Raw genomic sequence first — 56,914 nt, forward strand, 5'->3', positions numbered from 1 at the left:
CGTCGCTTCCGGGCAGACCTTTATCTGCACACCCACACATGTCTGGGATGGTGACGGTCCGGTCTGGTGTGCGGAAGGCCCTCACCTGCGGATCGCGGGCATCGCGGCCCGGGAAATGGACGGCACGTGCCGCACCAATCAACCCTGCCCCGATGCCACGGCGATTGAAGCGCGTGATGCGCTCGTACAGCTGATGGGCGGTGCCAAGGGAACAATCTCGACCGGTCACGTGGTGGTCAGAGGTCCGCGGCTGACATGCCGTTCCGAGGGGGCCGCTGGCGGCAACAGGACCGCTGCCTGGTGCCGTCTGCCGTCAGGTGCCGATCTGTCATGCGCCATGATCAAGACCGGCACTGTCCTGCGCTGGGATCGCTATTGGAAAGGCCCGGCTTGCCGGTGAGCAGCACCACGCATCTGACCGGCATCGTCGAGCGGGCAGCAAACGGTCCGGTGCTGCGCACCGATGGTGGCGGGACCTGGGATCTCGACGACACCCGCCGGGTACGCAAATTCATCGGTGCCCGCGTCGAAGTGGTCGGGGAGCGTTCGGGGTTCAACGGATTTGCTTGCGACCAGATATGGCCTGTCGGACAGCCTCGACCGACTGCCTTCAAACTACGCCTCGAATTCCTCCTTGCCGCAGCCTTCGTCGCCTACGGTCTCTACGCGGCGGTTGGCGGTGTCGTCAGCCTGCTGGGCTGATGCTGAGCGACTGGGAGCTTTGGGCCTGCGCCAACCATGTCCTGCAAACTCATGGGGACAAGGCTCCCTTGCACGTCGCCGAGCAGATTGGGGCGCTCGCACTTGCTGGCGACGAGGCGGGCATTCGGACATGGCAGGCTATCGCCAAGCGAATTGTTCAGCTGAGCTCCAACGCCCCGGACCGGCCACTACAGTAACCCTCCTCGGGAAGACTACCAGTTCATCCGATCGGCGACAGATCGCCCAGAAACAGGCACGGCTGCGCGCCTGGACCGCCATGGCTGTCGCCTTCGATGGTGAAACCGCGCATGCGCTCGACAAGATGACGAGCCAGATCGACCCTGGCGCTGCGCTGGGCGCGTGGATCATCGGCATTGAGACGAACGAGCGTGTGCTCCGGCGCAACGGCCAGCGCGACTTCGAGATGGGTGAGGAGGATATCATCGGAGATTCGGGGCATGGGCCAATGAGAACAAATAAAGAACTACGCGTCAACCGGCCATGTGCGGACGCTTGGGGACAGCGGGACGCTAGATGCCGATCTCGAAAGGCTTGGTGATCGACCGGTCAAGCTCTGGCGGCGTGCGTTCCGGTGCTGGAGCCACACGATCTTTGGCCTGCCCTTTGGCTGCCGCATCGCGGAGGAGATCGACCGTTTCCAGCGCCGAGCGCTTCATGCCGGGGTTGCGTTCGACCGCAGTTTCAAGCTTGCCAGCATTGTCGACATATAAGGTTAGGCCATCACGCAGCCGCGTGACTGTCACCAGGAACGTCTGCTGATTGGCCAGATTGCGCTCGCGGCTGTCCATGACAGCAATGCCGCGATCGGAGGTCAACCCCTGCGCCATATGGGCATTGAGCGCATAGGCAAGATCGAGACGTCGCAGCATCGGGTCGCCCTGCTCGAGCCTGTGCTCTGCGCCCAAGGATGTCTTCACCACGACAGCCCCTTTGTCGACTGCGACAATCCGGGCCTGGTCGGCATTGAGGAGGCCCCGCTGGTGATCGGTCTCGGTCCACCGGACCTTGTCTCCGGTGTAAATGTCGAGGGCGCGAACTTCGAACAGGCACAGCGGATTCTGCTCACCTTGCGGCCTGATCTGACCGGGACGAAACTCGAACTGGCGGCCACGCGCGTTCTCCAGCGTGACCCGCTCGCGTGCCACATCGGTTCCGAACACACGGTATTCGCCTGCTGCAAGGCCTTGGCTGCGCTGACGCCGCGCGACATCGACCACCATGCCGGGCGCATAGGTGCTCGCATAGCGCAGCTCCTCGCGGGTCACATTGACGCGGGACAGGGTCTGAAGCCGCATGGTTTCAGGACCAAGCTCGCCGCTCGCTTTAAGGCCGGTCTGCACAGCATCGTTCACGGCGCTGCGCAGGTTTCGGCCTGAGGCATAGATAGCGGTTGCCTCGCGCTCGGCTGTCGACAGGGACAGCCAGGCTGCGGCAGCTTTGACAGCAGCATCATTCCCCGCCTCGATCACCTGGGGTGCCAAATGGCGCATGGCGTCTTCGATGCGCCCTTCTTGCGCTGCCAGTTGGGCTTCACGCAGTCCTTCGCTGCGTGCGCGAAGATTGGTGCCCATCACCGCAGTCTCAATGCCGGCCTGCTGCATCACATCGAACGGCTTTCCAGCATCGACTGCACCGAGCTGCTTGCGGTCCCCGATGCTCGCAAAGCGGCCGAGTTCGAGCAGGTTGGCGAGGCGCACCAGCTTTTCCTTGTCGGCATTGCCAACCATCGATGCCTCGTCGAGCAGCACGACGGTGCCGCGCATGTCGGCCCGCGCCTCGGCGAGACGGTCCGAGTCGGCCCCTTCAAGGAGATCGCGGTGCCGGGCGAGGAACCGCGACACTGTCATCGAGGCAATACCCGTGTCGCGCTCGAGCATCTGGACCAGCGTGTTCTGCACCGCGAGCCCGAGCACGCCCCTACCCTTCTCGCGCAGGATATCGGCGACAGGTTTGAGGACCGTGCTCTTGCCTGCGCCCGCGACGCCCTGGATCGCGACGATCCGGTTGTTCGAGCCAAGCAGCAAACGCCCTGCCCCTTCCTGTCCAGCGTTCAAGGTCAGCCCGTATTTGATCTGGGACAGGGCCTGCAGCCGGGACCCGGCAATGTCGGGAGAAACAATCGCCGGTGCAGCGCCGCGCCCGTCTTCAACCCCGGCGATGATGCGTTGTTCGAGACTGATGGCATCGCGTGTCGTCAGCAGTTCCCGGTCGGCGCCCCTGCCCTTCTCCAGATACCCTTGGCGGAGAAGCTGGTCGACGCGGTGCTCGATGTCAGCGAGCGAGGTCGGGAGCGAAAAGCCAAGCGCCGCACGGTAGATCTCGGGCCGGGTGAACGCCGCCTCCCGCTCGCCCAGATGCCGCACAGCCGAGGCGACTGCATGAATTGCGGCGACCTGCTCGACACTGCGATTGCTCAGTCGGGCAGGTATCAGTGGGTCACCTTCGCGCAGGCCGAGCCGTTCGGCAAAGGAGGTTGCAAGGTCCTGAACATTGCGGACAAGCGCGCGCATCGTTGGCCTCAAGCCGGTCACATTGCCAAGATCCTGCGCACTGCGAGCATTGGCTCTGGCAATCACCGTGGCGGGATCAAAGCCCAGCCTCGCGGACGCTTCCTGCCACTGCTGCGTCAGCGCATCGCGATCTTCGATCCGCCCCTTGTCGGCCCGGGTCATCAAGGTTGCAGCATCGAGCACGCCTGGCCCTGAAAAGTTCATCTGGGCGGCCGCATCCAGGATTTCCGCTCGCCGGGAACTGAAGGCATCACGAACCGCCTTGGGCACCCCGACGGCCTCGAAATTGCCGTGCTTGCCGAACTCACCGACCTCGTATCCGAGCTTTTCGACGCTCAGACGAAATCGCGCCATCGTCATGGCATTGAGCAAAGTATTGTGCTGCCAGAGCGTGTCATTGCGCAGCGCCCGCCATTTGCCGTCGGCCCCTCTCGTCACATTGGCAATGACGGCATGGAAGTGGGCGTTGGGCTCCTGGTTGCGGTTGGTGTCGTGCTGGAAGAGCGCGATCGCAAGGTTGCCGGTCTGGACGGCACGCTCCTTTCCGCGAACCTCCATCCGGGTCTCGGCAAGGTTCTTCTCGGCCCACCGCAGGGTTTCCCGGACAGCCGCAGCGTAGGCATCGAGGATGCGCTTATCGTCGCCCACCAGAGCGAGGACCGACCAGCTCTTCGGCATCGAAAAGGTGAGATCGGTCCCCGCCCGGTGCGCCCGGTTGTCACTGCCCACGCGGCTACCATCGGGCAGCAGTCCCTTAAGGACCGCCTCGAATTGCCGTGCGACGACGGTACCAGTAAGCCCGAGCGCGGCAGCGCCCTTCCCCATCCATTCACCTGAGCGATCGGCATCAGCCCGCGTGTAGTAATTGTCGGCAGCGAAGTAGTTGGCCGCGCCGCCGGCGGTGCGGACATTGGCTACCGATAGCATCGATCGGTCCGCCATCCCGAGGCAGTCAGCGACATGCTCACATCTCCATATCGCCAAGATCGGGACCAGTGATCGGCGGGGGCTCGTGCTCCCGCAGACCATCCTCGATCATCAGCTTGCGCGCGGCGGCATCGCTGGAGCTTTGGCTCTTCGGGTTATCCGGCTTGCCCTGTTGCAGCCCTTCGGTTCCGGGCGTGCTGGCCTGGGGCGTGCCCTTGGGAGAAGCCGACTGATCCGGGACTGCAGCGGCTTCGCCTGTCGGGAGAAGTGGGCGGGCGGAAGGTCCAGCTTTTCGCGCACGCGCATCGGTTCTGGTATTCGACTGCTCCTTCCTGGCCTTGCCCGCCTTGTCTTGCCCTGAGCGAGCTGCCGGTTCCCGCTCCTTCGACGTCTTGCCAGGTGGGTGTTCCACTGCTCGTCCAAGATCCTTGGCTGGCGCGTCTGGCTCCTGTTTCGGCGCGGCTCGCGCACCCTGATCCAGGGCCAGCTCTCCCTGCTTTGGGACGACCGGTTTGCCGGCGCCGTCGTCGTTCGACGAGGGACGCTCGCCGCCTATCGGCGCTGCCTTCTGCTCGGCCTGCTCCGCCGCCGGATGGATCTCCGTGACCCTTGCCTTCGGGCTGTCCTTGACCCTGGCGATGAAGGTTTCCGCCCGCTTGGGTCGGTCGACGGGCTTCAGCTTGACCGGTGCGGCGGGAAAGCCATCAGGGAACTTGATGTACCCCGACAGGCGCGGCAGGTTCATCAGCTGGTCGGGCAGCAAGAGCGGCTCGATGTGCTTGCGCGGGGTGAGGCTGACCGCATCGCGGGCATTGTTGTAGCCATAGGTGTAGCCCTCTTCCATGTCCCTGACCTGGAGATGGCCGATGAAGTCGGAGCACCAGGTGGCGGTCTCGCGGTCGGCGGTTCCAAGGATCAGTTTCGTTCGGGCGAGCGATGCCAGCGTCATCGCCATGTTCTCGCCGTAGACCTCCTTGAGCTTGGCATAGGCGTGCAGGCCAAGAACAATCGCGCCGCCGAAATTGCGCGCCGTCTGCAAGCCTTTCTCGAGGGCTGGCAGGCGGTGCAATGCGCCGAGCTCATCGACGAAGAACCAGCACTTGAGATCGCGGGTACGGGGCATCGTCATCAGCGTGTTCATGGCCGTGTCGAGCCAGAGCGTGAGCAACTGCGCGCAGACGCTCATGTCGACATAGCGGGCCGAAATGAACAGGATCGAGCCTTCGCTTCTCGCGCTGTCGGCCCCGTCCTCGATCCACTGGCGTACCGAGAAACGAGGACCGGCAGCCGGGAGCAGCTTGAGCGCCTTGGCGTTAACGTTGAAAACGGCCCGGATCGATTCCGCCATGCGGGCAGCTTCGGGCGCAGTCAGCGGATCGGCGATCGTACCGCGCATCATGGCATGAACGCGCGACAGGTCTGCGGTCATCAACTCACGGGCCAGGGCGTCGTTGGTTGCCCTGCCCTCGGCAACGAGTTTGAGGCAGAATTCGACGAACAGGGCCCGGGCAGCGATCACCCAGAACTGGGCTTCACCGCCCCCGTCGTAAGGTACGAGGGCGTCCGCAGCGGCCCAGAACTCACCTTCGGAACGGCATTCATCGAAGAGGCTCCACTGGGGGCAGCGCGCATCGAGCGGGTTCAGAATGATGTCGCAATGGGCAGCATGGAAGTGCTCGATAAAGGTCCCGGTCAGATCGAAGACCACGCAGCGCTGGCCCTTGGCTCTGGCTTCCGCAATCATGTCGGAGATCGCCACGGTCTTGCCCATACCGGTGGTGCCAATGAGCATTGCGTGGCTTTGTTCGAGCCGCCAGGGATAGGTGACCGTGGCGATATGCGATGGCCGATAGGGAAAGACCCGGGCGATCTCTCGCGGCAGACTGAGGCGCCATTTCCAGCCCAGTGCAGTATCGAGCTCACGGGTGCGCTCTCGCCGGTTGTGCGCGGTCAATTCATCGACGAGTTCAGGGAGCGTAACCAGCATCGCGCCGCGCTCGTGTTTGCGTTCTTTGGAGCGGCCACCGAACCGCTCGGCGAACCAGTAGAAGACGGCAAATGCGGGGACCAGCAGGAATCCGGACCGCCACAAGGCACCGGTCAGAAGCGCCATGAGCTTCTCCCACGCATGGACCACCGGGGGGTAGTGGCCGAGCTGGGCAATCGGAAACTGGATGGTCGCGCCAAAGGCGGTTTCCAGGGTGACCTGTTTGGCGGGATCGAACTCCATGAAGCCGTAGATGGCAGCGTAGATCCGCATCCAGACGAGATAGACTTCGTGATCGGTGAGGCCTGCCGAAATGGTCCACCATGAGGTCCATGAGATCACGAGCGCGGCGACAATCAATGGGCCCTTAAGACCCGCCGCGAACATGAAGCTGAAGTGTCCGAGCAGCTGACTGCCACGCGTGAAGTTGACGAGATTACGCTTCATCGGAGCCTCCCTCGCCAGCGGCTGTGGAAAGACCGAGTTCCTTGCATTTGCGCACGTAAGCCTGGTGCGCCCGACCGCGCAGCGCGTGGTCGGGGTGCCCTGCCAACAGCGCATCAACCCCGACCATAAGGAACACCGAGCGGCGGGAAATGCGCTCAATGGAAGCGTCGAGCCGCGAGGCAAGCTCGTCCTCGGTGCAGGCATTGGCGAGCAAGGCGCGAACCCACTCGCTCATGCTGATCCCCTTGGCCTTGGCAGCCTTGCGGATAGCCAAGCTAAGCTCGCTGGAGATGTAAACCTGGAGACAGATTGGCCGTGTCATGCACGGACTCCTTGTGGTCAGGAGCCCGATTCACACTGCGAAAGGCAGGATCGAAGCTAAGTCAGATTCAAGAACATGTCAAGAACATATGGACCTGTGGAATTCCGCCATTCTCGGCCTCGCCTTGGTCAAATCCACGTAACTCCGCTGGCCCCCGTCACTTTTGACGGAGAAGCTGCCATTTCACAAAATTCGCTCTATTCCTTTGTGATTGCATATTTTTTCTGCCCACCTTTCCTGCGACCCGTCGCGTAGGGTGTGCTCCTAAGTCCCCTGCTGCGAGGACAGGAACCAGCTATTGAGCCTGTAACGGATGATGCGGTTTGTGACCCCGAGAAGCGGCGGCGCTTAACAGGCTGCCGTCGCCAGGATCCTGATAGGCATCGGCAGGATCGGCGCCTATGATGCCGGTATAAATGAGGGCGGAAAGGAAGCGCCGCATGGGCCAGGTTACATTGAGCGCGACACCGAAGGGCAACGGCTTCCAAGCGACAGTCACTTACCCGAACGGGGTGTCGATCAGTTCTTCCGAGGCTTTCCCGACGCAGGCAGAGGCAATCGAGGCCGCGGCATTGAAGGTCCTGGATATGCCGGAGCGGCTTACCGATCTCGACCGTCCCGATATCGCCGAGTGACGCTGGCGCCGCGCCTTCCCGGACCGGCTGGGATCTGCCGCAACGGTCTGCGAGCAAAAAGAAAGGAGGAAGCCCTGATGGACTTCCTCCCAAACCGGCGGGTCAGAATTCCTCGCTGAGACGGCCCGGCACGGTGTCAATAACCCGGTCCAGCATGGCCTTGGGCAAGGCACCGTAGTCGCCTTCATCGACCGCGATATAGCCTGCCTCGTCATCGGTCAGGACGTACTGCGTGTAGTAGCTGTGAAAGGACCGGGCATGGGCCTGATCCAGCGCAGCAACGAAGGCTGCCTGATCGGCGGCGGGACCAGCAGCGGCAATGTTCAGTGAAGCGTACATGATCTTTCCTCCTGATGTTCGATGCGTCGCATCAGGAGCTGCGAAGGATGTGGGTGACGGGCTGGGTCAGGGACCGCAATAGCGGCCGCGAAGCGGCGATGGGGGCAACGATTTTTGCCGGGCTTGCCCGGTAAAAATGGTGGGGCCCCGTCGTCCTTGACGCAGCCCCAAAACCCGCATCACACTTGGTCTTTCTGCGAGAGAGACCTCTCCCACGCCTGCGCAGAAGCGCGACGCCTGCCCCACAAACCATTTTCCTACATGACCCCGTAGTGCCAAGATCGTCAGCGGAGGGGACCAACGGCCAGCGAGAAGGAAGCACTATGGCCAGGTCCAAACCCACTGCACGAGATGCCTTGAAGAAGCTGCGTGAACAGCGTGCCCAACTTGAGAACGAGGAGGCACGTCTCCGCGAAGAAGCAGCGACCGAACTCGGCAGGCTGCTGATCGAGTGCGGCGCGGAGATGATCGAACCGGCACAGTTACGCCAGATCGTTCGCGCATCGATGGCGCTCGGGATCGAGGAAACGCTGAAGCGAATTGCTCCCGCGTAAGCCCAACCCGGCGGCGGCAAGGGGTTCGATGCCCCGCGCCGCCGCATCGCAGGCGTACAAAAGAAAAGGCCCCGATGGCGACTGCCACCGGGGCCTTGTCGTGAGGTGAGGACATTCAGTCCTCGTCGATGTCGGGAGCGCCCTCGTTGCTACCCGAACGGCCCTTGGTCAGGAAGTCGACCTTGTCAGCGATGATCTCGCAGCCGTAGCGCTTGGCGCCGCTCTGATCTTCCCACTGGGTGTAGTGGATGCGCCCTTCGACCGTCACGAGCTGGCCCTTGGTGCAGTACTTGGCGACATTCTGGCCCAGGCCGTTGAAGCAGGTGATCCGGTGGAATTCGCTGTCCTTGGCGGTGTAGCCGTTTTCGTCCTTGTAGGTCTTGCCATCCTTGCGGGCGGGACGGTCGGTGACGACCGAGATCGAGGTGATGCTGGTTCCACCCTGGGTGGTGCGGGTTTCGGGGTCGCGAGCGATGCGGCCAACGAGGATAACGAGATTGGTCATGGGCTTTCTCCTGATCGAGCATTCCGGGTCCATCCCGGCTGCAAACCCGAGCAGAAGCGCCCCGCGGCGAAGCGCACCGAAGGGGAACCCGGAACTGGTTCGGGTGGTGCGGGCAGCCGGGCACGCAGCATTGCGCCGAAAAGTGGGAACCGGTTTTCGGCACCAGCGATGCGCAAAATCGTGCCCGGCAACTCGGCCGGACCTGATCCGGGTTGCGCGTCTCGACGGGGGGTGTTTCAGGGACAGGTTTGCATCGAAGCCGGGTGGAGCTGGATGCCTTGAACAGGTCTGCCCTGTCTCGTTTCCCTCCGGTCTTGGCAGGATCATCCACCCCGCCCCTCCACCGGAGAACCCCCTCTTAGATCACGGTACCGACCGCTTGAGCAGGTGGCACGCTCCTGGGCGCAACTGCTTCACCGCGGCCAGGCATATCGATCGTCACCCCTTCAGCGCCGTCCAGAGGGTTGCCGCGAAGCATCCAGGCCTGCGGCGTGATCAAGCGCGCCCAATCGGCAAATGAGGGGATCGAGCCCAAGTCTTCGCGCACGTGCTGTTCGCCGACCAGACGCACCGGAACGACCCGGCCATCGGCATTGATGAGGGTCTCGCCGAAGATCGCCTCCAGCATGAATATCCCCTCGGCATGGTGCCGCAGCGCGCGGTGCCGTGGGTCTGCCAGGATTGCCTTGGACTGGTCGAACCACTGGTGTAACGGGAGATAGTCCTCGACCGCGCCGCCCCATTTCCGGACCGACGAGAGGGCGTGGTAGTAGCAGTGGGCCATGCCTGGTCTCCTAGAGCTCGGTCGAGTGATCATCGGTCGCGGTGAAGCGCAGACTGCAAGCCAGCACGAACGTCGCCTCAGCCACATCAATCACCAGTTCGCCGCAGGCACCGTCGTTGATCTCCCAGCCAGGATGGTGACGTTCGAGCGCCAGGTAGGTCAGCTGTTCGAGTGCCTGCCCGAGTGATTGCGGCTCTGCGGAACCAGTACGATCAACGCTGTCTGCTTCGCCTTCCATGAGGGAGACTTCCGGGCACGGGATCCCCGCGCCGGCTGTATCGAGGCATACACATTCTTCAACGACACCGCTGTCGCCGCAGCCGTCAAAGCGGATCTCGACACGGGCGATGCCGGCTTCCTGCAAGCGCGGAAGAATGGCGACCTTGAGCTGCTGAATCTCTTCGACCACCTGGGTCTGCCGCTCGGCCTGGCGAACGGCAAAATCGGCCATCACAGCCTCGATATCGATCATGAACTGCCTCCTGTAGAAAGGAGCCAACGACCTCCGCTGGCTCAAACTGACAGGCGCGCGCCTTTCCTCTGAAGGACGACGCCAGCGCCGATCCGGCGCTGGCGCGAAGACCGACAGGGCCTTAGTCGGTCCTGACCGAAGAGTTCTTCGGATTGGTACCGAGGGGCCCGCGCCGATCGACCACGGTGATCCGCCGGGCCTTGGCTTCGATGACCAGACGTTCGAGCACGCCATTGCCTGGAAAGGCGATGACGTAACGCGGCTCAAGCGAGAGCATCCGCTCGTTGCGCTTGAAGCCAGCCCGGGCGCCCAGCCGCATGTCGAGCGAGAACGTGACCTGAGGGATGCCTCGACGTTCAGCCCAGCTCGATGCCAGGCGGTCGACGCCCTTGGTGTCGCCGCCATGGATGAGCACCATGTCGGGCACGCGGTCGCGGACCTTGTCGAGGGTGGCCCAGACGTTGTTGCCGAAGGTCAGTGCATCGTCTTCGGTCGCATGACGGGTGCGCCCGCCAGCGAAGACGACCGGGGTTCCTTCGGGCACGGCTGCACGGCGTTTGGCCTCGGCACGGGCGCGCAGGAAATCGCGACCTTCGACGAGCGCAGAAGTCATCATGGCGCTGTGATTGAAGCGCGAACTGGAGACCGGCTTCCACGATGACCCGAACTCGTTGAGGTACAGGGCTGCTGCGACCTCGCGCATCTCTTCAAGCGCCAGCATCGCACTTTCGGCGCACTGCGCCCGCTCGACCTGGGTCTCAAGGTCATGGGTGTGAACCTCGGATCCATCGGCCGTAGCAATCAGCGCGCGGACCTCGTCGGTCGCCCGGTCAAGGGCCGTCGATTTGCGTTCCGCCGAGCGGTGAAAGATGTTGACGAAGGCCCAGCCAAGATCCTCGGCGTCGGCTTCAAGAGCGGTCCCGGACACCATGGCGAAAAGATCGGACCAGACTGCTTCGAGGGTTTGGACAACAGCCTCCCGGACCGGGAAATCGCTGGTCGATACGGGAGCGGGTCCAATCGAGAAGCCGGCGAGATCGAGCCCGGCGAGTTGATCGGCGAATGACGTGTGCATGGGGTGTCCTCCTGACTGGCGTGAGGCCGACGCACCCGTTCATGGCTGCGCCAGCGAGAGCCCGTCAGGGCCAGCATTCAGGCAGGGTTGCGCACCCGTGAGGGGAAACCCGGCTTGGCGGGCTGGCGCGGGCAGGCCTTGAGCCCTAAGGGCCAAGGCCCACACGGGCCCGACCAAGCCGGGTTGCGCAAGACTGGCGGCTGGCCCAGGGCCTCTCTCGCATGGCACCAGGCCATGGGCGGTCGGAACAGATCCATTGGCAGGGGTGCGCCCTATGCCTCATCCATGCACCGCCCCGGCTCGGCTCAAGCCGCTCGCTTGGCGTAGACACCCTCTCCGTTCGACATATGCCCGAGACAGTCATATTCGCCGAACATGGCATCGAAACGGGATGCGATCTGCGACAGCCAGCGCTGTGCCCGCGGTGAGCGGGCCGTGCGCCAATCGGCGTCCCAATAGGCGCCGTCATCGCGTTCGACGATCCAGACGGCCACCAGCCCGCCGTAGACCGATACGCCAAAATCCGCATAGGCATTGCGCATGAGGATCCGGTCCTCCCGGCCGCGCCAGCCGTCATGCGGGATCAGCGACGGGAAGGCTCGGCCGGCCCGCTCGCACAGATCGTCACGCAGCCATTCATACTCGAATTCCCAGTCGTCCTCGGCTTCGACGTCGAGCACGGTGAAGGCGATAATTGCTCTGCTGGGATAGCTGACCGACCGGCCCATAGCAGCCTCCCTCAGGCTGCAAGCGCGTCGACGGACGCGTCGTCAAACTGTTCAGGCATGGCCCTCCCGCCGAGCTTCAGCAGCAGGCTCGCGGCTTCTTCGGCCTTGGCTGCAGCAGTCAGGATGGCGCGGTCATCGTCTTTCAGAAGCTTGAGCCAATGCTCGATATAGCTTGCGTGGCTGTCGAGGTGCGTGACAGGCAGCCCCAGCTCGGCGCCGAGCATGGCGCTCGAAAGTTCGGCGACAAGTTCCTCGGCGGCATAAGCTGCCGTTCCGAAACGGTTCTTGAGATCCCGTCCCAAGCGGCTGGTATGGCCGGTCCAGTGCGACAGTTCGTGGGCGAGCGTGGCGTAGTAGTGATCGAAACCGTTGAACAGGCTGGCCGGCGGCATCGTGACGCGATCCGCAGTCGGTTCATAATAAGCTTCGCAGCCTTGGTGGCGCAGGTTGACGGGGATGGCGGCGAAGAAGGCGTCGAGTTCGGCCTCGCGCCCTTCAGGCTCGACCAATTCCAGTGTAACCGCCGGATGGAAGCGCTCGGGCAGACCTTCCACCTGATCGGCGTTGAACACCGGATAGGCTTTCAGCACCCGGCGGGCCTCATCAGTCCTTTCGCCGGTATCGGGCGCTTCCACCTCTTTGGTGTAGCTCTTGTAGAAGATCGCGATGGTCGACTTCTCGCCCTTGCGAACCTGGGCTCCGAGCGATTTTGCCTGGTTGTAGGTCATCCAGAATGGCGAGGCGTAGCCGCACATGTCGGCGACCATCCAGAGCCAGAACACGTTCATGCCGCGGTACGGGATCCCGCAGGCCCGCAAGGGCCGGGAGACCGGGACACCGCGCCACGGCTTGATCCACGGCTTTGTGCCAGCTTCCAGACGGGCGATGATCTCCTGGGTGATACGGGCGGCGGGCGACAAGCCGCCGCCCTGCTCCTTGCGATAGGCCATCATGGTTCTCCTGATTGAGGCATCTGGACAATCGGCGACGGGTTCGCCGGTCAGTGCCACAGGGTCCCGAGCCCCCTCTGCTCTGCTCCCAAAAAGGAAGCGGCCCTCCGGCGTGAGCCGAAGGACCGCTTCTCTAGGTGCGAGTGGCCTTGCCTGTCAGGAGGAGGTCAGGCGGCCAGCTCGCGGGGGGTATGAATTTCGCCTTCGACACCAGGCGCAGCGTCGCTTGCGTCGATCTCGGCTTCGTCAGCCTCCGGGGCAGCGGAGGCAAACCGCATGACCTCGGGGACCCAGGCCAAGGCCTTTTCGCGGACCTCGACCTCGGTGATGTAGGTGCCGGCGAAGACGCGCTCGGCGCTCATCGCGAGGTCACCCTTCTTGACCGAGGCAAAGCGCGAAGAGAGTTCGAGACCGCCGACATCGGTCAGCGCATCGAGGATCACCTGCTTCGACACCCGGTCAAAGTAGTTGGCGGCTGTCGGGCGCCACCACTGCGCCATGTCGATGCCGATCAGGCTACCAAGGTGATCCTGGAACGGCAGTTGGCGCTCACCCGTCATGTTTAGGCTTGCCTCGAGCGACCGGGCAACGACAAAGCCAAGCCATGCGGCTCGGCTTTCATCGGGCAGCGCCCGAAACAGATCGAAGCGGGACGTTGCATCAGGCCCGGCGCGCCAGCTTTCGTCGAGACCAGACCTGAGCTCAGCAAGCGCGCTGCTCGCCGGCGCATCCTTGGCTTCGAAGCCGATGATCGGGCCTGCTGGAACAGGCGCGCGCAGCGTGGTCGAAGGGCGCGAGCGCCAGTCGTGGGTATCGGCATCGGCGAGGGTGAAGACCATGATGTCAAGCGCCAGCCCGGGATCGGATGCAACGTGAAGTGCCAGAACATCGCGGCGCTGCATCGCGAGTTCGTCGACCAGACGTTTCGACAAGGTGGTCCGGCGCCTGTCCGAACCTTCTTCGCCTGCAACGACTTCGATCCCGTCGTCGGCTTCGACGGGTTCAGCCTGACGCTCGCCGTAGAACACCGGCTGGAGAACCGGCGTGCCATCGCGGGAGAGCACCAGCACCATTCCTGCCTCGGCCTTGAGCTCGGGCGCGATAACCGGCGGTCGGGCACGGATTTCCTGACACTCACGTTCTATCCCCTGGATCGCCGCTTCGGCGGCTGCCACAGCCTCCTCGGCACTGTCCTCATCCTCGAGGATCGCCGCATGCTCGTCATAGGAGGCATCGAGTTCGTCGAGCCTCGCCAATTCTGCGTCGGTCAATGGCGCCGGTTCGGCAGGAAGCCGGACCAGCCCTTCGACCAGATCGTGGCTGGCATAGGGATCGAGCGTCGGCTTGACCCAGGCAAGACCCTGCTCGGCGGCGAGAGCTTTGGCCTGCTCTTCCATCTTCGCGGCGGCAAGGCTTTCGAGCAGCGCAACATCGACCCAGGATTCGCTGTCGTCGTCATCGAACAGTTCGCGCTCGATCCGGCCGCCGGCAGCGACGTAGGCATCGCGGCCGATAAGCCGTGCTCGCGGATCGCTGCCTCGGACAGTCCCGGAGAGGACCATGCGCCGGATGCTGTCGGGATTGGGGGCATAGTAGGCCGAGGACGCCTGCTCGAAGACGCGGGTCTGGATGTCCTGGTCCGAAGTTGCACCGAACGCTTTGGCAATGTCGAGGGTGATCTCGCCGGACGCGAGCGCCTCAAACACGACGGGCGCAAGCGTCGCAAGACGCAGCCGGCCATCGACGAAGCGGACGGTCAGGCCGAAGCGGCGTGCAACATCTTCGACAGTCGCACCGCCTGCCACGAGCGCCGCAAAAGCCTGGGCTTCATCGGCGGGGTTCATGGCGAGGCGATGGAAGTTCTCCGCGAGACTTGTCTCGACGGCCGCTTCAGCGCTGTCCTCGAGCACGAGGCACGTGACTTCGTGATCACGCGCGAGGATCTTGTCGTCCGCGAGCGCAAGCATCGCGCGGCGGCGGCGCTCGCCGGCTTCGACCTCGAATTTGCCCTTGGCGGCAGACCGGACGATGAGGTTTTGCAGCAGACCATGCGCAGCAATGCTGGCCTTAAGCTCGGCATCTGCTGCCGGATCACCGTGACGTCGAACATTACGGGGCGACTGAACGAGCTTGTTCAGTGGAATAGATTTGATCATGGGACACGCTCCTGATGTGAGCCCGGCACATCGACTATCGACGCCCAGTTGGCTCAATCACGGCAAAGCCCACTCCCCTCTAATGCGTTCTCATAGGATCTCTCGGTAGGCACGGACAATGACGAGTGGCGATGGTTGGGACTCCGATCATTCCATAGAGTGCCTGCAAACAGCTGTTTTTGTCAGAACCGGACGTTCCAGACCTGACCACACCGATAACCGGATATGAGCAACGCCAGCCAGAAGTGGTACGGGAGGCTTTGGGCAGCGATACCGGGCACTCACCACCACTTACAAAGGTCGCGATCGGATCGAGCGCGATTGGGCGACCGGTGGCCGAATGAAATCCCTCAGGCCGCGCTCGGGTCTGCCGGCAAGGCAGTCACGTTCTCCTCACCAAAAAGTTCACTCACCTTCGCGAGGGCTACCTCGCTCAACACCTGCGTGAAAAGGAGAGCCAACCTCCTCTTCGGACGCGAACATGCCACGTAAAACAGATTGCGGTTGCTCTCAAAGAAGGCGGCCTTGCCATCGGGAGGCCCAGGATCCATCCATTCCAGCATCTGGGCGAAGTTATACTTATTCCAGCCGCGGCCGACGATGACGAGGACGTTCTCGAACTCGGCACCCTTGACGCCATGCTTCGTCGCAAACGGTGTGTGGCCGTCGATGAAGGCGTCCACTGCGATGAGCTCCGCATAGGGCACATCGCGGAGCTTCCGCAACTGGGCCACTCGGCGCGGCTCGCCTTCAACCGGATTTGCCCCCACGGCGGCAAGCCGACCCTCGCGATCGAGGACAGCCTCGGGAACGCGCAAGGGCGTCTGCGCCCTCAGGAAATCAATTACCTGCCCAATCGTCCCCGTCTGCCTGAGCTCGATGAGCTTCTCGAAGGACTGCGACCAAGCCACCTTGTCCTGATGACGGCGGATGTTGGGTCGACCGGTGTCGAGACATCTAAACATCTCGCCGTAGTGCTGCACTTGGAATGCCGCGCACGCGGGTTCGACATGATCCGCGAGGAACTTGATGTGCGGATCCTCCTTCTTCAGCCACGCGTCGTTAAACTGGCCGTAGATTTGCTGGATCGTCGGATAGCCTTGCTCCCGTGCGAGGACGCTGTGGCTGAGCATCAGGATCTTCGTCCGCTCGACTGAGAAATCCCAGCCCTCACCGATGAGTCTGGCCTTAAGATGGTCGAAGTAGGCGCGGGCGGCCTCGGCGCTCGTATCGCCGGTCCAGTGCCCTCCCCCTTGGCCTGTGCGGCGTTGCCCCGGCCAAGCATTGGTATGGAAGACCCGCGCCTCGCCGGGCACGTCGGCGTCGCAGGGTATCTGCGGAAGCGCAGGCCTCATGCGGTTGAGCATCGAGACGATAGGCGCCGCCGACCGGAAATTGGCATTCTTGTCTATGACCTCAAGCGCAACGTGGTCAACCGCCCCGCATCCCTCGCCGTAGATCTTCTGCCAGTGATCGCCAAAGAGGCCCACGACGGGGCCGGTGCCTGTGTCGAGGAAGTACTGCTTTAAGGCGTCTACGAATCCGGCATCGGTGTCCTGATACTCATCGATCAGCAGAATCGGATAGCGCGCGGTCATCACTGCACGGAACTTGGGCCGTGCGAGAAGCGTGGTCATAAGCGTGAGCACGTCCTCGTGCCGCAGCGACACTTCCGTTTCGGTCACTCGAGGATAGCCGAGTTCATATTGTATGGTACGGACACCGATATCGGCGACATCCGCCTCGGCGAGCCTATCGGCCCATCCCCCGAGCGTCGGCACCAGTGCACGGATCTCTGGCTGGAAGTCCTGCAGCAGGGACCAGCAGAAGCCGTGGATCGTTTCTGGCCGGACCGCCGGATGCGCTTGGACGCGGGATGCGATCTCGTCCTTCGCGACGTTTGTGAAAGTGATGCAACCGATCTGCTGCCGATTGCGCAGGAGTTCGGTCCCGCGCAGGGCCAGAAGCCTACGGAGTGCCTTCTCCAGCGAGTAGGTCTTGCCCGCACCGGCGCCGGCCTCGAGACGGAAGCTGCGACCATCGTCGAAGCAAGTGAAGACGCGCTCCAACGCAGCGCGGCCAGCGGCGTCGGCTGGGCTCTCTCCATCAGCCATGGGCGGTCTTTCCTCCGTCGGCCACTTCTACCCCGATCACATCAGCGACCAACTCCTCCGCCACGGCTTCGGGCGGTAGAACCGGAGCGGGATTTCCTTCAGCGAGCCACCGTAGACCTTCGGCGATGTATCTGGGCGTCCTCCAATCCGTGGTCTCGATCGCGTGCTCCAAGGCGAAGCTAGACTTCTTCTGTTCGGCCGCATGCTCATAAGCGAGATTGGCCCGATCCCCCTCGCCAAGTTCGAACAGCTCCGGGTTGGCGAGGATGAACGCGTCCTCAAAACTGCGGGCGGAGGGTCCGTCATCGTCCTCAGGGATTTGATAGGCAAGACGCCTGCCGGCGCTGATCTTCTCGTCCGCCGTTTTCACCAAAAGCTGCGCTGGGGACACTTCAGGCGAAAACCACTCCCTTATGCACGCGTTGCTTGTGAATGTTCCTTGCGCCACGGGGACCGCCACACGCTTGTTACTGTCATTGGGAGCCACGGAGTCGATGTCGGTAATTATTAGTGTGCGCAACTCAAGGAAGTTGAGAAGGTCGTAGAACCGATGCGCATATGCACCACCTACCTCCATCACGGTCAGATATTGGCTGCTGAGCTGAGGCTGCCCGGCCGCCGCCTCATCAGTCTTGCGGATCATGGAAGGAAGCAAGATCCGCTCCGACGTGCCCTCAATCAGGATCGCCTTGTCGGCGAAGAATAGGTCACAGCGTGAGAGCGTGAGATACTGGTGAAGGAATTCGCGCACCGCGGGCTCGGCGCCCGCCATGCCCTGACGCAAGTCCTTCACGACCGAACGGCGCATTCCCTCGCCGTCCGGAATGGAGAGGAAGTAGCGCAGGCTCTCGAACCGCGCCTCGTTCGCCATGTGTGGGGAATGTGTTGTCACCACGAACTGGACTGGCCATGGCCGATCGGCGTTCAGCTGCGCGACGAACGCGGCCGCGACACGCTCGAGCTGTCGAATGAAGACCTCCTGCATCTGCGGATGGAGGTGCGCCTCAGGCTCCTCTATGAAGATGAGGTGGACGCCCGCTGATGTCGGACTTGCTTGATACTCCCGGAAGAAGCGCAGCAGCTGAAGGAGCATATAGACGAGATTCCTCGTCCCCAGTCCGTTGTAGGTCTCAGGCAACGTCATGCCGTTGACGCCCCGATACCTAACCCTTGTGTGGTCTTTGAGGAGCTTGTTCACGTCGAAGTTCGTCTCGGTCACGAGCCCAGGATCTGAAAGACCAGGGTATCCAAACAAATCGAACGTGGGCAGCAGCGAGGTCAGCCCAGAATTGAAGCGGTTGTGGACGTCGCCCTGAATGCCCTCCACCACGCCCTTAAGTTGCTCTGCGGTCGACCTCCTCTCGTGGTTGGTATCGTCCGTTAAAGCCGACTGAAACAGCACTTCTACAACTTTTCCGAGGACATCGCGTTCGCGGATGGTGTCGTCGTCGAGACCACGCTGCGCGTTGATGAAGCCACCTCCGATCAGCGTCGTGAGCAACTTGGTCTCGAGCAACTTGCGGTTGGTGGCGTCGTTAGGATCGACGGCCTCGAGCCTCGCCGTATATGCGGACGGGAGTCGTTGGCTTAGGTTCCGAAAGAAGCGGGAGCGATCGTCTACGGCGTCGTCAAGCGGCACTAGATGGTCGGCGAAGAATGCCTCGGCCGCCGTCGCTTTTGGGCCGAAACAAAACTCCAGGCGAGCCTCATGACAGTCATCGTTTAGGTCGATGATGCAGTTGCCGAGCGGTCCGAGATCCGGCGCATCAGTGTCGTATCCGATGTCGAGAACTACCCGGATCGACGGCAGTTGCTGTAGGATATGTGCGCCTTGGGGGTCGGCGCGGTAGGCTTGCAACGCCTGCCAAAAGCTTTCGTGACACCCCAGCGAGAAGTCCTCGAGCCGGAAAGCCATACTATCGCCAGAAAGAAGCCGTCGAAATAGCTCCGCAATCGACGTCTTACCGCTGTTGTTCCGCCCGACGATGAGCGTTGTACGTTGCTCAAACCCAACTTCTACATCTCGAAGAAGACGAAAGTTATCAATCTTGGTGCGCACTATATGCATTCTCATCCCCCTGCGCAGAGCTTTATCCGATAAATGGCCGCATATCGCCGGACAGTTGCCACCCATTTAATCAGTTCATTCTGCCTCTTGTTCATTTCCCGCATTGTTGCTCCCCAACTGACGGAAGCTTGGCCCTCACACGGCCTTTCTAGATTGAAGCGCTGATGGCAGATTCTTTAGATTATCTCTGATGCGCCGGGCGAGCACCCGAGAGTCTATGCCGGTCAATGTGCCCAGCTCCGTGAGACAGTCGTAGGCCTGCCATGGCATCAAAGGCAGGTCCCCGTCCCGCGCGAACGGCGCATCGGTCTCAGTGAGCAGGCGATCCAATGGCATCAAGGACGCAAGCTCGCGCCCCTTGCGGGACCTCAGCATCGCAGGTCCGATGGAGAACCAGCACCCCATGTCAATCGCACGGTCAAGTTCGCGAGCGGTGCCGCTAAACCAATGCAGTATCGGCACCCCGGCCCGCGGACGGCGTTCCAGGGCGTCGAGTACAAGGGTAGCGGCGCTCCGCGAATGGATCGTCATGATTCGTCCGCCTTGGTCTGAGCAGGCGTCGAGGATCCGGTCGAAGACCTCGCGCTGGATCCCCATCGCATCCCGGTGCGCGGGGCTGCCGTCTAGGCCTATCTCACCGACGTATCGCGCCTCGGGCAGAAGCCCACAAAGAAGCGCGACCTCAGCATGGCGCTGCGCTACCACCTCGGGATGCAGGCCGAGCGCCACCCGTACCCGCCTTCGGTCTCCGACCAGCTTCCTCGTTCCGCGCCACGCCTTAGGCGTCGTCGTGACGGCCAGCACATAGGTCCTGCGCGAATCGACCTCTTCTAGAATTTTGGCTGGGTCGGGATACAGGTCGATATGGCAATGGAAGTCGATCAAGGAATTCTCAGATTCGCGTGTAGGGCGGCGAGTTCCGCAATGCCATTCTGCACGACCTGCCGATAGGGGGCGGGATTGCCAAGCAACTGCCGATTCATCGAGCCACCGATGAGCGCGTCCAATCCCTGCAGGCGGACGGTCTCAATTGCGATCGCCACGGATCGCACATCGTCGAAGCGTGCGTGGCGCACATCATTTTGACCCAGCGGTCCGTATTTGTATCCCCCGTGTGTGGTGTCCGGACGTCCCCAGGCGAGATATGCTCCGCGCCGGACCTGGCATGGTACGCAGCGCCCGCAGTGCTGAAAGCCAGTGCGCGAATATCGTCCGCAACTCGTCGAATGGTCGACCAGTTGCGCAAGCAAGGCCTGGTCGGTGCACCCCCGCAGCATCTCGCCTTTGGTTTGATGTTCGTAGGGGTTGTTGATCCGTATGCGCAGCCCGGCATCCTCGAGCGTCTCCTGAATGAGGCGCAGAAAGAATGGATGCGTTGTGCGGGTGCTAAGGGATCCGGTGCGCAACGGGGTCAGCGGAACATTCTGGCTGATGAAGCCGTTCTCCGGAACGCGCAGTTCGACGCCGCTGCCGTCCGCGTGTCGTTGAAGACAGCTGGCAGCAAGGACGCCGAAGCCGAGGAAGGCGATCGATCTGGCCCGCTGCGACCGTTCGGACGCATAAGGTGGCCGGGCATGATGGTTAAGCTGCAGGTGGCGGCTACCGGGCGCAATGTTAAGAGCGAACAGTTTCTGGTCCTTGGTGTCGCCCTTCGCCATCTGACTGACCAGCAGCGGGTTTAGGCCCGCGCCGACCACATCAATCGCACCAATGAGGCTGTCCATGCCGCCGGAGAGCAGGCAGACCATATCCTCGGGACGCGGACGGGCTCCGGTCCGCGGGGTGGGTGCGCCACCGCCACCGATGAACAGGATCTCCCAGATGTCTCCGGACAGGAAGCGCAGGGCCTGCGTGAGGCGGGTAGCCTGTGTGTTCCAAAAGTCGGGCGCCGCGACGGCTACAGTCAGCTCGATCTGACGCGTCCATCCGTCGGGGCTTCGCGCGCGAGAGACTGCCTCGTCAGCCGCAACGACGGCCATCGCGAACGAGGCGAAGTCCCATGCCTGCCCGGACGGGGCGAGGCCGAGCTTTCTTAGGCGACGTGGGACGAGATCGCCGACGCGGCCGCGACCGCTGATCCGAGAGTTGGCGTAGATGTCGAACCGCGTGTCCGTGCCCGGAATGTCGGGCAGGTCCTGGGGAAGACAGGCGATCCTCGTCACAGTCCACCCTCCTCCTCAAAGACTTCGAACGCCTGCTGAATGGCGTCGCGGGATATTCGGTCGATCACCGCACGACCGATGGCACCGTTGGCCGCGCGCTCCGCCGCATACTGGGCAGCCACGACCTCACGAACATAGTCCTTCATCTCCTGCAGGCGTTCTAGGCCCTCGCCCTTGGTCGGGGCCTTGTCGATGATGGACCTGCCGACATCGAGCTCGATTCGATGAGCAACGTCGTAGCCGAGCGTGGCTGCTGTCACCTGGTCCACTTGGGCAGGTGACAGGTTAGTGAGATCGTTATTCTGGGTGAGGATGTCAGAAAGCGCGCGGGCGGCCGAATCGCGTGTGGCCTCGGCGTCCTGGGTCCCATCGATCGGCTTTATCGCGTCGACCAGGACGTCTGCGATGTCAGCCGGCGTTAGCCCCGCCAGAGCCAGCGGGTCAATTCCGAGTTCCGGTGGAAGCGGCTGGCCGCTCGCCAGCGAAGTCAGCGCGTCGTGGAGGGAGCTGGCGGCGCTGGCCGATCCGCCCATCCTGCGGGCGGCGTTGCGACTACCCCCCATTCCACTACGCGAATAGTGGCTGAGACCGCGACGCAGGTGCCGCGCGCGGTCGGCACCGCCGCCGGCGAATTTGCCAAGGGAGGTCCGGACGCCCCGCCATCGGCCGGGCGTGGAAGGGATGGCAGGCAGCTGAAGGGGGACCTGTAGCGGCTGATGTTGAGATGGCTGAGGTTGCGGCTGCCCCGGAGACGTCGGCTGCGAACCCGGCGAAGGGGCTGGCCCCGGAGAAACCTGAGGAGGTTGCTGCGGACGGGGCGTCGCCGGCGGATTGTCGACCCAAGGGGGGACGATAGGAACGTCCGGTCCCGATCCTGGGCCGCGACTCGATGCTGAGGTTCCCATCAGTTCGTCTTTCCGGCGGCTGCGATTGCTTTGCGCGTTTGAGTGGTGAGGTCTCCGCGGGCGAGGAAGCTTGTCAGCACACGCCGGCCCCAATCCGTCTGACTCAGGCGCGGGACGATGCCCGCCTTGATCTGGTTTGATGGCACCTCACTGAGAAAGGCGACCACCGAAGCCTCCGCGACAGGTGACGCGCCGGCCAGCGACTGCATGGCATTCAGGATCGTCGGCGTTCCCCAGGCTGTCTCCTGTTTCGCCTTGGACAGTATCTTATCTGTGATGCGGCCGATCTCTGGATTGGTGAGGCGAGCGACCTCGGCGTCGACGGTCGAGCTGGACGAGTTCATGCGCAACAGCATGTCGAGCACCTCGATCGCGTCAGACGACAGCTCGTCCGCGCGCGAGATGATGGGATGGCTCTCGCGTCCCACATAAAGGGCGCCACGCAGGTCACGACCCGCAAGGGCGGGATCGAGCGAGAGCCAGTTGGCATGGAAGGCGTCGTTCCACGGCTTCTCAAGAGGCGGCTTCGTCTCGTCGCCGCGGCTCCGCGCCTCCATGTCTGCGAGGAACTCCGCGTACCCGTCCTCGGATTCGTTCACCGCGCGCAGCATCTCGGCATAGGCGTCCTTATCGCCACAGCGTTCGAAGAGCAGCAGCTTGACGAGCACCTCTTCGTCCACAGTGACCTTCTGAATGCGCGCCATGGATGTTCGCATGGAAAGCGTGTTTAGGAAGCGCTTGATCAGACGGGGGTTGCCCCGAACGTTCGGCGAAGTGGTGAGGATCGGCGCGATGCGCTCGGCGAGCGCCAGCCTGTTGAGAAGGCCCGAAGGACAGTTAGGGACAAGCCCGGACACGAAGGCCTTATCGACGCGCCCGCCCTTCCACGTCTCGCCGAGGCGTAGGCAGACCGCGAGGCGGATAGCCTCCTTCTGTCCGGCGTCGAGCGAGGCCTCGTTGTCGATGAATAGCATCATGAGATAAGCGCGGACCTCATGCGTTCCAAGCGGAGGTACGCGGATGGGCAACTGGATTAGTTTGTCGAAATAGTTGGTCACCAGATCGTCGTTGAGCGCCACGTCGTCGAAGTGTGTCCGCACGGCCTGACGGATCATGCCCTCGTCCGCAGCGATGACGAAGGCGGTGTGCTTGAGGAAGAGGAAGAGTCGCATCGCCTCAAGCGTCGCGATCGCCGTCTTGGGAAGGCAGCGGTCCAGATCGTCGATCAGGACCACAAGCGTGATGTTGAGTTCGGCGAGCGTAGCCTCGAGATCGTCCCGGAAGGCCTGAATCGCCTTGCGGGGAGTTTCCGTCTCAGCCGTCCCCGCCTCAGCCTTCTCCTCCGGCTTCTCCTCGTCGAGGAACTCCTCGCCCTTCTTCATGCCATCGACGGCCAGCTCCTTCACCTTCTTGAGGTCGTCGCCGGTCACGTCGCCGTCGAACAGGCCACCCATGGTGGCCATTCCACCTGCCACCCACGGCATGATCTGTCCCTGGGTCACATAGTCAAAGAGCGCGGAGCCGGCGATGCCGAGCAGACGCAGCTTCTTCACGCGACCGAACAGACTAGCCGCCCGCTTGCGCGCCGCAGCGGATAGCGTTTCCTTCTTCTCAACCGCCTGTTCGACGACCGTTGCCGTAATCGTCTCCATGAGGGCGGCACGGGCGTCATCGTAGCTCTGGTAGAGCCACGCGTTAAACTCAACGAAGCGTATGTCGACGCCTTCCCGCGCTTCGAGCGATGTGCGCAGGAGCTTCATCATCGAGGATTTTCCGACGCCCCAGTCTCCGGAAATTCCAAGAGAAATGGGCTCTCCCTTGGCACCGACTATACGCTCGGCAGCAATTTCGGCGACATGTGAGAAATTTACTAGGTCACGTAACGTTTCGTTGTCAGACCACATCGAACAAAATTCCCCCGCCGTTCAATCTAATGCTTCCATCTGTATGAGTTGAGGTCAAGAAAACTTGAACGCCGAGAGTGCCTGCCCTGCGCGTGGCAGTGGCTCTGCTGACGCACTGCCACTGAGATTATCGCACCGGGGTTGAGCGCAACTACTACTACGTCAACTGATCCGTGCTGGTCGGGCAGATGACCAGTCATCCGCCTAGTCCCAGCGACCGTGCACTCAGTTCGGCAATGAGACAGTACTTGGCCGTGTACACCGATTTTCAACGATCAAGCGGGATTCGCAGGCAAATCGACGATACGGAAAACCGCCCCCGATCCGGCATCACGCACGAGGTCAACCCGCGCGCCATCCCAGTGATAGTCGAGGTGCCGCCCCTGTAGGGGGTTCGACGCGCAGTCTGGGTAGAAGAGCGCGACGCATTCCCCACTGGGATGCCGGATGCTGGAGTAGGCAATCCCGTCCGATCCCGCACCCCTAAGGTGCCGCGCGAGCGCTTGGGAGGCGGTGTAGCTGTCAGGATCGAGCGCTGGATCCAGCTCCCCCGCCGGAGTTCGGAGATCATGCAGGTCTGCAGCGACCGTCATCACGACTTCCCTGAACTGCGAGGACCAGCCAGGCGATTCCTTGGTTCGCGCCATGAAGCGGGCATGGTGGTGGATCGTCTCGAACAGTGCAGTTTCGAACCGGTCGCCAACGTAGAGCACGCCGTAGCTGCCATCGGTGAAGCGGCTCGGCCGGTCAATGCTGACATGGGTGAACGGCGCCATGAGGTAGGAGGCTCCGTTTCCGCCGACGCGTCGGTTGATCGGTACCAGGTCGAGATTGCCAATCGTCGCCATAATGCGTGGATTGGTCTTCTGCTCGGCCGAGATCAGCAGCGGCCAGTCCGCGGGATCGGCGACGTCCTCGAACAGGTCGATCGGCGGAAAGGCGCTGCGGATGATCCTGACAGCGCCCTTCCACTCAACTCTAGAAACGGGGATTTCTGCTGTTTCGCTCACCAGCCACCGCGCTCGGCGTCGAGGTAGCGACGCACCCGCATGATGTCGGTAAGCTCGCCTCCCAGCATCACGTCGAGCGCACTGGCTCCGCCAAACGCTTCATTCGCTGCCTTGATCCAAGTGTACCCGCGGGTCGCCTCCGAGAAGATGATGCGAAGCGCCTTGTGGATCCCCATGAGGTTGGAAAGACGCGCGCGCCCATCACGCGAGATGCGCCCCGGGCCTTCTGCCTTCCATCGGCGATAGGAGCGCACTGGCATGTCGAGCAGCGTTGCAGCCTGCTCGTCGGTCAACTCCCATTTGCCGAACAGATTGAGGACTGCCCGGAACATGGCAGCTGCCTCGTCCTGCGTAATCGGATCGGGACGGAAGGCGGTAACGGCAGTATCAACGGGTTGCAGAGCCAACATGGCAGTTCTCCATATGGCAGCACATATTCAAGATAATGCCATTTGGCAAGTAACTATGCCGATGATGCCAATCTAGCAATCACGCCCGCCGCGCCCTCGATCGGCACGAAGAGCCGGGTCTGATAGCGGATGATCTCGGTGAAGCAGCCTTGGGCTTTGTACCAGTCGAGGCGGGCTACGCTCCAACCGGTGAGCTCAATTCGCTGTGAGCCGTTGACCAGGCTGCGCTTGACCATGAGCTGCTCGCGTCCCGCAAATTCCACAGCCCGGCCAGTAGCTAGAACGGTCTGCACGATTTCATCGGAGGACAGCGTCAGCTCGCGTTCCAGACCCAGCGCTCGGCACAGTTCGGGCACGCAGTGGACGGGAACCTCCCGGCCGAGGAGCGAACGGCCATCCGCCGCCGAGATGCGGCTCACCCTCACGAAATCCGAAGGGAGCTTGTCCCAGACCGGAAGCAGGAGGCCAGTCGCAAGATAGAGGCGCTCGCGTTTGTGGCTGGAACGGGCTTCTTTGACCTCGGTCGCCCAGGAATTTCGAAAATCGTCGAGGGAGACATCCTCCCAGCTGCTCTCCGCCAGCTGATCTTCGGTGATATGGCTGCGCTTGAGGGGACGCAGCAATTCGAAGCGGGCCACGCGCGTACCGTCATCGGAGAGAATACTGCGCGCGGGGACCAGCAGGGCGACCCGAGCAGAGCGGGCGTTACGAACCGGCCGCTGCCCGGCAAGCCCGTGAAGCTCCTCGAGCCGCTTCAGTGTGAGCGGCTTCAGGGCCCTGGCGATTTCCAGTTCCAGTAGGTGGGTGGTTGCGCCTGAGGCCGGGTCTGTGCGCAGCAGCGTGTCGGACAGGATCGTGAAGTCCTCGACTGCGACGGTCTCAAGGCCCAGATCGAGTGTACCGGCCTGCCTGGCGGCATCGATGCGCGCTTCGACCAGCCCTATGAACTCGTCGAAGATCGCGTTTTGCAGCGCTATAGGTAGCGCCAGGATGCGATTGAGCCACCGCTGGATCGGGGGCAGGTCATCGACCATTGAACCATCGGGCGCTTCGCCCCGGAGACCTGTCAGTTCCTGAAAGCGCCCGAGACTGACGGCTTCAAGCTTGCCGGTGAACAACAGGCCGAACCAGCGGTGGAGCGCCTCCTTGGCGTAGATGCTTTCAAGATTGTCGGCCGGATCGAAGAGGTTCTGCCCGCCAGTCTGGCGCTGCCCGCGCGTCAGAGCGCCCAGGCTGTCGAGGCGCCGCGCGATCGTAGAGATGAAGCGGCGTTCGCCGCGCACGTCGGTCGTTACGGGCCTGAACAGCGGAGCCGATGCCTGGTTAGTGCGATTGGTCCGGCCAAGCCCCTGGATTGCGGCATCAGCCCGCCAGCCCGGTTCGAGCAGGAAGTGGACACGGCGCGCCTGGTTCTTCGCGGCCAGATCGGCATGGTAGCTGCGCCCCGTTCCTCCGGCATCGGAGAACACCAGGATGCGCTTGGCGCCTTCCATGAAGGCCTGCGTTTCCGCGACGTTGGCGCGTGGCGAGCGGGATTGGAGTTTCTGGCGACCATCGCGGCCGACGATGAGCCGACGCGTCCGGCCAGTGACTTCCGCCACCTGGTCGACCCCGAAGCGTTCGATGATGGCATCGAGGGCAGTGGCAATCGGCGGCAAGGCGCAGAGCTGCTCGATCATCCGGTCGCGCGCGGCCAGCGCGGAGCGGCAAAGCACGGGTGCGCCGTGCTCGTCACTCATCGGCTCGGACCGAGGGTTGCCGCTTTCGTCGGTGAACACCGCCATCAGGCGGACGGGGAAGCTCTTGGCGAGATAGTCGATCACGTATTCCCGCGGGGAGAGGTCGATCTCGAGAGCTTCGCGCTCCTCGTCCGACAGTTCGGCGAGCCGCCGGTCGAGCATGGCCTCGGCCGTCGAGACCAGTTGCACGACCACGGCCTGCCCTTCGGCAATGGCCGTATCGATCGCGGGCAGCAGGCTCGGCAGCTTCATCGAGAGAAGCAGCTGCGCGAAGAAGCGCTGCTTGGTTCCCTCGAAGATCGACAGCGCTGCGGACTTGGCACCGGAGTTGAGCGTTCCCCCGGTCTCGCTGTCGACGATCCGCGTGGCTTCTAGCGCTTCGCGCAGGTTGGCGTGGATGATCGCCCAGGCTTCGGCATAGGCATCGTAGACCGCGATCTGATCCTCGGTCAGGCAATGCTCGAGGATCTCATACTCGACACCGGCGAACGAAAGGGCTCGGGCTGTGTAGAGGCCGAGCGATTTGAGATCCCGCGCGACCAGTTCCATAGCTGCGATGCCGCCGTCGCGAATTTCGGCAACGAAGGCCTCGCGATTGGCAAAGGCGGTCTCCGGCCCCCAGAGCCCGAGGCGCGTGGCATAAGCCAGGTTGTTCACGTCGGACGCGCCGGTGGCCGAGGCGTAGAGCACCCTTGCCCGGGGCAGGAGGTTCTGCAGGCGCACCCCGGCAATACCCTGCTCCGATCCTTTGACCTTGCCCCGTGATCCTTCGCCGCCGGCGGCGTTGGCCATGGCGTGCGCTTCGTCGAACACGATCACGCCGTCGAAATTGTCACCGGCCCAGGCGAGGATCTGATCCAACCGCGTTGCGTCGCTCCGGCCTGAACGCAGGGTCGGATAGGTGACGAAGAGAATGCCGTCGCGCATCGCGATGGGGGAGCCCAGCTTCCAGGACGCCAGCGGCTGGATGTCGATCGGGAGACCACCAAGGGCGGCCCAGTCGCGCCGGGCATCTTCCAGCAGAGCCTCGTTCTTTGAAATCCAGATATGGCGGCGTTCGCCGCGCACCCAGCGATCGAGAATGACACTCGCAACTTGGCGTCCTTTACCAGCGCCGGTGCCGTCCCCGAGGAAATAGCCCTGCCGGTACACCTGACCTTCCGCCGATGCCGTGAGCGAACAGCCCTTGTCCTCGGGTTCAAACCGGCCGGGAAGATCGCGGGCGTGAGCGCTGGCGGCGTAGATCAGGGTCTCTGCCTGGGCGGCCGACAGCAGTCCCTTGGCGATAAGCCCGTCAGGCAGCTGCGGCACTGTGTCGGGCTTGGGTGCCGAGATCGACCCCATGGCGACGGATTCGACGAGCGGCGTCGGATGCCCGGCCGCGCCATCGATAACGATCCTGCTCGGGCGGTAGGGCAGATAATGGCCGACCTGAGGAGCAAGTGGCGCAGGGGTTTCAAGCGCCTGATAGGTGAGTGACGCGATGGCGGAGGTTGGGGGCGTGATCCTGGCTGGTGTCAGCAGCGGCCTGCGCGGCGCGGCCACCAGGCGGAACGGCGCACGAAGCGGGAGGCGCGATTGCTCGGGATCAGCCTCCAGGCCGGCGCGTGCCGACAAGGCGTCGACAAGATCGGCCAGCTGGCGAAATTCGTTCGTGCGGATAGCGACGGGCTCGTTGGCGCTTTCCGCCTTGTCGAGAACCAGCAGCCGCGTGGTGATCCCGGTGCCATGCTTGACGAACGCACGTTCGACCGCGGCATTGAGCCGCAACGACACTGGCCCTTTTGTCTTGGCCAGAAACTGCGCGCAGTCGAACCATTCAGGCATGATCGCGACAAGCCTTCCGCCGGGAGCAAGGCGGCTCCAGGCCGATCGTAGATGCCTCGCCCCGGTGCGGCCATCGTGGCCCCGCCCGATGCCGTGAGAATAGGGAGGGTTCATGAGCACGGCGCTTGGGACGATGGCCGGATCGAGCAATTCGTCGATCAGCTCGGCATCATGTCCGGTCACGCGGGCAGCCGGGAACGCCACAGTCAGGCAGTCGCGGCGCAGCGGTGAAATTTCGTTCAGGACTAGGTGGGTGCCGGCTTTGGCGGCCCAGACCGCAAGCATCCCCGTTCCGGCCGAGGGTTCGAGCACGAGCTCGTCGGTACCCAGCGAGCAAGCCCGTGCGGCGAGCCAGGCAAGCCGCGGCGGCGTTGCAAACTGCTGCCATTCGATCTGCTCGTCGCTGCGATTGGTCTGGGTCGGAACTCGGGCATCGAGACCGCAGAAGAACTGTTCCGCCTCGTCGATCGGGCTCGTGAGCTGGATTTGATCTGATGCTTGCAGGTGTTGAATCTGCGCCAACTCGAGCGCAGCGTGAGCATCACGAACTGACCAAGCCCCAACAGCATCGCTTCCGCCGAAGTGGTCCGTCATGATGCGGTTGATGTCGCTGCGCGAAAGCGCGCTGCCTGCTGCCAATTGCAACGCCATTGCTTTGGCTGCCGTCACGACGAGCGGCGGAGATGGTGGATCGAACGCGAAGGCGAGGGAAGAGTTGGACATGGGAAACCTCCTGACGAGGTCCTGCGTCTCGCAGGCCTCAATCAGCCGAAGGCCCCCTCCCCTTTGGCTCGCTGATCAGGTTTTCCGAGCAAGCCTCGCCTTGAGTTCATCGTTCCAGTCGAAACCGGTCGATGCTGGCGCTCGCGAGCGGATCACACGGCCCGGCGCAGAATATGCCTTGAGAGCGCGGCTCTCAGCGAGCTCGCCACCTGCATCATTGTCGATGAACAAGTGGAGCTCGCGCACACTCTCTGGAATCGCGACGAGGCCGAACCGCTCGTTACCAAGCGTTGCCCAACAAGGGACGCCAAACATTTGCGTGGCTGACAGGGCGCTTTCGATACCTTCGGCAAGGCCCAACCGGCCTGCTGCTGGCAGGGCCAGTCTGACAGCACCACAGGCAAGGCTTCCCAGCGCACGCTTGGGCCGATCGAAACCGGCGAGCTTTGCGTTCGGCGCGTCGAGAAATGTCCTGTGGATCGCGATTATCCCAATGTCAGTCGTGACCGCCGCCAACATGGCCGGCAGGAATTGGACAGCCCCGCGCGGCCCGAGGGGCGTTCGCTCGAGATAGCGAAGCTGATCTGAGGCACGCGAAATCCCGCGCTGCGCAAGGTATCCTTCGGCAGGGCTGCCGAAGATCGCCGTCGCCGAGTGCCACAAACGCCGCGCATTGGGATTGAAGGCTCTTTTTTCCTGTCGATCAGCGGCCACGGCACCAGAGCCATCAAACAGATCACGGCTGCGAACACCTCGGCGGTCAAGTGCCGCTATGACTTCCTCGTTCAAGCATCCCGCGAAGCAATGAAACAGGATCGCCTTTCGTCCCAATGTCACGCTCAGTGAGGGAGTTCGGTCGTCATGCGCGGGGCAGCAGCACATGCCTTTGCCCCGAGTCCATGTACCCTGAAGGCTTTCGACGATCGTGCGGGCGCGGCGTTCGAGTTGATGAACTTTGTCTAACGGGGGCATCGACCTTCTCCGGTTGAGGTGCCCTCCCCGCGCAGTCTCCGCTCTGCACTCGCGCCAATCCAATTTTCCTACATCGCTTGTTCTTTATATGTTCTCACGCGATTCGGCTAGACAAGGATCGAGAAATGACAATCAGAACTCTCTTGATCGCGGGCATCGCGATCACTTCTGGTATCCCGGCCAGTGCTCAGGACATAACAGCGTTAGCTACGAACGGCGCTGCGACCAGCCACTCCGAAGGCATTCGGATTGCGGAAGCATCAAACGGCTTTCAACTGGTCGAGCATGGGCTCTGGCGTTCCTCGCAGACCGCCCCAGCACCGCGCCTGTCAGTGGCGGACGATGGCCGGATCAACCTGCCATACTGTTACGAACCCAATGCCAAGCCCGCCCCATCCGGCTTCAGGCGAGCAAGTTACCTGCCCCACATCTATGCCGCGGAGGCGCAGTACTCATTGCCCGCGGGCCTGCTCGATGCGCTCGTATGGACAGAATCACGTTACAACCCATTGGCTGTCAGTCCGGCGGGTGCCGCGGGCCTTGGGCAGCTGATGCCCACTACGGCAAAGGAGCTTGGGGTCTTCAATCGCTTCGATCCAAAGGCCAACATCTTCGGGGCAGCGCGATACCTGCGGCAGATGCTCGACAGGTTTGGCGTGGTCCACCTCGCGGTAGCTGCCTACAACGCAGGTCCCGGCGCCGTTGAACGTGCTGGAGGCATTCCCCGCAATGGCGAGACGCCGGAATATGTTCACAATGTGCTGCAAAGTTGGAAATTCTAGTCTGCACGTAACCTGGTAGGCAACGGAACTGGAAGCGGACGCCTAGGTTGAGATACGCAGCGCTGGTGCTCTTTCGGCGGAACGATCAACTGGCGTCAGGCCGCTTTGGCGAGGTCCTCGATGCGCGCTTCGCAGGCGCTCTTCACCAAAATCTGCAGCACCTTCACACGCTCGGCGATCCATGTGAGTTCGTCGGTGGAGATCTTGTACGAAGGCGAATAGCGCGCCTTGACGTAGGCATCGCGCAGCAGGGCATAGCAGCGCTTTTCGAAGCGCCCGGTACGCGGCCAGACGTCCTTCAGCGCGGGCTCAAGCTCTTCGGCCATGTCGCGCAAACGGTTAAGATTGTGGGATTTCGGACTCCAGAGCGTCCGGGTGAGGAAAAGGCAATGGTAAAATCTCTCTACCGCCTGATGGAAAAGGAACGCAGCTTCCTTCGGCATGCCACTGGCCTGAGCATTTGCGGCTAGATCTTTGAAGTTCGACGCGCTGCTGAACCAGTCATCAAAGTAGTCTCGTGTCTCCTTGAGAGCTTGCTCAGGCGACAACGGCATTGGCGCGACAAATTGAAAGTCTGGCTCCTCGAACAAGACAATACCATCCTTGAGGATGTCCATGAAGAAGTAGCGGCCAAGCCGCAGTTTGTCGTTCACGTCTTCCAGGCTGTGGTAGATCAGGCTAACCGGCGTACGCAGCGCATGCCCTGCTGACAGATCCGCCAGCAGCCTGTTCTCCGTCGCCTCCCAGAATTCGGCAATGTCCGTGAGATCGTCGTGGTTCACCACGACGAGAAGATCGTAGTCGGAGAAATAGCGTCCCACCGGATCCTCGACCCAATCACCCCGGGCATAGGACCCGAACAGAACGATCTTGAGCAACTTGCCTGCGCGGAAGCGTGGCTGGGTACGTGTGGAAATTGCCTCGGCAAAGCCGGTGCGCACGGTCTCGACCACATGTGCAAGTTCACGCCGCTTGCCTTCGGGCAGGTGATCAAGGCCGGAGTTCATGGAACGCAGATTCGACGGTTTTGCTTCTCGTGCCAAGGGCAAAATGAACAAGGCAGCAGGAAGGCTAAGGTAAGTCACTCGTCGGTAGCAGCGCCACTCTCGGCTGGTAATCCAAGCCGAACAGACGGAGCCCCGGAGATGATCGATCCCAGCAATGACGCCGGCTTATCCGATCCAGCATCGAGCAACGGGTAACAAACCTCTCGTCATACCGGGCATATAGCGCGGCAAAAAACGAGTCGAAGTGCAACCCGCTTTCCTCACTCGGAAAGCCTGGTACCAACCTTGTCCGGCATTCCTCCTCCATGGCAACCATGGCAAGCGCCGCAGCCTCGCATTGTCCGGCCTGGTCCATGAGTTCACGGCGGCGCCCCAAAACCTGCAGGGCGTCGTGAAACCGCCGCACTGGCGACACCGGCACCCCATCCTGCGCCAATGCGGCATTGCCGCCACCTCGCCGCCAATCAAGGGCAGGACGGTTTTGTGCTGCCGAGTTCTCATTCGTAACTCGGTTGCCGCGCAACAGGACCAGATGCCCGATAACCAGTGCCGGATGCATCATGTGGAGGTTACTGCATTCGCCGACGATTTCCTCGAGGCGATTGCCGAGATTGCGAAAAGCTCCGGTGACGCCCTTGCAGGAAACCGAGAGCACAGGCCCGATCCGGGCAAGCGAAACCAGAACGTCGACATGCTTGGCTCTGATCCCTCCGAGAACGGTCCCTTCCCCGCATCCGCCCAGGGCCGGATCGAAGTGCAGCAGTGGAGGCTTGCGTCTACGACGCTCCACGCGAAACGGTGGCCGCGGAATGATATCGTCCGGATCGAACCCACCTTCCACGACAAGCCGGCACGCCACATACCAGTGCAAGGGAAGGATGTGGCGCTCCGATTGGACGCGTCCATCGAACTCGGCAAATGCCGCGAGCGCTGTTGCCATGCTGGTCCAGCGGCATGTGTGATCGCCCAATTCCGCCTGGGCGTAGCGTCGTGAAGCTGCGGCACTTTGCCGAACTGGCTTTCGAAACCCGTGAAGCCGGCGAGATCGAGCGCATACCGGACGAGCGCTCATGTGCGGGTCTCGCTGCTAGCCGAGCCTGTGTATTGTCTGCAATCAAAGCAGCGCACCTTGCTGCAAGGCAAATAACCTTCTGACATTTTGATCGAATTTGGCGGTTCACGGTATTGAAGCGTGATTGAACCGTGATAGAGATGTGACAGTTGCAACCGGATCGCCTCCGATCCTGAGAAGTTGGATCGCGGTCCACAGGCAGGAGAAAGGGCGCCCTGCTGGAGTCCGGCAAGTAAAACTGCCGGTGGGCGCAATGGCACCTCATGGCGACTCGGGCGCTTGGGGAACTTCTGGAAGACATGTCTGACCGGGTGGGTTCGATTATAGAACTCGACGAACTGCTCGGCGAAGTAACCAACAGGCTTGGCTTCGACTACTATGCTCTCACCCACCATTGTCAGCTTGCGAGCAAGGATGATGGAGCGATCAGGCTGCACAATTACCCGCAAAGCTGGGCAGAAAGTTACGACTCCCATGCGCTGGGCATGGTAGATCCGGTACATCGGGCCAGCCACGTCACGGCCAAGGGCTTCTCCTGGTCTGACATCGGTCGCCTCATTCCGCTCACGCCCCAAGACCATAGAATGCTTGCTCTTGGTGAAGAACAGGGCTTGCGTAGTGGCTTTACTGTACCAGCGCACGTGCCGGGCGAAGCGCGCGGATCCTGCTCCTTTGCCTGCCGCAATCCGCGAGATGGTGAGCCAATTCCGCTCATCGCCCATTGCGCTGGGACATTCGCCTTCGAAACCGCGCGGCGTCTCTGGCTGAAGAGAGGTCATAGCCTGGGTTTGCGCAAACCGGTTCTGACCGATCGCCAGCGGGACTGCGTGCTGCTCATGGCGCAGGGCAAGACCGATCCGGAAATCTCGACAATCCTGGGCATATCGCGCGAGACGGTGACCGAGCATGTTCGCACGGCCTGTCAGCGCTACGGGATCTACAAGAGACAATTGCTGATCACCCTGACCCTGTATGACGGAACGCTCACGTTCGGGGATGTCCGGCCCTGGAGATACCCCCATTTCTGGGGGTAGCGAGGAGGTCACCGCTGTCTGATCCTTCACCGACCAGTTCGGTTGAGGAGCAATCCGTCATGTTGAAAGTCACCACGCCCGGCACGGAGCCGGGCGCTGCCCTGCTGCGCGCCATGTTTGCTGCACGAAAGGCGGTCTTCATCGATCTGCTTGGGTGGGACCTTCCAGTCCTTGCCGGGCAATACGAAATGGACCAGTTCGACGATGAGCACGCACGCTACCTGATCCTCAGTGACAACGATGATCATCTCGCGTCTACCAGGCTCCTGCCGACAACAAGGCAAGGAATCCTGTCAGGCCTTTTCCCGATGCTCTGCGCCGGGCCCGTACCTTGCGCACCGGACACCTTCGAAATCACCCGTTTCTGCCTCGACCGGTCGCTGAATGCCCGCGAGCGGCGCGACGTCCGCAATGCCCTTGTCCACGCGCTTGCCACCTACGCAATCGAGGCCGGGATTTCGCGGTACTGCGCAGTCGCAGGCCTTGGCTGGTTCAGGCAGATCGAACGGTTCGGCTGGAGCTGCCGGGCCCTGGGCGCGCCCATCCGGACAGGAGGGCAGGAGCTGGTCGGCCTTGAAATTGGCATCACTGCCGACACACCGCAGCTGCTCGAAGCGGCCGGGATCCATTGCGGCCACGCTGACAATCTTGCCAAGGCCATACCCGGCTCCCTGCCCGCCGGGCACAAGGAATGGCACTGATGGAACCGGAAAACCAGATCGGTATGGCCGTCCGTCAGTTGCAGACTGATGGCTACGCGATCCTGCATGAAGCCCTGCCCGTTTCCGTGATCGAGCAACTCCATGAGGATCTCCAGGACGACTTCGCATTGACGCCATACGGAACTGGGATGTTCTACGGCGAGCGGACCAAGCGGTTCGGCAGGCTTCTTCGACGGTCCGCTGCCACGCAGTGCCTGGTCCTGCATCCGGTCATTCAGGATGTCGTGAGCCGGATTCTCGGGCCCTGGTGCGACCGCATCCAGCTCAACACGACCCAGGCCATCGCGGTCCATCCCGGCGCCCCCGCGCAGTTGCCCCATCGCGACCAGGACATGTGGCAGGCCGATTTCGGCAAACGCGAATACCTCGTCAATGTCATGTGGCCGCTCACTCCCTTTTCGGAAGAGAACGGAGGCACGCGGATCTGGCCGCAGAGCCATGGCAGCAACGCCCTGACGGCCGTGGCCCAGGACGATTTCATTGCGCCCGAGCTTGTCCCGGGATCAGCCCTGCTTTTCCTCGGCTCGACGCTTCATGGCGCGGGCGCCAACGCGAGTGCGCAAGAGCGGCGCGGCATCGTGATCGGCTATTCGCTGGGCTGGCTAAAGCCCTACGAGAACCCGTGGCTCGCCTACCCCCCGGACATTGCCAGAGCCTTTCCGCCCGAGCTCGCGGCACTTGCAGGTTACGTGCAGCACCGGCCGAACCTCGGGAACTTCGAAGGGCAATGTCCTTCGATCCTGCTCGGGGACTACAAGGGAGAGCCGCTAGGCGCGATCGATGCCTTGCGTCCCGACCAGGTGCAGCAGGCCAGTGCCTTTGCTCATGGGAGGCACGGATGAGCGCCGGGCCCATAGCAGAACGCATTTATGACGCCTTGCGCACCATGATCCTGTCCCGCGCATTCATGCCGGGTGACAGGCTCGATCCCGCAGTCATCGGCCAACAGCTCTGTGCAAGCGTCACGCCTGTGCGCGAGGCCCTGCATGTGCTGTGCGGAGAGCAGCTTGTCGTGACCCATCGTGCGGGCGGCTTCTTTCTCCCGACGCTTGATGAGCCAAGGCTCAAGGACATGTACGTTTTCAGTAACGAAGTGCTGAGCCTTGCGCTCCGCCTCTGGCGGCCATGGACGATCGTGGACTGGGACCGGATTGCCGAACGTCGGACGGCTTATGCCGAACGCGTCGCCGATGCATTCGAGGGAGTGGCACGCGCTTCGGTCAATACCGAGCATGGTCGGGTCATGGCCCTCCTCAATGCACGCCTCCATGCCGTTCGCATGGTTGAACCGGCGGTGCTGGAAGGCTCCATCGCAGAAGTGCGCGACATCGAATGCGCGCTGGACAGTGGTGACAAGGATCATCTGCGACGGTTGCTTGGCGCCTACCACCGCCGGCGCATTCGCAGCTCTGCCGAGATCCTGCACGCTCTGCATCGCCCGGCGAGTCCGTCCGCGCCAACAATCGGCATATAGAATTCGTATAAATTTCAGATCATCCGGCACCGTCCATAGTCTGATCCTGCCGCAATCACGCGGCGAGGTGAAAAGGAGAAGACCGATGGAACGCACGTTCGATCTCGTCGAGGACGTCGAAGACCTGGGCACCGCCAGCATCGAAACGCTCGGACCTCCGGGAGACCGGATCGAGTTCGGTGTGCTCGCGCAGCTGCCGGGCCTTGATCGCGACTGATCCACTGGCAGGTGCGCAAGGTCTTGCTGGCCCCGCGCACCTGCCTTGTGCTTGTGCGAGGCGGACATGACAGCGCCTGGTGCCGATCTTACCTCCGAGAAGCTCGCAGCCGGGGTCGGTGTTGCGCAGATCGGCGACAGGGCGGTCGTTCTCGATGTCCGGCATGATCGCTACACGATGTGGAGCGGGTCTTGCGCATCAGCGCTGCTGGACCTGCGCCACGGCAAGCCCTGTGCATTGTCTCAGGACGACTGCCGCATACTCGAAAGACACGGCCTGCTGACGAAGGGAGAACGGGACGCAGGACCCTGGCTCACGGCAACAGATATCCGGACGCCGACTGCCAGCGCAGTGGAAGGTCCCGAAGCCGGTCGGTTGCGGCCGCTGCATTTGGTAGCGAGCACCTGGAACTGCATCCGCGCCAGAATGGATTTGCGCTCGGCACCGCTCCACGAGGTCCTGATCGACCTGCCTGCTGCGTATCGGGGGCGTACGACACGTGACCTTGTGACTCACGCCCGAGCGTTCGACCGGGCGCGACGCTGGGTGCCGGTTCGGCCAAGATGCCTTCCCGACGCGCTGGCCTATGCGCGCGTGGCACGGCGCGAAGGTTTTGCGGTCGATCTGGTATTCGGGGTGAAACTTCATCCCTTCGAAGCCCATTGCTGGGTGCAATCGGGCAGTCTCGTCCTGACCGATCCGCTGGACAAGGTGCGCCGCTTCGAAGTGGTACTGGCACTGTGACCGAAGGCTATCTCGTCGCATGCGCCCTCGATGGGCAGCCGGATCTGCGATCGGATTCGCGATCGGCCGAAAATCTCGTTCACCGGCTGCCCGGTCCATGGCGCGCACGAAGGTTCGAAGGGCTGACCATCGATGTCTCGCCATCAACCGCATGTCGGCAGATCGGCAGGACTGTGATCATCGGACAGATCTTCGGCGATCTTGCGGTCTTGCAGCGCGCCGATCTTCATCCCGACCTGCTCGTGGCGCATTGCTGGGGCAACTACCTTGCTCTGCACATGTCCAAGAGCGGGCATCCGTCGTGGTTGCTGCGAGCGCCGCTTGGCCATCTCCCTGTCTACACGACTGCTACGGCCGGCAGACTGTGGATCTCCTCGCATGTTCCAGAGCTTGCGGCTGCGCGCGGTGTAAGGCCGCAGATCGACTGGTCTTTCGTCGCGAACCATCTTGCTTTCCTGCATCTCAAGACTGCGCAGACCGGCCTTGTCGGCATCGAAGAACTTCTGGGCGGGCAATGGCTCGATCTTTCCGTGGAACCGGCGCGGCGAACGATGGCCTGGTCCCCGGGAACGTTCGTGCGGACTGATATCGAGATCGCAGACTTCGCTGACGCCAGCAGGCGCCTTGCCGAGAGCATAGACGAGGCTGTCCGTTGCCTGGCGGGTGATGGCAAGGTCCTCCTCGAATTGTCGGGCGGACTCGATTCCTCGATCATCGCAGCGGCCCTGGCAAGGTGTGAGGCCCAGGCACAAGCGGTCAGCCTTTCAACGGGCTCGGCAGAGAGCGATGAGCGCGTCTATGCACAGGTTGCCGCTGATGCTGCAGGCATCGCGCTCAAATTCCGCGAAGTCGGGATATCCAACCTGGTTGGACGGGCCCGCACCCGCGAAGCCCGTCCGGGCCTGCCGGTGATCCTCGGCGCGGCCGATTCAGTGCTGTCAGAGGAAGGCGCAGCGCAAGCGATCACGGCATTCTTCAGCGGTGCGGGTGGTGATTGCGTTTTTGCAACGCCCAACGCTGCCGGGGCCGCAGCGGATGCCGCGATCCGGTCGGGTTGGGCCGCCAGGTCCACCTGGCGCACGATCGAGGCAATTGCCCGCTATCACAACGCGAGTGTCTGGTCAGTCGCTGGCAGGGCCTGGCAGCTGGCACGAGGCGCGAGCGATCCGGGCAGTTGGCCGCGCACACGCGGATATCTCGCCGATACCGTGCCCTTGCCCGATGCACCGCTGCACCCCTGGCTCGCGGAAACCAGCAGCATGTTGCCCGGAAAGCGGGACCACGTTCATGCCATTCTCGCCAGCCTCGCCCACATCGATGGTTATCCTCGCCACGCCATTGCCCCGACGCGGTTTCCGCTGCTCAGCCAGCCCGTCGTCGAGACCGCCTTGCGCATACCAAGCTGGCTCTGGGTCGAGGGCGGGCAGGATCGGGCCGTGGCCCGAGCCGCATTTGCTAACCGCCTGCCAGACCTGATCCGCGATCGACGCAGCAAAGGGGCACTCGATGGCTATGCCCTGGCTGCGATAGAGCAGCAGGCGGACGGGCTTAGGCCGTTCCTGCTCGATGGCCATCTCGCGCACCAGGGCCTGCTCGATCTGGCCAGAGTGGAGAACGCGTTGCGGGAAAGGGTAAGGCGCGCCGATCCCCGGGCACATCTTCTCCTGCCGGTGATCGACACCGAGAACTGGCTTCGCGCCTGGCTTGGCGATCCTTGAGTTGCTGACCGGCGCAATCGACCAGCCATGGCGACGGTGGACCGACGAGCGATCAGGGCTTCATATCCCGCCAGCGTTGCCAGGATGCCGGATCAGCAGGCTTGCCGCCTGCGTCACCCAGCAGCCAGAACCTGAACCAGTCGAAGTTGCGCAAGTTGGCCACCAGTTGGTGACGCGGTTGCCACTTGAGGTGCATTTCACCGGGGAAAGCCCAGAGTTCGACAGGCTTCCGAGCGCGCTGCAGCCGGGCAAGGAGCTCGACATTGGCGCGATATTCCTGCTCGGGCAATTGCATCAGCAAGGGTACCGAGATGCGGTCGGCATTGAAGGAAGGGGATACGCGCCTCCACCCGGCCTGATCCGTATCGGGATCACCCAGGCCCCAGGCCGACTTGAGCATGGCGGGCACGTCGCGCCCCGCGACGGCGTTGAACCAGTAGTAGGTTGGCGTCACCATGACGTTGGCTACCGCTGTGGCCTTCAGCAACCTGCTGTGCATGGCGAGCCAGGCCGTAACTTCGCCGCCGAAGCTTACCCCGCCCATGCCGACGCGCGTGGCATCGATCTTGCCCTGCCCGGACAGCTCTGCGATGATCGCCGCAATCCCGCTGGCAGCCACCCTGTAGGCTTCGACGTTGTCCCCGCCGCCGGCCACGCCGGGTTGACGATTGATGCACAAGGCCGCGATTCCCGATGCCGCGAGATCGCGCAAGGGATACTCGTCCCCCGTCCCGCCGCGCAGATACCCCTCGCAGGAATAGTAGGTAATGAACAGCGGCACCGGCCCAGTCTGGCCCGGGGGTAACGCCAGATATCCCGAGAATGTTCGCCCTGCCCGGTCTTGCCAGACCCGCCGGTCGAACCGGATAGCGGGGTTCTCGAGCGGCGCGTTAGGGGCCCTGAGGACCTGCTCATGGCGTGATGCCAGATCAATCGCCACCACGCGTGGAGGCTCGTTGGCCGAGGACGCGACGCAGATGAGCCTCCGGGTCGAAGCTGCGCAGGCCTTGCCGTTGTCTCCGCCATTGCGTTCGCCCGAACTCTGGAACACCTCCTCGACCTGCCCGCTGGCCGGGTCCCATCTGGCCAGAGTGCTGCCACCGTCGCCATTGCGGCTTTCGAAAATCAGGGCATTGTCCGTGCCAGCCCAGGCGACTGAGCGCGCCCGGGCGGCTGTGCATTGCACGGCTTCACAGTGCGCCAGCTCCTGCCCCTCGGCATTGACGACGGCCAGAGCCGAAGCCACGCCTTTGGACAGGACAACCGCAATGCCTCTGGCATCGCCCGACGGCTGGCGCAGCGCGACGTACCAGTCTTGCACTCGTTCGAGCGAGCGCGGTCGGGAGGCGTAGTTGCGAGCCTCTTCGGCTGTGGCATCGCGGATGGTTGCAAGGTCTTGCTCAAGCACCTTGAGTTTGGGCTTGACCGCGGGGATGATGCCGCCCTGCTCGAACCAGGCGCCCTGGAGCCGTCCGCTGGCCCAGCGGCCATCGATGCGATCGCCACGATACAGTGGCCTTTGCGGGTCGACCGACGCATCGATCCGCGTTCCGCTATCGTACTCGGCCTGCTCGGCAGCTTCGATCGCGGCGCGCTCCGGGCCAAACCCAAGCAACCATTCCTTGCCGCCCGCAAGCCGGATCATCTCCCCGGCATTGCCCGCCTCGCTGGTAACTTGCGCAGCGCCTGAACCATCGGTCGCCGCCTGCCAGACCTGGACTTGCCCGCCTGCGATCTTGCGGAACAGCACGGTTCTGCCATCGCGCGTCCACTGCGCGCCTGAAGCCAGGGGAAAGCCGTTGAGCCATTCGATTTCTCCAGCATCGGCGATGCGTCTGGCAGGCGCCGAACCGTCAGACGGCGCCACCAGCCATGCGACATCATAGTCATTGCGGTCGACCGAGGCGCGGTACTCGCGCCAGAGGGCAAGCATGCCATCCGGCGATATGGACGGGCTGTCGATCCGCGTGATTTCTATGGCGGGCCGGATCCCGGCCCCGTCCGCAGCCTGCGCTGCAAACGGGACCAGGGCGGCCAGGGCAAGCGACAGCGGGGCTGGATGCCATCGCGTCACCATGACTTGGTCACCTGCACCGCGACAAACCGTCCAACCGCGCTTGCCTGCTCGGGATCGAAGCCGGCTGCGCTGAACGGGGTGCGATTGTTTACATAAGGCGGGTCGCGATCGAACAGGTTGGTGATGCTCAAGGCGAACCGCGTGCCCGCCAAGGCACCGGCTTCATCTCCGAAGCGCTTGGAAAGCGTAAGATCGACTGTCGTCCAGCTTGCAACCGACTCGACCGGTGCCACAGCCGTGTTGCGATAGCCCGCCATGTGATTGACGAAGGCTGTTGCACCGAAGCCATCCTGTTCGAACCCGGCGCGCCCGCGCAAACGATAGCGCACCGGGTTGCCGATCGTCCCCAGGGCCTGCGTGCGCGGAGCAGCCGACGTCAACTGCTGCGTCAGGTGGAACAGCCAGCTCCCCGATGCACCAAGCGAAAGCGCACCTCTGGCCGTCTCGTGGCGATAACTGAGATCAAAATCGATCCCGTCGAGATGGTTGCGCGCCAGGTTGGCGTTGCGCGCATCGATCACGTAGCGGATCGAGCCTGCAGCAATGCCAAAGGGATTGCTGAAATCGGGGCTCGCATAGAAGCTTGCCACTTGCGCTGGCGACGGATTGGCCGTGATCAGCGGCTCGTAACGCGACCGCTGGGCCAGGAACGTGAAAGCATCGACCGCGGGATTGAAGATGCGATCCTTGTAGGAAATGTCGAACCACGTCGCGCTCATCGAAAGCCCCGGGATCTCAGGTGGCCTGAAGTCGACGCCAGCCGTCCAGGTCCGCGCGCGTTCCGGTCCGATCCCGGGATCATTGCCGAACAGGGCAATGACATTGCTACTGCCGGAGGGCGAACCGGGGTCTGTAACGGGTATCGGCACGACCTGGCTGAGCCCCGGACCCTGGCGCACGTCGAAGAAGCCGGGTGCACGAAACGAGGTGCCGTAGGACCCTCGCAGCGCAAGGCCTTGCACCGGCTCCCACGTCAGTCCGACCTTGGGATTGGTCGTTGTCCCGAAATCCGAGTAGCGCTCGATGCGTCCTGCCACCGACAGGTCGAGCCGGTGCACGCCTGCCATGCCCTGCCCAGGACCGACCAGGGGCGCACGAAGTTCGGCAAATCCGGCAAGCACATTGCGCGCCAGCGGGTATCCATTGTCGCCACTCGCGACAGGCGCAAGCGTCGTCTCATCCGCAAGGCTGCGCGAGCCGTAGCCCTCCTCGCGATACTCTCCCCCGAATGCCAGCGTCAGCGCTCCCCCCGGAAGCGCCAGGAGCGGCCCGTCGAACTTGAGACCGGCGGTCGTTTGGCGCGACCGCGCACTGGTCAGCGATGATCCGCGCACATAGTCGATCGTGGCCGCACTGGTGTAAGAGCCATCACCGAACACATTGAAGGCCTTGGCCGGATCGGGATCAGCGAGAGCCTGCGCGAGCCGGGCGCGATTGACGAGATTGTCCCGCAGCAGCTCTTCATGCTGGACGCCATGATTGCCATAAGCCTCGGCCCGCCATGCCCCGAAGCGTGCTTCCAGTGCGCCCGCGACCGTCCAGTTGGTGACATGCGAACGATTGACCGTGGGCCCGAGGTCGTCCCGGAAATCATAACCGACGCGGATGGGCTGACCCGTTCCGATCGGATCGACATAGAACGGGTTGCTCACGGGCACGGTAACCTGCGAGCCGAAGACGATGTAACGCTGGTCCGAGCGGCGGTCGGCAGCAAACCCCTGGAGCCGCATTGTCAGCCACGACGACAGGTCCTGTTCAAGCGCGATAAGCCCTGCGTGACGGCGCGTGCGTGGCAGGATGTCGGTCAGGCGCCGACCGTCGCCAAGATTGCGCACGCCGGCAAGCAGATCGCCTGGTGCAAGCGCCCTGCCATCCTGTCTGGCCGGTATTCCGAAGATTGCGCCGTTGGCTGCAGTGATCGTGCCGGGATTGGCGAAGGCCTGGCGATAGTCAGGTCCACCGAAGCGGGTAAGGTCCTCTGTTGCGTAATCACGGTCCTGGGCCGCGAGGCGGTCGCGCCGGTAGAACTCGTAAGCCGCCATCAGGCTGCCGCTGTTCCAGCGCAGACCTGCCAGCTGACTTGCCTGCACCTCGCTGAAGCCGTCGGCCATGCCGATCCGAAACGATGTCTCGGCCCCTTCGTATCCGCGCCGCAAGCGTACGTTGACCACGCCTGCAACAGCATCGGAGCCGTAGATGGCTGACGCACCATCTGCGAGGACTTCGATGCGTTCGATGGCACTGGCCGGGATTAGTGAAATGTCGACGATCGAGCTCGCGGCTCCCAGTGCGAGGCGATTGCCATCGACGAGCGTCAGGGTCGAGGTCGTGCCAAGGCCGCGCAGGTTGATGCTGGCACCAGAACCGATATTGGCATTGGCATTGTTCCGCTGGGTAAAGCCGAGTGTGCCTTCATTGGGGCCCCCGCCGAAGTTCTGCGGAAGGACCGATACCAGGTCCTGCACGGTGGCCCTGCCGCTTTCCTCGATCGCCTTTCGGTCGATCGCGATCACGGCAGCGCCCGCCGGCGCCGAACCGCGAATGCGCGTGCCGGTTACCACGATATCGTCAACAGTGCTGTCTGCGGATGCCTCACGCGTTGACGTTGTCGATCCTGCCGAGCGGATCGCGTAGCCTTGGCTCGTCGCGATGCCGAGAAGCCCTGAGCCTTCGAGGATTTTGCCCAGCGCGCCAGCGAGCGTGTAGGTCCCCTGCACTGCCGGAGCGGTACGGCCCGCCATTAGCTTGTCGTCTGCGATGATGGTTGCACCGGCCTTGGCGGCAAGATCGTGCAGCGATCGCGCCATGGCCTGCGCCGGCAGGTCCAGCGCAAGGGTATCGGCCTCCTGCGCGCCCGCAGGTGCTGCCGCCACCAAAGGTGCCGCCAGCATTGCGATGACCATGGCATGCGTTGATGTCTTGAACGTCATGATTGCCTCCCTCGCGTCCATATCAAGGGACGCGCATCGGTTGGGACGACGTCGCGCGAAAACACCCGCCAGAATTTTTATCGGCGGGCATCGTCGCGGACGGCCCGCAGCCGGTCAGCCGTTCACCCCGTGATTGTGGAGATCATGCCGAGCCGTCAGCGCGCACCGATCCACCGCCTCCTTTCCTCTGTCCGGGAAGCGAATGAGGTCTCTTGCATCCAGAAGATGCCGTCGGTCGGACGCCGCGCGGATCATGCACTCGGTCCGCGTGGGAACGCTGAAAGCTTCAGGCCATGTCGATCAACAGCATGCCGGGGCGCTGCGTCACCCTGATTCCGCCCAGGGCCTCGAGAATGCTCGCAAAGCCTTCCGGATCGTCGAGGCGGATCGCACCTGCCAGAGTCCTGTTGGCCAGTGCAGGACTTGCGAGGCGAAGCTGAACAGCATTGCGCGCGTTGAGCAGGCTGACCGCCTCTCCCAGGGATATGCGGTCACCGGTCGTCATTGGAGGGCGTGCAGAAGAACTGCGCTCGGACTGATGCTCGGTCCCGGATGGCCGCGCTTCGATCGTGTGAGCCCCGCGACCAAGGGTGTGCCGAGCGCCATCGGCGTTCTGCACCTGCACATGGCCATCCAGGACCTCGACGCGCAGACCATTTGCGGCGCGCGCAATATCCACCGTGCCTGCGGCACTGTCGACCCTGGTGCCTGCACTCATGATCTGCATCGCATCTGTGCCGCGCCGCGCCACACGGATACGAACGCGACCGGCATCAATCGTAACCTGGCGGATTGCGCGAGTGATGTTGGTTCGTGCCTTGCTCGGCCCGTTGAGTGTCAGGGAGCTTCCATCGACAAGCTGCCATGTCCGCGTTTCACCTGCGGCCGTGGTGTATGTCCTGGCCTCAACGGTGGTTCCAACGCCGATTACCGGATTGTCACCTGAAAACCGCAATGTCAGCAATCCCATGCCAAGCAACAGGCATGCGCCGACTGCGGCAAGTTGTTTGCTGCGTTGCTGGTGCAAGGGTGCACGGGTCAGCTTGCGCTCCTGGCCAAGGGGGCTCTGATCGAGCGCCAGGCTATCGCGCCACGCGCGCTCCACTTCGGCATACGCGAGACGGTGTCGCAGATCTCTCGCAAGCCAAGTCTCGAAGCCGGGCGCACGCGATCGGCCGACATTCTCGTTGCGCGCCAGCCACTCTGCCGCTTCATCGCGAATCTTGCCGGGCATGGGTTGCTTCGTCACCCGGGTCAATCCTCGGCGAGATGCCGCGCCAGGACCTTGAGCGCCCGGCTCATCTGTTTCTCCACGCCCCGCACACTCAACCCCGTCTGTTCTGCGATCTCGGCATAGCTATAACCATCGAGCCGACGAGCAAGGAAGATGTTTCGCGTGAGCGGCTTGAGACGGGACAGTGCCTGTTCAAGCCGGGCGAGGCGATCGCGCGCTTCGAGTTGTGCCTGCAGATCGCATCCTGGATAAATGTCCTCGAACGGCTCATGGCTGTAATGGTGCTGGCGCATCTCCTGCCTGACCATGTCTTTGCGCGCGTTGTCTGCCGCAACCCGCACATAGCCGGTAAGGTTCTCGATCTGACGCTGTCGGCTCGTAATCAGGCGCACGAACACCTGCTGGACGAGATCCTCCGCCAGGGTCATTCCGGTCTTGTGAGCAAGCTTGCGCAGCAGCCAGGGGCGGGAGTGGCGGAACTCGGCCTCGATCACCGCCAGGTCAGGTGGCAGCGCTTCTGCGGTGTTCTGGCCATGGTTGTCATGACCTGCCTGTGCTGCAAGAGGTTTCGTCAATTGCCAAGCCCCAGCCCGCGAGGCATTCCGGCGGTTGGCCGGATCCTGAGAACACGTCTGGAGACATGCGCCTTTGCCTTTGGTCCCGAAGGACTTGGACATGGACAAGGGCGATCCGGCCGCACGCAGCGACAGAAACAGCAAAGCTACCAGAGCAAGGTTCTCAGGCCTCGACGCAGCAAATCTTTGCCACGCCTTTGAAAACTATGATAGCATGGTTACAAACGCAACGAGAATTTGAGCTCCGCCGCGCGGCCGCTGGCGATTATGTAATATCGGCCCGTCGACGTGCATTGCTCCGCAAAACGGACGCAGCGCCCCGCACTTGCGCCCCGACCTTGCAAATAGGGCCGGAAGGGATTGCCCGCCTGCGCTGCAGGCGGCATTGGCCGGTGTCAGCGATCAGACTTGTGAGGACATTCGTGGCAGAAGAAAGAAGGCGCATCTCTGGTATTCTGAGCATTGGAAGCCGCGGCCTTACCCTGACGACTGCCAGCAACGAGCTATGGATAGTGCAGACGGATCGGCCAGCAGATGAATTGATTGGAGATTCAGTCACTGTTGAAGGCACAGTCACGGGCTTTGATCGGATTCGCGCCGATCGGATCGGTGCCAACTAATCTCGGACTTTGGCTCGGGCGGCAGATCTGCGCCTGGCTCTCGGCTTCCTCGTTGCACCGGTTCCATCAAGCATATCTGCCCAGTCCTGCATCATCCGGCGGCGGGGCATGAGGTACTCAGCAGCGTTGTAGGCTCCGCGCACGTCATTCTGCTCAGAGTGAGCCAACTGAAGTTCGACCCAGTCTTCATGGAATTTCCGAACCCAGATCGGCGGTTTGCCAAACTCCACGAGCTGCTCATTGGCCCAAGTGCTGGCCAGTCCCCGAAAACCGTGCACCGTCTGCCGGCTGTGGAATCCCAGCCGATACAAGGCATAGATCATGGTGTTTTCGGAAAGCGGCTTGTCCGCATGGGCGCCTGGGAAGACATAAGCTCCCGTCGCAATCTCGATCCGGCTTTTTGCAATTTTTGCGGCCTGAATCGAAAGCGGGACGAGGTGCTCCCGCCCCATCTTCATTCGCTCGGCCGGTATCCTCCAGAGCGGTGCGTTACCATCAAGGTCCTCAAACTCGGTCTTGACCGCCAGCCTCAGCTCTTTTGTTCTGACCCATGTGAGCAGCGCGAACATGAGCGCATCGCGTGTTATCGACGACCTCCGGTCTCCCGATTCTTGGTAAGTCCGTACCTTTTCCACAAAAGAGGGCAACTCCGTCAAAGGCAGGCGGCTCATGTGCTTGACGCGTGGCCTGGGCTTCAATGCACCCTTGAGGTTCGCGGTCGGATCATGTGAAGTGAGGCCACAGGCAATGGCAAACTGGAACACTTGTCCGACGCCCTGCTTTGCGCGCCGGCTTATGTCGAGCGCTCCGCGCGCTTCGACTTTGCGGACCATATCCAGGACGTCTGGTGGCGTAATTGTGTGTATGAGTTTGTTGCCCAGCGCTGGAAAGACATCGCGTTGCATTCGCGACCAGACCCTTTCAGCGTGTGCGGGGTCCAGCGAAGTCTTGCGATTCTCGTGCCACTGCGTGGCAACGGAAAGGAACGTCATTCCGGAAGGATCCGCCTCCGACTTGTTGCTGGACGGATCTCGCCCTTCGCCCAGCAATGCCTTGGCTGCCTTGCGTTTTGAACGGGCAGCGCTGATGCTGATGGCAGGGTAAGGCCCAAACGATAGGAGCTTTTCCTTCCCGGCGTAACGGTACTTCATGCGCCACAGCCTCTTTCCATTGGGCTGTATCAAGAGGAAAAGCCCCTCTCCATCGGCTAGCTTGTACGGTCGTTCGCCCGGCTTTGCGTTCTTCACCTGAAGCTCTGTAAGAGGCATGGGGGTATCGCTCCTTTCGATACTCCGCAAAAATACCCCCAAAATACCCCCAAACCAAAATCGGCAGCATGGGGACGCATTCGAGAGCTTGCGGACGCGAATCACCCGCAAACCTCTGCTTTTCCGTCGAAATTTGGAAGGATGCGGAAGCTTGGGAATGCTTCCGGACAATGCCATTGGTAGCGGAGGAGGGACTCGAACCCCCGACACGCGGATTATGATTCCGCTGCTCTAACCTGCTGAGCTACTCCGCCCCATGTGCGGACTAGAAGTCCGCTAGGCAGGGCGCGCTCCTAACCCTGACTGTCAGATCGGTCAACCGGGTTTCGGCCAAAAATATGCATGGCTGTGCGCACGTGCTTTGCCCTCGATGCATCGCGACAAGCGAGGGCCGACTTAACCCGGAATCGTCAGCCGCCGTCCCTCAGCCAGAAGGCGCCAGGCCGCAACGTCGGCGACCATCGCGGCCGATGCCGCGCGGGCGAAGTGCTGGAGCTGATCGGCTCCCGGCCCGCCGGCCTCTGCATCCTCTTCCAACTGTGCCAGCAACGCAAACAGCCTGTCAGCCACGCGCCGGGCGCGTTCGGCAATCCCCTCGAAATCGATGATCACCCTGATGCCATAGCTGCTCGTTGCAATGGCAGGCAGGCCTGCGGTGATCGCGGTCAACGGATACTTGAGCATGGTGCCAAGCTCCGGACGGATGAAATAGACTGCCAGCCAGCCGATCGCCGCAATCAGCACCGTCGCGAACAGGACTTCGCCAAAGCGCTCGATCCGGTGCGCGGCGCGGTGCATCCGGTGCGCCGTGGCCGTGTTCCATTCCGCCTGCTCGCGAACCTGTTCGATCGCCGCCATGCCGGCCTTCTGCGGATCGGACAGGTCGAGCGTCAGCGGGTCCGCCGCACGGGCCCACGCGGCCACATAACGGCCAGTCAGGCCGGTGCCGCCGCCTGTCCGGCCAATGCCGACCATGCGGCGCAGGATGGCGACGCGAAGCATCTCGGCCACTTCGCGCGATTCGAGCCAGCGATCCTGCCAAGCCTGGCGACGGGCCATCGTCGTGTGGACCAGCAGCAGCAGGATCGTCGCTACTTCAAGCGCCACCAGAACCCACTTGGCATGACCCGCAAGCAGCGACGCGGCAGACAGGACCACGGCCAAGGCTGCCAGGGCGAAGTTCACGATGACAGCCGAACGAAACGCCTGTGCGGCGGCAACAGCGGCGCGGTCCCACCACGCGAAGGCTTCGGCCAGTCCATCGTGCGGCGGCGATGAGGGCGCCTGCACAGCGGTCCTTCGTCTGGCGCTTCCGCCCGACAAGCGGAGCAGCAGCGGATAAGCGCCCTGCGCAATGCCGAACCGGGGCGTCTGCTGCAGCCAGTGCCAGTCGCGTACGCGAGCTTTGTCATCCGGCGGAGCGAGCAGTGAGGCAACAAGCGCAGGGACATCCGCAACCGGTCGCCGCGGCACATCGGCAAGGCGCATGGCCGGAGCATCCGGGCCACTGCTGCACAGCTCAACGCTCAAGCCATCAGGCGAAATCGTGACCAGGGGCACGCTGCGCCGGGCCGCTTCCTCGATCACCTCGCGCGTGCCGCCCCTTCCCCGCCCGGGGCCGCCGTCCCAGACCGCTATCAGCAGATCGACGTTGTCCAGCAGGAGCAGTCCGGCGCGGTCGTAGGCCCGTTCACGCGCCTGCGTCGTGCCATCCAGCACGATGGTCGAGGTGGCGGCTTGAAGCAGGGCTGCGAAGTCGGCACGCGATGCCTCATCCGCAAAGTCGCCCTGATAGACCTCCGCCGGGAACGGCAGAACCGCAACAAGCGCCTTGCCCTGACCGAGCGCCACGCGAGCAGCGATTCGATCCGCGCCCTCGGCCAGCGCGGAAACCAGCCGGATCCGGTGCCCTGCTCCCGCTACCGAACCGGACGACAAGTCCGAAATGGCCGATTCTATTGCCGAAAGCAGGCGGCCGATCTGTTCGGCAATCTTGCCTGCGTCCTCCAGCCGGTCCGGACGATGGCCGACGATGCCGACATTGAAAGCAGCCTCTGGCAGCGGCGCGTTGCCGTTGTTGTTCAAAGGCATAGGCCCCACTCCAGCACGGATCTCAAGTCTTTGCCCGGCATACTGAACTTGCCTGCGCTCCACGTTTCCGGAACTGGATAGTTGAAGGAACAAAGCACAATTCAACAGTACGACCAATCTTGTTCTGCGGAATTGCGCTTCCGCCGGACAAGACATTCATCGTCTCCATGCTTGGCGATAATACTGCGCGGATGTAGGCTGCGCGGACCATGGCCTCGGCAACCAATCCTGTTTCGCATGACCTGACCGTGCTGTTCGGTCGGCACTTCGCCTGCGCCGCCGATGTCGCCGCGCAAATGGCCTCGGCTGCGCGCGACAACACCTATTCGCCCCGCGCCGTCATTCTCGGCCTTGGCGCGCGCAACGAACAGGTCCACGTCATGCTTTCGGGCCGCGCCCGCGCCCGCGCGATCTCTCTCGAAGGGCGGCAAGCCGTACTCGAAGAGTATCAGGCGGGCGACATGTTCGGCGAACAGGCGCTGCTCGGCCAGCACGATCTCGAACTCGAGATCATCGCGGTCGACGCCGTACGCGCCGCCGCGATGATGGCTCATGTGATGATGACGCTGATGGCCACGCACCCGGCGGTCGCCGTCGCCGTCTCGCGCCAGCTCATCGCGCGCCTTGCTGCCCAGAACGCGCGCCTTGCCGGCAACACCACGCTTTCGGCCACGGGACGCATCCATGCCGAGATCCTGCGCATGGGGCGCGAGAGCGGAGACCTCTGCATTTCGCCCGCACCGGTTCTCAGCCAGCTCGCGCTCCGGGTGCAGAGCACGCGCGAGACGGTATCGCGCACCATCGCGGCGCTGCAGCGTCGCGGCATCATCGAACGCGACGAACACTCCCTGCGCATCGTTGCCGAACACCGGCTGGAAGAGCTGATCTACTAGGCTGCGCCGGTCAGCCCATCACGGCGCCACCAACGCGCAAGGCATGGAGCCTGATGTCCCCCGCTTCGCCCAGCGGCTCGGCGTAAACCTCTGCACCTGCCGCCAGGAACAGCGCCGAGGCGAAAGTCTCGCTGACGGTAATGGTCCCCGGAAAGGCCAGTGCCGCCACCTCGGCAAGCTGGTCCACCGTCCGGCCGATCAAGGCATCGGGATCGCTCAGCCAGTGCGCAAGGCCATAGTGCCCGGCAATCCGCAGCGCGAATGGTGCCGTCGGTATCTCCAGCGCCGCGCGGGCATAGGCGAAGGCGCTCTCGGGATCGGTGAAGGCCACGATCCGGCTGTTGCCGCATGGCAGGGCCAGCGCCGGTCGCACCGGCAGCATCGCCAGTGCAGCCCGGAACGGCATGAGCACGCCCGCCACCGCTTCGGCCAGGGCAGCTTCGTCCAGTTCGGCAAGGCCGATGAAATCGATCTGCAACAAGGCTAAGAGCCGACGGTCGGCCTGCCCTTCCGGGACTGCCCGCGATCCCGACGACGGCACCGGAGCCATGCGCGCCGCCCGGATCACGTGGCTCGATCGGCCGGTATCTGACCAGCGCCGTGCCTCGCGAGCAGTGTGGATGCCTGCCCCCAATGCACCCGGACCATCATCGACGATGACGATCTGCACCGCTTCGCTGCCAAGGCTCCGGGCATGACGGACGGCAGCGCCCATCGCCACGTCGGCGGCAAGGTGGCTGGCGATCGGCTCATAGGTTCCGGTGTTTCGCGCCGTTTCCGTCCAGCTTGCCGCAGCATCGCGGCAACGGCGGAACCGCTCCAGCCAATCCTCGCCGTATGGTCTGACAGACTGCGCGAGGAATGCTTCCTCGGACAAGGGCAGGACCACGTGCAGTTCGCCGCCGCTTTCCAGCAGCCGCTCGGCAATGGTGATGTCCGATCCTGCCGCCAGCGCTCCGAAGCCGAAACCGACCCGCTCGGCGGCGATGGCCGCATCGATCTGCCCGATCACAGCGGGGTCGGGCCTGCTGCCGAGGCCGAGATGTCCGGCAAAGTGCATCGCGGCGGGCGGTCGGAACGCATCGAGCCAGCCATCGTCGATCTTCAGCGCCCGCGCGATCATCCGGAACTGGCGCAGGGCAAGCGCATGGTCCTCGAACGCCAGCGGTGCCAGCGCCACGGCCTCGACCAGAACGCGGCGCGCAGCCTCGGTCCGCCCGGCCACGAGATGCGCCTCGGCACGGCAGGCTTCGATCATGAACGGGGTGTCATGCACCTGCGGGCCGGTATCCAGCCACGCCAGCACCGCCTCGGCCAAATCCCTTGCCCGGTCCGCATCGCCCGCCAGCAGGGTCATTGTCGCCGCGTTGATGCGCGTGTGCAGTTGGGGGACAAGCGCGTCGGCACTGGCATAGGCCGCCGCAGCCTCGGCAAATGCCCTCGCGCGCAGCGATGCCGGCAGCGTCAGCGCACGCTCGGTCAGCAACCTTGCCCGCACCGCCTGCGTGGCCGCATCGCCGGTCCGCCAATCATGCCCACCCTCGCGGAACAGTCGCTCGGCGTGGCTGATGGCTCCGGCACGGGCTGCGGTTATGATGGCCGGGAGACCGGCGGGCGCGATCATCGTGTTGTCCTGCAACGATTACTGGGTTTCCAGCCGGTCCGTCCGATTATCCGACCGGCCCGATGCTGGATCAGCGGCGCGAATTTGGCAAGCAGAGCCCCGCCGATTTGCATCGGCGGGGGCTTTGGCTTGGGTCGTGATCAGTGCTTCTCGGGCGCGGCCATTACCAGAGCCGATGACTTGGCCGACTGCGCCTGGGCAATGCGGCGATCGAGTTCGCGCTTGGCATCGCCATTGGCCTTGGCAAAGCAGGCCAGGTCGAAGCTCTGAGGGCCGCGTTCGCGATCCTGCGGGGTCTGGCACACGCGAATGGCGGCGCGGCGGATCGCCTTCTTTGCAGCCTTGACCGCCGCCGGGTTCTTGAGGTTCGAATAGTCGACGGTCACTTCCTGCGTCGGCAGCGTCTCGGCATGGGCAAGTCCCGGAGCGACTGCCCCTGCGGCAAGAGTGGCGGCGGCGGCGAGAGCGATGAACTTGGTGATCTGCATGGTGTCCTCCTGTTGCCGAAGTGGCAGGAGGAGAATTAGGCAGCCCGGCGATTCCCGACGCGTGACGGCTGTCACGGGGTCATTTTTCTCGGATTTCCGGCTCAGCCTTGCGCGATGGCACCACCGCCACGCCGCTCGCGCCACGCCTTCACCAGCGGCATGAAAGGGAAAACCCACTGCTCGCGGATCGACAGGCGCTTGCGGTCATCCTGTCCCACCACGCTGGCCTCGCCTTCCTTGTAGGTGCCGAAGATGCGGTCGCACAGGATCAGCGAATTGCCATAGTTGCAGCGCGTGTCCTCATAGGGGACCGAGTGGTGCAGGCTGTGGTGGCGGATCGTGGTGAAGAAGAACGAATAGAACTTCGGCGGATCGGAGCGCACGTTGGCGTGAGCAAAGGTCGAGATGACGCCGGTCGCCCCGAACGCGCCGAGGATCGCCGCCTGCGAAACGTCGAAGAACACGATCACGCTCAGGCTGATCAGCACCAGTTCGATCGGATTGCCGACCGCGCCCTTCATGGCGTTGAGCTGGGTGATATGATGGTGCGGCGCATGGGTCAGCCAGAACGGCGTCGAATTGTGCATCAGGCGATGCATCCAGTACTGCCCGAACTCATAGACGACCAGCACCAGCGCCACTTGCGCCAGAAACGGCATCTCGCCGGCCCAGGGCGTCGCGATCCCCGCCGCCTTCTTGAACGCCATCAGCGGTGCATCACCGACCAGCTGCGAGATCTTCGAGATCAGCGTTGCATTCAGGACCATGTAGAACAGGTCTGTAAAGAACTCCCGCCGGTTCATGCGCCAGCCTTCGTGGCGCTCGAACACCAGCTCGAGTCCCAGAACCCAAGTCGTCACCAATGCGGTCATGATGATCGCGGTCCAGGTGCTTTCGACCCAGGCCTTCGGCGCAAGTCCCCAGAAGGAAACGACAATCGCCAGCGTGACCGGCGGCAGCATGTCTACTGCAAACTTCCTGATGTTCATGACGCTTGCCTGCAAAACCCCTGAACGGAACCCGTATACCGCACTTAGGCCGAACCCGCCAAACCGGGCGCTACGTCAATCGACGTATCCGCAGATTCGGGCGGGCAGGTATTACCAAAGCAGCTGATCGTAATACCAAGGACCAGCCGGTCCGGGGCAGCGATGATGCTCACTCCACGAAGGGGAATGGCTGGTGCTACAGGCTTTTGCGACGCGGATCGGTGCCAATCTCGGAAAGGTCGGCAAGACCGCGCTGATCGCGGCGACACTGGCCTTGGCCTCCTGCTCGGGCGGCGAGAAGGTCGCCGAAAAGCGCACCGAATTCAGCATCGGCTGGTCGATCTACGCCGGCTGGATGCCTTGGCCCTATGCCCAGCAGGCCGGCATCGTGAAGAAGTGGGCCGACAAGTACCACATCAAGATCAACGTCGTGCAGGTGAACGATTACGTCGAATCGGTAAACCAGTACACCGCCGGCAAGTTCGACGGCGTCACCGTCGCCAACATGGACGCCCTCACCATCCCCGCCGCCGGTGGCAAGGACACGAGCGCGATCATCGTCGGCGATTATTCCAACGGCAATGACGGCATCCTGCTCAAGGGTGCAAACAGCCTCGCCGCGATCAAGGGCCGCCGGGTCTATCTCGCCGAGCTTTCGGTCTCGCACTATCTGCTCGCCCGCGCGCTCGGCAACAACGGCATGGCGCTGACCGACGTCAAGACGATCAACACCTCCGACGCCGACATCGTCGCCGCCTTCGCCTCGCCCGACGCCACCGCCGCCGTGGCATGGAACCCGCAGCTTTCGGTCATGGCCGCACAGCCCGGCGTCTCGAAGGTCTTCACCTCGGCCGACATCCCCGGCGAAATCCTCGATCTGCTGGTGGTCGATACCGCCACGCTCAAGGCCAACCCCGACCTCGGCAAGGCACTCGCGGGCATCTGGTACGATACGATGAAGGTGATGGTCGCGCAGGACGAGCAGGGCAAGCAGGCCCGCGCCGCCATGGCCAAGCTCGCCGGGACCACGCCCGAAGTCTTCGAAGCCCAGCTCAAGACCACCTTCCTCTACGCCCAGGCCAAGGATGCCGTCGCCGCCACGCAGGACGCAAAGCTCATCGAGACGATGACCCGCGTGCGCGATTTCAGCTTCTCCAAGGGCCTGTTCCCCGGAGCCTCCTCGGCCGATGCGGTCGGCATGGCCTTCCCCGGCGGCAAGACGCTCGGCGATCCGGCCCGCGTCACCCTGCGCTTCGACGACAGCTTCATGAAGCTTGCTGCCGACGGAAAGCTCTGATCCTCCAGATACTTCGGGACACCACCTCATGCGCTGGGTAAACCGCGAACCGGACCGGAAGCAGCGTCTCGCGCTCGGTGCCGTGCCGATGCTGCTGCTGGTCATCCTCTACCTCTTCGCCGCCTATGCCCGGCATGCGGTGAACCCGGCGGACAAGATCCTGCCCCTGCCCTCCGGCATGGCCACCGCGCTCTGGGCGCAGATGACCAAGGCCGACGTTCTCTCCGGCACCGTCGTGTTCTGGGCCGATACCCTCGCCAGCCTGCAGCGCCTCGGCCTCGGCCTTGCGATCGCCACGCTGATGGCGCTGCTGGTCGGACTCGTGCTCGGCGCCCTGCCCCCGGTCCGGGCCACGTTCGGGCCGCTGGTAACGGGCATAGCGGTGATCCCGCCCATCGCACTCCTGCCGATCCTGTTCGTAGCATTGGGCTTGGGTGAGACTGCCAAGGTCGCCCTGATCGTCATCGGCATCGCGCCCGTCATGATCCGCGACGTTGCCGGCCACGTCGGCACCTTGCCGCGCGAGATGCTGGCCAAGGCGCAGACGCTGGGCGCAGGCTCATGGCAGATCCTCATCCGCGTCGCCCTGCCCCAGGCCATGCCGCGCCTGATCCTCGCCCTGCGCCTCGCCCTCGGCCCGGCATGGGTGTTCCTGATCTCGGCAGAGGCCATCGCGTCCGACGTCGGCCTCGGCTACCGCATCTTCCTCGTCCGCCGCTATCTCGCGATGGACGTGATCATTCCCTACGTCGCATGGATTGCCCTGCTCGCCATCGCCATGGACTGGGGCCTCAAGACACTGAGCCAGAAGGCCTTCCCCTGGGCACACGGAGCAAGCCATTGAGCGCGCTCCTCTCCTTGCGCAACGTCTGGGTCGAATACGGCGACCGCGTCGTGCTCGAGAAGGTCGATCTTGACGTCGAGCAAGGCTCGTTCGTCTCGGTCGTCGGCCCCTCGGGCGCGGGCAAGAGCACCTTCCTGCGCGTCGTCCTTGGACAGGAAGTGCCAACGTCCGGCATCATCACCCTCGATGGCGAGCCGCTGGCCCGCGAATGCGGCCCCGATCGCGGGGTGGTGTTCCAGCGCTACTCGGTGTTCCCGCATCTCACC

52 protein-coding genes and 1 tRNA gene (2 of these 53 only partly in view) are annotated in these 56,914 nt (G+C 63.1%); 18 read left to right on the top strand and 35 right to left on the bottom strand.

Features of this window, described 5'->3' with window-relative positions; all coding sequences use genetic code 11:
• The 3 genes in view from I2488_RS14355 to I2488_RS19635 are tightly spaced (each overlapping or abutting the next) and all read left to right on the top strand, a layout consistent with a single transcriptional unit that may run on beyond the window.
• On the top strand, positions 1 to 400 hold the 3' portion of the coding sequence (locus I2488_RS14355; RefSeq protein WP_196276507.1) for a thermonuclease family protein. 26 nt of this gene lie to the left of the window's left edge; only the last 400 of its 426 coding nucleotides appear in the window; its start codon lies beyond the left edge, outside the window; its stop codon occupies positions 398 to 400.
• Positions 397 to 702: a DUF5818 domain-containing protein gene (locus I2488_RS14360; protein ID WP_196276508.1), complete on the top strand. Its 306-nt coding sequence runs from the start codon at positions 397 to 399 to the stop codon at positions 700 to 702. Before I2488_RS14355 ends, I2488_RS14360 begins: the two co-directional genes overlap by 4 nt.
• Positions 702 to 899: a DUF6961 family protein gene (locus tag I2488_RS19635; RefSeq protein ID WP_246465680.1), complete on the top strand. Its 198-nt coding sequence runs from the start codon at positions 702 to 704 to the stop codon at positions 897 to 899. The genes I2488_RS14360 and I2488_RS19635 overlap by 1 nt, the downstream gene beginning before the upstream one ends.
• A 23-nt stretch (positions 900 to 922) precedes the next feature.
• Here the strand turns inward: I2488_RS19635 and I2488_RS14365 are convergent, their stop codons facing one another.
• From I2488_RS14365 to I2488_RS14380, 4 genes are all read right to left on the bottom strand, one after another.
• Positions 923 to 1,162 (bottom strand): hypothetical protein, encoded by a 240-nt coding sequence (locus I2488_RS14365; protein ID WP_196276509.1) that lies wholly within the window; start codon positions 1,160 to 1,162, stop codon positions 923 to 925.
• A 70-nt stretch (positions 1,163 to 1,232) separates the two neighbouring features.
• A complete protein-coding gene (mobF, locus tag I2488_RS14370) occupies positions 1,233 to 4,160 on the bottom strand; it encodes a MobF family relaxase (RefSeq protein WP_196276510.1) in 2,928 nt (975 codons plus the stop codon).
• 37 nt (positions 4,161 to 4,197) lie between these two features.
• Complete coding sequence (locus tag I2488_RS14375; protein WP_196276511.1) at positions 4,198 to 6,594, bottom strand: type IV secretion system DNA-binding domain-containing protein; 2,397 nt, start codon at positions 6,592 to 6,594, stop codon at positions 4,198 to 4,200.
• Positions 6,584 to 6,829 carry a hypothetical protein gene (locus I2488_RS14380; protein WP_246465681.1) on the bottom strand — a complete coding sequence of 82 codons (246 nt, stop codon included), beginning with the start codon at positions 6,827 to 6,829 and terminating at the stop codon, positions 6,584 to 6,586. The genes I2488_RS14375 and I2488_RS14380 overlap by 11 nt, the downstream gene beginning before the upstream one ends.
• 527 nt (positions 6,830 to 7,356) lie before the next feature.
• Between I2488_RS14380 and I2488_RS14385 the strand changes: the two genes are divergently transcribed.
• Positions 7,357 to 7,551 (top strand): hypothetical protein, encoded by a 195-nt coding sequence (locus I2488_RS14385; protein WP_196276513.1) that lies wholly within the window; start codon positions 7,357 to 7,359, stop codon positions 7,549 to 7,551.
• A gap of 102 nt (positions 7,552 to 7,653) precedes the next feature.
• On the opposite strand, the gene I2488_RS14390 is transcribed toward I2488_RS14385, so the two are convergent.
• Positions 7,654 to 7,890: a hypothetical protein gene (locus tag I2488_RS14390; protein WP_196276514.1), complete on the bottom strand. Its 237-nt coding sequence runs from the start codon at positions 7,888 to 7,890 to the stop codon at positions 7,654 to 7,656.
• A 356-nt stretch (positions 7,891 to 8,246) separates the two neighbouring features.
• Here I2488_RS14390 and I2488_RS19640 point away from each other — a divergent pair, with 356 nt between their 5' ends.
• On the top strand, positions 8,247 to 8,444 hold the full coding sequence (locus I2488_RS19640) for a DUF6437 family protein (protein ID WP_246465682.1): 198 nt from the start codon (positions 8,247 to 8,249) through the stop codon (positions 8,442 to 8,444).
• Between the two features lie 115 nt (positions 8,445 to 8,559).
• Here the strand turns inward: I2488_RS19640 and I2488_RS14400 are convergent, their stop codons facing one another.
• From I2488_RS14400 to I2488_RS14480, 17 genes are all read right to left on the bottom strand, one after another.
• Entirely contained in the window at positions 8,560 to 8,949 is a 390-nt protein-coding gene (locus tag I2488_RS14400; RefSeq protein ID WP_006966186.1) for a single-stranded DNA-binding protein, read from the bottom strand.
• Positions 8,950 to 9,307: 358 nt separating this feature from the next.
• The gene (locus I2488_RS14405) at positions 9,308 to 9,733 is read right to left on the bottom strand and encodes a DUF6915 family protein (RefSeq protein WP_196276516.1); all 426 of its coding nucleotides are present in this window, start codon (positions 9,731 to 9,733) and stop codon (positions 9,308 to 9,310) included.
• Between the two features lie 10 nt (positions 9,734 to 9,743).
• Positions 9,744 to 10,205, bottom strand: coding sequence for a DUF6878 family protein (locus tag I2488_RS14410; RefSeq protein WP_039338504.1), 462 nt, complete (start codon positions 10,203 to 10,205; stop codon positions 9,744 to 9,746).
• A 121-nt stretch (positions 10,206 to 10,326) separates the two neighbouring features.
• Positions 10,327 to 11,280: a DUF2493 domain-containing protein gene (locus tag I2488_RS14415; RefSeq protein ID WP_196276517.1), complete on the bottom strand. Its 954-nt coding sequence runs from the start codon at positions 11,278 to 11,280 to the stop codon at positions 10,327 to 10,329.
• Positions 11,281 to 11,585: 305 nt separating this feature from the next.
• Positions 11,586 to 12,008 carry a hypothetical protein gene (locus I2488_RS14420; protein WP_196276518.1) on the bottom strand — a complete coding sequence of 141 codons (423 nt, stop codon included), beginning with the start codon at positions 12,006 to 12,008 and terminating at the stop codon, positions 11,586 to 11,588.
• An 11-nt stretch (positions 12,009 to 12,019) separates the two neighbouring features.
• Complete coding sequence (locus I2488_RS14425; RefSeq protein ID WP_196276519.1) at positions 12,020 to 12,958, bottom strand: ArdC family protein; 939 nt, start codon at positions 12,956 to 12,958, stop codon at positions 12,020 to 12,022.
• Positions 12,959 to 13,125: 167 nt separating this feature from the next.
• Positions 13,126 to 15,114: a ParB/RepB/Spo0J family partition protein gene (locus I2488_RS14430; RefSeq protein WP_196276520.1), complete on the bottom strand. Its 1,989-nt coding sequence runs from the start codon at positions 15,112 to 15,114 to the stop codon at positions 13,126 to 13,128.
• Positions 15,115 to 15,464: 350 nt separating this feature from the next.
• Entirely contained in the window at positions 15,465 to 17,228 is a 1,764-nt protein-coding gene (locus I2488_RS14435) for a UvrD-helicase domain-containing protein (RefSeq protein WP_196276521.1), read from the bottom strand.
• On the bottom strand, positions 17,221 to 19,302 hold the full coding sequence (locus tag I2488_RS14440) for an ATP-dependent nuclease (RefSeq protein WP_343071080.1): 2,082 nt from the start codon (positions 19,300 to 19,302) through the stop codon (positions 17,221 to 17,223). Before I2488_RS14440 ends, I2488_RS14435 begins: the two co-directional genes overlap by 8 nt.
• 129 nt (positions 19,303 to 19,431) lie before the next feature.
• Positions 19,432 to 20,181, bottom strand: coding sequence for a Qat anti-phage system TatD family nuclease QatD (gene qatD / locus I2488_RS14445; RefSeq protein WP_196276523.1), 750 nt, complete (start codon positions 20,179 to 20,181; stop codon positions 19,432 to 19,434).
• Positions 20,178 to 21,458 (bottom strand): Qat anti-phage system QueC-like protein QatC, encoded by a 1,281-nt coding sequence (gene qatC, locus I2488_RS14450; RefSeq protein ID WP_196276524.1) that lies wholly within the window; start codon positions 21,456 to 21,458, stop codon positions 20,178 to 20,180. The genes qatD and qatC overlap by 4 nt, the downstream gene beginning before the upstream one ends.
• A complete protein-coding gene (gene qatB, locus I2488_RS19815) occupies positions 21,455 to 22,363 on the bottom strand; it encodes a Qat anti-phage system associated protein QatB (RefSeq protein ID WP_343071077.1) in 909 nt (302 codons plus the stop codon). Before qatB ends, qatC begins: the two co-directional genes overlap by 4 nt.
• Positions 22,363 to 24,267, bottom strand: a complete 1,905-nt coding sequence (locus I2488_RS14460; protein WP_196276526.1) for a KAP family P-loop NTPase fold protein — start codon at positions 24,265 to 24,267, stop codon at positions 22,363 to 22,365. Before I2488_RS14460 ends, qatB begins: the two co-directional genes overlap by 1 nt.
• 275 nt (positions 24,268 to 24,542) lie before the next feature.
• Entirely contained in the window at positions 24,543 to 25,277 is a 735-nt protein-coding gene (locus I2488_RS14465) for an RES domain-containing protein (RefSeq protein WP_196276527.1), read from the bottom strand.
• Positions 25,274 to 25,687 (bottom strand): MbcA/ParS/Xre antitoxin family protein, encoded by a 414-nt coding sequence (locus tag I2488_RS14470; RefSeq protein ID WP_196276528.1) that lies wholly within the window; start codon positions 25,685 to 25,687, stop codon positions 25,274 to 25,276. The genes I2488_RS14465 and I2488_RS14470 overlap by 4 nt, the downstream gene beginning before the upstream one ends.
• A gap of 53 nt (positions 25,688 to 25,740) precedes the next feature.
• Positions 25,741 to 29,976 (bottom strand): strawberry notch-like NTP hydrolase domain-containing protein, encoded by a 4,236-nt coding sequence (locus I2488_RS14475; protein WP_196276529.1) that lies wholly within the window; start codon positions 29,974 to 29,976, stop codon positions 25,741 to 25,743.
• 75 nt (positions 29,977 to 30,051) lie between these two features.
• Positions 30,052 to 30,765, bottom strand: a complete 714-nt coding sequence (locus I2488_RS14480) for a DUF7146 domain-containing protein (RefSeq protein WP_425492413.1) — start codon at positions 30,763 to 30,765, stop codon at positions 30,052 to 30,054.
• 308 nt (positions 30,766 to 31,073) lie between these two features.
• On the opposite strand from I2488_RS14480, the gene I2488_RS14485 reads away from it, so the two are divergent.
• Entirely contained in the window at positions 31,074 to 31,730 is a 657-nt protein-coding gene (locus tag I2488_RS14485) for a lytic transglycosylase domain-containing protein (RefSeq protein WP_196276531.1), read from the top strand.
• A 95-nt stretch (positions 31,731 to 31,825) separates the two neighbouring features.
• On the opposite strand, the gene I2488_RS14490 is transcribed toward I2488_RS14485, so the two are convergent.
• Both I2488_RS14490 and I2488_RS14495 read right to left on the bottom strand, forming a co-directional pair.
• Entirely contained in the window at positions 31,826 to 32,737 is a 912-nt protein-coding gene (locus I2488_RS14490; protein WP_196276532.1) for a HEPN domain-containing protein, read from the bottom strand.
• A gap of 64 nt (positions 32,738 to 32,801) precedes the next feature.
• On the bottom strand, positions 32,802 to 33,677 hold the full coding sequence (locus I2488_RS14495; protein ID WP_196276533.1) for a hypothetical protein: 876 nt from the start codon (positions 33,675 to 33,677) through the stop codon (positions 32,802 to 32,804).
• A gap of 431 nt (positions 33,678 to 34,108) precedes the next feature.
• Between I2488_RS14495 and I2488_RS14500 the strand changes: the two genes are divergently transcribed.
• The 6 genes from I2488_RS14500 (at position 34,109) to I2488_RS14525 (ending at position 38,000) form a co-directional block, all read left to right on the top strand.
• Entirely contained in the window at positions 34,109 to 34,843 is a 735-nt protein-coding gene (locus I2488_RS14500) for a LuxR family transcriptional regulator (protein ID WP_196276534.1), read from the top strand.
• Between the two features lie 113 nt (positions 34,844 to 34,956).
• The gene (locus I2488_RS14505) at positions 34,957 to 35,544 is read left to right on the top strand and encodes an acyl-homoserine-lactone synthase (protein WP_343071081.1); all 588 of its coding nucleotides are present in this window, start codon (positions 34,957 to 34,959) and stop codon (positions 35,542 to 35,544) included.
• Positions 35,544 to 36,407 carry a phytanoyl-CoA dioxygenase family protein gene (locus I2488_RS14510; protein ID WP_196276585.1) on the top strand — a complete coding sequence of 288 codons (864 nt, stop codon included), beginning with the start codon at positions 35,544 to 35,546 and terminating at the stop codon, positions 36,405 to 36,407. The genes I2488_RS14505 and I2488_RS14510 overlap by 1 nt, the downstream gene beginning before the upstream one ends.
• Positions 36,404 to 37,039, top strand: coding sequence for a GntR family transcriptional regulator (locus I2488_RS14515; RefSeq protein WP_196276536.1), 636 nt, complete (start codon positions 36,404 to 36,406; stop codon positions 37,037 to 37,039). Before I2488_RS14510 ends, I2488_RS14515 begins: the two co-directional genes overlap by 4 nt.
• A gap of 85 nt (positions 37,040 to 37,124) precedes the next feature.
• Entirely contained in the window at positions 37,125 to 37,256 is a 132-nt protein-coding gene (locus I2488_RS14520; RefSeq protein ID WP_118074434.1) for a benenodin family lasso peptide, read from the top strand.
• A gap of 66 nt (positions 37,257 to 37,322) precedes the next feature.
• Positions 37,323 to 38,000, top strand: a complete 678-nt coding sequence (locus tag I2488_RS14525) for a lasso peptide biosynthesis B2 protein (protein ID WP_196276537.1) — start codon at positions 37,323 to 37,325, stop codon at positions 37,998 to 38,000.
• A gap of 143 nt (positions 38,001 to 38,143) precedes the next feature.
• On the opposite strand, the gene I2488_RS14530 is transcribed toward I2488_RS14525, so the two are convergent.
• A complete protein-coding gene (locus tag I2488_RS14530; protein WP_196276538.1) occupies positions 38,144 to 38,515 on the bottom strand; it encodes a hypothetical protein in 372 nt (123 codons plus the stop codon).
• Positions 38,516 to 38,575: 60 nt separating this feature from the next.
• On the opposite strand from I2488_RS14530, the gene I2488_RS14535 reads away from it, so the two are divergent.
• Positions 38,576 to 39,718 carry an asparagine synthase-related protein gene (locus I2488_RS14535; protein WP_196276539.1) on the top strand — a complete coding sequence of 381 codons (1,143 nt, stop codon included), beginning with the start codon at positions 38,576 to 38,578 and terminating at the stop codon, positions 39,716 to 39,718.
• A 52-nt stretch (positions 39,719 to 39,770) separates the two neighbouring features.
• Here the strand turns inward: I2488_RS14535 and I2488_RS14540 are convergent, their stop codons facing one another.
• The 4 genes from I2488_RS14540 to I2488_RS14555 all read right to left on the bottom strand — a co-directional run bounded on the left by I2488_RS14540 (position 39,771) and on the right by I2488_RS14555 (position 46,636).
• Positions 39,771 to 41,795, bottom strand: a complete 2,025-nt coding sequence (locus I2488_RS14540) for an Atxe2 family lasso peptide isopeptidase (protein ID WP_196276540.1) — start codon at positions 41,793 to 41,795, stop codon at positions 39,771 to 39,773.
• The gene (locus I2488_RS14545) at positions 41,789 to 44,725 is read right to left on the bottom strand and encodes a TonB-dependent receptor (protein ID WP_196276541.1); all 2,937 of its coding nucleotides are present in this window, start codon (positions 44,723 to 44,725) and stop codon (positions 41,789 to 41,791) included. Before I2488_RS14545 ends, I2488_RS14540 begins: the two co-directional genes overlap by 7 nt.
• A gap of 286 nt (positions 44,726 to 45,011) precedes the next feature.
• Positions 45,012 to 45,959: a FecR family protein gene (locus I2488_RS14550; protein ID WP_196276542.1), complete on the bottom strand. Its 948-nt coding sequence runs from the start codon at positions 45,957 to 45,959 to the stop codon at positions 45,012 to 45,014.
• Between the two features lie 20 nt (positions 45,960 to 45,979).
• Positions 45,980 to 46,636, bottom strand: coding sequence for an RNA polymerase sigma factor (locus tag I2488_RS14555; protein WP_196276543.1), 657 nt, complete (start codon positions 46,634 to 46,636; stop codon positions 45,980 to 45,982).
• Between the two features lie 104 nt (positions 46,637 to 46,740).
• On the opposite strand from I2488_RS14555, the gene I2488_RS19645 reads away from it, so the two are divergent.
• Complete coding sequence (locus I2488_RS19645; RefSeq protein ID WP_246465684.1) at positions 46,741 to 47,154, top strand: DUF5818 domain-containing protein; 414 nt, start codon at positions 46,741 to 46,743, stop codon at positions 47,152 to 47,154.
• Here I2488_RS19645 and I2488_RS14560 read toward each other — a convergent pair.
• The 3 genes from I2488_RS14560 to I2488_RS14570 form a co-directional block, all read right to left on the bottom strand.
• The gene (locus tag I2488_RS14560; protein WP_196276544.1) at positions 47,151 to 48,422 is read right to left on the bottom strand and encodes a tyrosine-type recombinase/integrase; all 1,272 of its coding nucleotides are present in this window, start codon (positions 48,420 to 48,422) and stop codon (positions 47,151 to 47,153) included. The genes I2488_RS19645 and I2488_RS14560 overlap by 4 nt on opposite strands.
• Before the next feature lie 177 nt (positions 48,423 to 48,599).
• Positions 48,600 to 48,676, bottom strand: a tRNA-Met gene (locus tag I2488_RS14565).
• Positions 48,677 to 48,818: 142 nt separating this feature from the next.
• Positions 48,819 to 50,513, bottom strand: coding sequence for a hypothetical protein (locus I2488_RS14570; protein ID WP_196276545.1), 1,695 nt, complete (start codon positions 50,511 to 50,513; stop codon positions 48,819 to 48,821).
• Positions 50,514 to 50,722: 209 nt separating this feature from the next.
• Between I2488_RS14570 and I2488_RS14575 the strand changes: the two genes are divergently transcribed.
• A complete protein-coding gene (locus tag I2488_RS14575) occupies positions 50,723 to 51,406 on the top strand; it encodes a Crp/Fnr family transcriptional regulator (protein ID WP_196276546.1) in 684 nt (227 codons plus the stop codon).
• A gap of 10 nt (positions 51,407 to 51,416) precedes the next feature.
• Here the strand turns inward: I2488_RS14575 and I2488_RS14580 are convergent, their stop codons facing one another.
• From I2488_RS14580 to I2488_RS14590, 3 genes are all read right to left on the bottom strand, one after another.
• Positions 51,417 to 53,030 carry a hypothetical protein gene (locus I2488_RS14580; protein ID WP_196276547.1) on the bottom strand — a complete coding sequence of 538 codons (1,614 nt, stop codon included), beginning with the start codon at positions 53,028 to 53,030 and terminating at the stop codon, positions 51,417 to 51,419.
• 140 nt (positions 53,031 to 53,170) lie between these two features.
• Positions 53,171 to 53,518 carry a UrcA family protein gene (locus I2488_RS14585; protein ID WP_196276548.1) on the bottom strand — a complete coding sequence of 116 codons (348 nt, stop codon included), beginning with the start codon at positions 53,516 to 53,518 and terminating at the stop codon, positions 53,171 to 53,173.
• A gap of 101 nt (positions 53,519 to 53,619) precedes the next feature.
• Positions 53,620 to 54,507: a sterol desaturase family protein gene (locus I2488_RS14590; RefSeq protein WP_196276549.1), complete on the bottom strand. Its 888-nt coding sequence runs from the start codon at positions 54,505 to 54,507 to the stop codon at positions 53,620 to 53,622.
• Positions 54,508 to 54,724: 217 nt separating this feature from the next.
• On the opposite strand from I2488_RS14590, the gene I2488_RS14595 reads away from it, so the two are divergent.
• The 3 genes in view from I2488_RS14595 to I2488_RS14605 are tightly spaced (at most 28 nt apart) and all read left to right on the top strand, a layout consistent with a single transcriptional unit that may run on beyond the window.
• Positions 54,725 to 55,804, top strand: coding sequence for a putative urea ABC transporter substrate-binding protein (locus I2488_RS14595; RefSeq protein WP_196276586.1), 1,080 nt, complete (start codon positions 54,725 to 54,727; stop codon positions 55,802 to 55,804).
• A gap of 28 nt (positions 55,805 to 55,832) precedes the next feature.
• On the top strand, positions 55,833 to 56,648 hold the full coding sequence (locus I2488_RS14600) for an ABC transporter permease (protein WP_196276550.1): 816 nt from the start codon (positions 55,833 to 55,835) through the stop codon (positions 56,646 to 56,648).
• Positions 56,645 to 56,914, top strand: partial view of an ABC transporter ATP-binding protein gene (locus tag I2488_RS14605; RefSeq protein ID WP_196276551.1) — the beginning only. 489 nt of this gene lie beyond the right edge of the window; 270 of the gene's 759 nt are visible here — the first part of the coding sequence; it begins with the start codon at positions 56,645 to 56,647; its stop codon lies off the right edge, out of view. The genes I2488_RS14600 and I2488_RS14605 overlap by 4 nt, the downstream gene beginning before the upstream one ends.

It is taken from the genome of Novosphingobium jiangmenense (assembly GCF_015694345.1).
GTDB classification, from domain to species: Bacteria; Pseudomonadota; Alphaproteobacteria; order Sphingomonadales; family Sphingomonadaceae; genus Novosphingobium; species Novosphingobium jiangmenense.

Excerpts from the sequence above, each read along its gene's own strand:
- I2488_RS14400 (WP_006966186.1), bottom strand. The coding sequence starts at position 8,949 with ATGACCAATCTCGTTATCCTCGTTGGCCGCATCGCTCGCGACCCCGAA.
- I2488_RS14575 (WP_196276546.1), top strand. The coding sequence starts at position 50,723 with ATGGCCTCGGCAACCAATCCTGTTTCGCATGACCTGACCGTGCTGTTC.
- I2488_RS14475 (WP_196276529.1), bottom strand. The coding sequence starts at position 29,976 with ATGTCCAACTCTTCCCTCGCCTTCGCGTTCGATCCACCATCTCCGCCG.
- I2488_RS14545 (WP_196276541.1), bottom strand. The coding sequence starts at position 44,725 with ATGACGTTCAAGACATCAACGCATGCCATGGTCATCGCAATGCTGGCG.
- I2488_RS14425 (WP_196276519.1), bottom strand. The coding sequence starts at position 12,958 with ATGGCCTATCGCAAGGAGCAGGGCGGCGGCTTGTCGCCCGCCGCCCGT.
- I2488_RS14470 (WP_196276528.1), bottom strand. The coding sequence starts at position 25,687 with ATGTTGGCTCTGCAACCCGTTGATACTGCCGTTACCGCCTTCCGTCCC.
- I2488_RS14550 (WP_196276542.1), bottom strand. The coding sequence starts at position 45,959 with ATGCCCGGCAAGATTCGCGATGAAGCGGCAGAGTGGCTGGCGCGCAAC.
- qatB (WP_343071077.1), bottom strand. The coding sequence starts at position 22,363 with ATGGGAACCTCAGCATCGAGTCGCGGCCCAGGATCGGGACCGGACGTT.
- I2488_RS14495 (WP_196276533.1), bottom strand. The coding sequence starts at position 33,677 with ATGGCAACAGCGCTCGCGGCATTTGCCGAGTTCGATGGACGCGTCCAA.
- I2488_RS14510 (WP_196276585.1), top strand. The coding sequence starts at position 35,544 with ATGGAACCGGAAAACCAGATCGGTATGGCCGTCCGTCAGTTGCAGACT.
- I2488_RS14520 (WP_118074434.1), top strand. The coding sequence starts at position 37,125 with ATGGAACGCACGTTCGATCTCGTCGAGGACGTCGAAGACCTGGGCACC.
- I2488_RS14515 (WP_196276536.1), top strand. The coding sequence starts at position 36,404 with ATGAGCGCCGGGCCCATAGCAGAACGCATTTATGACGCCTTGCGCACC.
- I2488_RS14500 (WP_196276534.1), top strand. The coding sequence starts at position 34,109 with ATGTCTGACCGGGTGGGTTCGATTATAGAACTCGACGAACTGCTCGGC.
- I2488_RS14585 (WP_196276548.1), bottom strand. The coding sequence starts at position 53,518 with ATGCAGATCACCAAGTTCATCGCTCTCGCCGCCGCCGCCACTCTTGCC.
- mobF (WP_196276510.1), bottom strand. The coding sequence starts at position 4,160 with ATGCTATCGGTAGCCAATGTCCGCACCGCCGGCGGCGCGGCCAACTAC.
- I2488_RS14375 (WP_196276511.1), bottom strand. The coding sequence starts at position 6,594 with ATGAAGCGTAATCTCGTCAACTTCACGCGTGGCAGTCAGCTGCTCGGA.
- I2488_RS19645 (WP_246465684.1), top strand. The coding sequence starts at position 46,741 with ATGATAGCATGGTTACAAACGCAACGAGAATTTGAGCTCCGCCGCGCG.
- I2488_RS14525 (WP_196276537.1), top strand. The coding sequence starts at position 37,323 with ATGACAGCGCCTGGTGCCGATCTTACCTCCGAGAAGCTCGCAGCCGGG.
- I2488_RS14390 (WP_196276514.1), bottom strand. The coding sequence starts at position 7,890 with ATGTACGCTTCACTGAACATTGCCGCTGCTGGTCCCGCCGCCGATCAG.
- I2488_RS14440 (WP_343071080.1), bottom strand. The coding sequence starts at position 19,302 with ATGAGAATGCATATAGTGCGCACCAAGATTGATAACTTTCGTCTTCTT.
- I2488_RS14415 (WP_196276517.1), bottom strand. The coding sequence starts at position 11,280 with ATGCACACGTCATTCGCCGATCAACTCGCCGGGCTCGATCTCGCCGGC.
- I2488_RS19635 (WP_246465680.1), top strand. The coding sequence starts at position 702 with ATGCTGAGCGACTGGGAGCTTTGGGCCTGCGCCAACCATGTCCTGCAA.
- I2488_RS14380 (WP_246465681.1), bottom strand. The coding sequence starts at position 6,829 with ATGAGCGAGTGGGTTCGCGCCTTGCTCGCCAATGCCTGCACCGAGGAC.
- I2488_RS14505 (WP_343071081.1), top strand. The coding sequence starts at position 34,957 with ATGTTTGCTGCACGAAAGGCGGTCTTCATCGATCTGCTTGGGTGGGAC.
- I2488_RS14420 (WP_196276518.1), bottom strand. The coding sequence starts at position 12,008 with ATGGGCCGGTCGGTCAGCTATCCCAGCAGAGCAATTATCGCCTTCACC.
- I2488_RS14435 (WP_196276521.1), bottom strand. The coding sequence starts at position 17,228 with ATGGCTGATGGAGAGAGCCCAGCCGACGCCGCTGGCCGCGCTGCGTTG.
- I2488_RS14430 (WP_196276520.1), bottom strand. The coding sequence starts at position 15,114 with ATGATCAAATCTATTCCACTGAACAAGCTCGTTCAGTCGCCCCGTAAT.
- I2488_RS14405 (WP_196276516.1), bottom strand. The coding sequence starts at position 9,733 with ATGGCCCACTGCTACTACCACGCCCTCTCGTCGGTCCGGAAATGGGGC.
- I2488_RS14460 (WP_196276526.1), bottom strand. The coding sequence starts at position 24,267 with ATGTGGTCTGACAACGAAACGTTACGTGACCTAGTAAATTTCTCACAT.
- I2488_RS14570 (WP_196276545.1), bottom strand. The coding sequence starts at position 50,513 with ATGCCTTTGAACAACAACGGCAACGCGCCGCTGCCAGAGGCTGCTTTC.
- I2488_RS14385 (WP_196276513.1), top strand. The coding sequence starts at position 7,357 with ATGGGCCAGGTTACATTGAGCGCGACACCGAAGGGCAACGGCTTCCAA.
- I2488_RS14560 (WP_196276544.1), bottom strand. The coding sequence starts at position 48,422 with ATGCCTCTTACAGAGCTTCAGGTGAAGAACGCAAAGCCGGGCGAACGA.
- I2488_RS14410 (WP_039338504.1), bottom strand. The coding sequence starts at position 10,205 with ATGATCGATATCGAGGCTGTGATGGCCGATTTTGCCGTTCGCCAGGCC.
- I2488_RS14490 (WP_196276532.1), bottom strand. The coding sequence starts at position 32,737 with ATGAACTCCGGCCTTGATCACCTGCCCGAAGGCAAGCGGCGTGAACTT.
- I2488_RS14600 (WP_196276550.1), top strand. The coding sequence starts at position 55,833 with ATGCGCTGGGTAAACCGCGAACCGGACCGGAAGCAGCGTCTCGCGCTC.
- I2488_RS14540 (WP_196276540.1), bottom strand. The coding sequence starts at position 41,795 with ATGGTGACGCGATGGCATCCAGCCCCGCTGTCGCTTGCCCTGGCCGCC.
- I2488_RS14590 (WP_196276549.1), bottom strand. The coding sequence starts at position 54,507 with ATGAACATCAGGAAGTTTGCAGTAGACATGCTGCCGCCGGTCACGCTG.
- I2488_RS14365 (WP_196276509.1), bottom strand. The coding sequence starts at position 1,162 with ATGCCCCGAATCTCCGATGATATCCTCCTCACCCATCTCGAAGTCGCG.
- I2488_RS14580 (WP_196276547.1), bottom strand. The coding sequence starts at position 53,030 with ATGATCGCGCCCGCCGGTCTCCCGGCCATCATAACCGCAGCCCGTGCC.
- I2488_RS14555 (WP_196276543.1), bottom strand. The coding sequence starts at position 46,636 with ATGTCCAAGTCCTTCGGGACCAAAGGCAAAGGCGCATGTCTCCAGACG.
- I2488_RS14485 (WP_196276531.1), top strand. The coding sequence starts at position 31,074 with ATGACAATCAGAACTCTCTTGATCGCGGGCATCGCGATCACTTCTGGT.